The organism is Meiothermus cerbereus (assembly GCF_051297115.1).
Lineage (GTDB): Bacteria > Deinococcota > Deinococci > Deinococcales > Thermaceae > Meiothermus > Meiothermus cerbereus_A.
This window is the reverse complement of record NZ_JBEVAL010000008.1, coordinates 1-56,445: the sequence shown is the minus strand read 5'-3', so window position 1 is coordinate 56,445 and position 56,445 is coordinate 1. Positions and strand designations below refer to the sequence as shown.

Annotated in this window: 51 protein-coding genes and 1 riboswitch; of the genes, 24 read left to right on the top strand and 27 right to left on the bottom strand. The window is 61.2% G+C overall.

Annotated features, from left to right (window positions below; translation table 11 throughout):
- Window positions 1–130 precede the first annotated feature (130 nt).
- Window positions 131–805: a chromosome segregation protein ScpA gene (locus ABWU19_RS03170; protein ID WP_435900322.1), complete on the bottom strand. Its 675-nt coding sequence runs from the start codon at window positions 803–805 to the stop codon at window positions 131–133.
- An 8-nt stretch (window positions 806–813) separates the two neighbouring features.
- Entirely contained in the window at window positions 814–1,854 is a 1,041-nt protein-coding gene (gene trpS, locus ABWU19_RS03165) for a tryptophan--tRNA ligase (RefSeq protein WP_435900321.1), read from the bottom strand.
- A gap of 87 nt (window positions 1,855–1,941) precedes the next feature.
- Here trpS and ABWU19_RS03160 point away from each other — a divergent pair, with 87 nt between their 5' ends.
- The 5 genes from ABWU19_RS03160 to ABWU19_RS03140 all read left to right on the top strand — a co-directional run bounded on the left by ABWU19_RS03160 (window position 1,942) and on the right by ABWU19_RS03140 (window position 5,377).
- Window positions 1,942–2,496: a sigma-70 family RNA polymerase sigma factor gene (locus ABWU19_RS03160; protein ID WP_435900320.1), complete on the top strand. Its 555-nt coding sequence runs from the start codon at window positions 1,942–1,944 to the stop codon at window positions 2,494–2,496.
- Entirely contained in the window at window positions 2,486–3,103 is a 618-nt protein-coding gene (locus tag ABWU19_RS03155; RefSeq protein ID WP_435900319.1) for an anti-sigma factor domain-containing protein, read from the top strand. The genes ABWU19_RS03160 and ABWU19_RS03155 overlap by 11 nt, the downstream gene beginning before the upstream one ends.
- 128 nt (window positions 3,104–3,231) lie before the next feature.
- Entirely contained in the window at window positions 3,232–3,864 is a 633-nt protein-coding gene (locus tag ABWU19_RS03150; protein WP_435900318.1) for a ferritin-like domain-containing protein, read from the top strand.
- 12 nt (window positions 3,865–3,876) lie between these two features.
- Window positions 3,877–4,386 carry a CHRD domain-containing protein gene (locus ABWU19_RS03145; protein ID WP_435900317.1) on the top strand — a complete coding sequence of 170 codons (510 nt, stop codon included), beginning with the start codon at window positions 3,877–3,879 and terminating at the stop codon, window positions 4,384–4,386.
- Window positions 4,387–4,483: 97 nt separating this feature from the next.
- Window positions 4,484–5,377 (top strand): ferritin-like domain-containing protein, encoded by an 894-nt coding sequence (locus tag ABWU19_RS03140; protein ID WP_435900316.1) that lies wholly within the window; start codon window positions 4,484–4,486, stop codon window positions 5,375–5,377.
- Window positions 5,378–5,464: 87 nt separating this feature from the next.
- Here the strand turns inward: ABWU19_RS03140 and ABWU19_RS03135 are convergent, their stop codons facing one another.
- The 3 genes from ABWU19_RS03135 to ribD form a co-directional block, all read right to left on the bottom strand.
- Entirely contained in the window at window positions 5,465–6,664 is a 1,200-nt protein-coding gene (locus ABWU19_RS03135) for a bifunctional 3,4-dihydroxy-2-butanone-4-phosphate synthase/GTP cyclohydrolase II (RefSeq protein ID WP_435900315.1), read from the bottom strand.
- Window positions 6,657–7,259, bottom strand: coding sequence for a riboflavin synthase (locus tag ABWU19_RS03130; protein WP_435900314.1), 603 nt, complete (start codon window positions 7,257–7,259; stop codon window positions 6,657–6,659). The genes ABWU19_RS03135 and ABWU19_RS03130 overlap by 8 nt, the downstream gene beginning before the upstream one ends.
- Window positions 7,260–7,261: 2 nt before the next feature.
- Complete coding sequence (ribD, locus tag ABWU19_RS03125; protein ID WP_435900313.1) at window positions 7,262–8,452, bottom strand: bifunctional diaminohydroxyphosphoribosylaminopyrimidine deaminase/5-amino-6-(5-phosphoribosylamino)uracil reductase RibD; 1,191 nt, start codon at window positions 8,450–8,452, stop codon at window positions 7,262–7,264.
- A riboswitch (FMN riboswitch) is annotated at window positions 8,437–8,558 on the bottom strand. Its footprint overlaps the gene before it by 16 nt.
- An 85-nt stretch (window positions 8,559–8,643) precedes the next feature.
- Between ribD and ribH the strand changes: the two genes are divergently transcribed.
- Entirely contained in the window at window positions 8,644–9,138 is a 495-nt protein-coding gene (ribH, locus tag ABWU19_RS03120) for a 6,7-dimethyl-8-ribityllumazine synthase (RefSeq protein WP_435900312.1), read from the top strand.
- Between the two features lie 416 nt (window positions 9,139–9,554).
- Here ribH and purF read toward each other — a convergent pair whose 3' ends face one another.
- From purF to purB, 7 genes are read right to left on the bottom strand one after another with little or no spacing between them, the layout of a single operon-like run.
- Entirely contained in the window at window positions 9,555–10,952 is a 1,398-nt protein-coding gene (purF, locus tag ABWU19_RS03115) for an amidophosphoribosyltransferase (protein ID WP_027877717.1), read from the bottom strand.
- The gene (gene purL, locus ABWU19_RS03110) at window positions 10,952–13,153 is read right to left on the bottom strand and encodes a phosphoribosylformylglycinamidine synthase subunit PurL (protein ID WP_435900311.1); all 2,202 of its coding nucleotides are present in this window, start codon (window positions 13,151–13,153) and stop codon (window positions 10,952–10,954) included. The genes purF and purL overlap by 1 nt, the downstream gene beginning before the upstream one ends.
- Complete coding sequence (locus tag ABWU19_RS03105; protein ID WP_435900310.1) at window positions 13,153–13,902, bottom strand: HAD family hydrolase; 750 nt, start codon at window positions 13,900–13,902, stop codon at window positions 13,153–13,155. Before ABWU19_RS03105 ends, purL begins: the two co-directional genes overlap by 1 nt.
- Before the next feature lie 29 nt (window positions 13,903–13,931).
- A complete protein-coding gene (gene purQ, locus ABWU19_RS03100) occupies window positions 13,932–14,639 on the bottom strand; it encodes a phosphoribosylformylglycinamidine synthase subunit PurQ (RefSeq protein ID WP_435900309.1) in 708 nt (235 codons plus the stop codon).
- A complete protein-coding gene (gene purS / locus ABWU19_RS03095) occupies window positions 14,636–14,887 on the bottom strand; it encodes a phosphoribosylformylglycinamidine synthase subunit PurS (RefSeq protein WP_435900308.1) in 252 nt (83 codons plus the stop codon). Before purS ends, purQ begins: the two co-directional genes overlap by 4 nt.
- Entirely contained in the window at window positions 14,884–15,594 is a 711-nt protein-coding gene (purC, locus tag ABWU19_RS03090; RefSeq protein WP_435900307.1) for a phosphoribosylaminoimidazolesuccinocarboxamide synthase, read from the bottom strand. The genes purS and purC overlap by 4 nt, the downstream gene beginning before the upstream one ends.
- Window positions 15,595–15,633: 39 nt before the next feature.
- Window positions 15,634–16,944 (bottom strand): adenylosuccinate lyase, encoded by a 1,311-nt coding sequence (purB, locus tag ABWU19_RS03085; RefSeq protein ID WP_435900306.1) that lies wholly within the window; start codon window positions 16,942–16,944, stop codon window positions 15,634–15,636.
- A gap of 192 nt (window positions 16,945–17,136) precedes the next feature.
- Here purB and ABWU19_RS03080 point away from each other — a divergent pair, with 192 nt between their 5' ends.
- The 7 genes from ABWU19_RS03080 to aspS all read left to right on the top strand — a co-directional run bounded on the left by ABWU19_RS03080 (window position 17,137) and on the right by aspS (window position 22,298).
- Window positions 17,137–17,823, top strand: coding sequence for an HAD family hydrolase (locus tag ABWU19_RS03080; RefSeq protein ID WP_435900305.1), 687 nt, complete (start codon window positions 17,137–17,139; stop codon window positions 17,821–17,823).
- A 46-nt stretch (window positions 17,824–17,869) separates the two neighbouring features.
- Complete coding sequence (locus ABWU19_RS03075) at window positions 17,870–18,226, top strand: carboxymuconolactone decarboxylase family protein (protein ID WP_435900304.1); 357 nt, start codon at window positions 17,870–17,872, stop codon at window positions 18,224–18,226.
- Between the two features lie 11 nt (window positions 18,227–18,237).
- Window positions 18,238–18,693 (top strand): 8-oxo-dGTP diphosphatase, encoded by a 456-nt coding sequence (locus ABWU19_RS03070; RefSeq protein ID WP_435900303.1) that lies wholly within the window; start codon window positions 18,238–18,240, stop codon window positions 18,691–18,693.
- 311 nt (window positions 18,694–19,004) lie between these two features.
- The gene (locus ABWU19_RS03065) at window positions 19,005–19,211 is read left to right on the top strand and encodes a cold-shock protein (RefSeq protein WP_027877707.1); all 207 of its coding nucleotides are present in this window, start codon (window positions 19,005–19,007) and stop codon (window positions 19,209–19,211) included.
- 129 nt (window positions 19,212–19,340) lie between these two features.
- Complete coding sequence (locus tag ABWU19_RS03060) at window positions 19,341–20,417, top strand: fatty acid desaturase family protein (RefSeq protein WP_435900302.1); 1,077 nt, start codon at window positions 19,341–19,343, stop codon at window positions 20,415–20,417.
- A gap of 27 nt (window positions 20,418–20,444) precedes the next feature.
- On the top strand, window positions 20,445–20,858 hold the full coding sequence (locus tag ABWU19_RS03055) for an HRDC domain-containing protein (protein ID WP_435900301.1): 414 nt from the start codon (window positions 20,445–20,447) through the stop codon (window positions 20,856–20,858).
- A 168-nt stretch (window positions 20,859–21,026) separates the two neighbouring features.
- Window positions 21,027–22,298 (top strand): aspartate--tRNA(Asn) ligase, encoded by a 1,272-nt coding sequence (gene aspS, locus ABWU19_RS03050; protein ID WP_435900300.1) that lies wholly within the window; start codon window positions 21,027–21,029, stop codon window positions 22,296–22,298.
- An 11-nt stretch (window positions 22,299–22,309) separates the two neighbouring features.
- Here the strand turns inward: aspS and ABWU19_RS03045 are convergent, their stop codons facing one another.
- Window positions 22,310–22,567 (bottom strand): hypothetical protein, encoded by a 258-nt coding sequence (locus tag ABWU19_RS03045; protein WP_435900299.1) that lies wholly within the window; start codon window positions 22,565–22,567, stop codon window positions 22,310–22,312.
- Between the two features lie 125 nt (window positions 22,568–22,692).
- On the opposite strand from ABWU19_RS03045, the gene polA reads away from it, so the two are divergent.
- The 4 genes from polA (at window position 22,693) to ABWU19_RS03025 (ending at window position 28,466) form a co-directional block, all read left to right on the top strand.
- Window positions 22,693–25,218: a DNA polymerase I gene (polA, locus tag ABWU19_RS03040; protein WP_435900298.1), complete on the top strand. Its 2,526-nt coding sequence runs from the start codon at window positions 22,693–22,695 to the stop codon at window positions 25,216–25,218.
- A gap of 228 nt (window positions 25,219–25,446) precedes the next feature.
- A complete protein-coding gene (locus ABWU19_RS03035) occupies window positions 25,447–26,250 on the top strand; it encodes an enoyl-CoA hydratase/isomerase family protein (RefSeq protein WP_435900297.1) in 804 nt (267 codons plus the stop codon).
- A gap of 83 nt (window positions 26,251–26,333) precedes the next feature.
- Window positions 26,334–27,224: a phosphohydrolase gene (locus ABWU19_RS03030; RefSeq protein ID WP_435900296.1), complete on the top strand. Its 891-nt coding sequence runs from the start codon at window positions 26,334–26,336 to the stop codon at window positions 27,222–27,224.
- Window positions 27,225–27,296: 72 nt separating this feature from the next.
- Complete coding sequence (locus ABWU19_RS03025) at window positions 27,297–28,466, top strand: LCP family protein (protein ID WP_435900295.1); 1,170 nt, start codon at window positions 27,297–27,299, stop codon at window positions 28,464–28,466.
- A 207-nt stretch (window positions 28,467–28,673) separates the two neighbouring features.
- Here ABWU19_RS03025 and ABWU19_RS03020 read toward each other — a convergent pair whose 3' ends face one another.
- Window positions 28,674–29,615 carry a ribose-phosphate diphosphokinase gene (locus ABWU19_RS03020; RefSeq protein WP_435900294.1) on the bottom strand — a complete coding sequence of 314 codons (942 nt, stop codon included), beginning with the start codon at window positions 29,613–29,615 and terminating at the stop codon, window positions 28,674–28,676.
- 196 nt (window positions 29,616–29,811) lie between these two features.
- A complete protein-coding gene (locus ABWU19_RS03015) occupies window positions 29,812–30,951 on the bottom strand; it encodes a M24 family metallopeptidase (protein WP_435900293.1) in 1,140 nt (379 codons plus the stop codon).
- Between the two features lie 162 nt (window positions 30,952–31,113).
- Here ABWU19_RS03015 and erpA point away from each other — a divergent pair, with 162 nt between their 5' ends.
- The 6 genes from erpA to ABWU19_RS02985 all read left to right on the top strand — a co-directional run bounded on the left by erpA (window position 31,114) and on the right by ABWU19_RS02985 (window position 39,737).
- Window positions 31,114–31,506, top strand: a complete 393-nt coding sequence (gene erpA / locus ABWU19_RS03010; protein WP_435900292.1) for an iron-sulfur cluster insertion protein ErpA — start codon at window positions 31,114–31,116, stop codon at window positions 31,504–31,506.
- Between the two features lie 363 nt (window positions 31,507–31,869).
- A complete protein-coding gene (locus ABWU19_RS03005; protein WP_435900291.1) occupies window positions 31,870–33,744 on the top strand; it encodes a peptide ABC transporter substrate-binding protein in 1,875 nt (624 codons plus the stop codon).
- A 162-nt stretch (window positions 33,745–33,906) separates the two neighbouring features.
- Complete coding sequence (locus ABWU19_RS03000; RefSeq protein ID WP_435900290.1) at window positions 33,907–35,754, top strand: peptide ABC transporter substrate-binding protein; 1,848 nt, start codon at window positions 33,907–33,909, stop codon at window positions 35,752–35,754.
- Window positions 35,755–35,961: 207 nt separating this feature from the next.
- Entirely contained in the window at window positions 35,962–36,972 is a 1,011-nt protein-coding gene (locus tag ABWU19_RS02995) for an ABC transporter permease (RefSeq protein ID WP_435900289.1), read from the top strand.
- 8 nt (window positions 36,973–36,980) lie between these two features.
- Complete coding sequence (locus ABWU19_RS02990) at window positions 36,981–38,198, top strand: ABC transporter permease (RefSeq protein ID WP_435900288.1); 1,218 nt, start codon at window positions 36,981–36,983, stop codon at window positions 38,196–38,198.
- A gap of 567 nt (window positions 38,199–38,765) precedes the next feature.
- A complete protein-coding gene (locus tag ABWU19_RS02985; protein WP_435900287.1) occupies window positions 38,766–39,737 on the top strand; it encodes a hypothetical protein in 972 nt (323 codons plus the stop codon).
- On the opposite strand, the gene truA is transcribed toward ABWU19_RS02985, so the two are convergent.
- The 12 genes from truA to ABWU19_RS02925 form a co-directional block, all read right to left on the bottom strand.
- On the bottom strand, window positions 39,725–40,483 hold the full coding sequence (gene truA, locus ABWU19_RS02980) for a tRNA pseudouridine(38-40) synthase TruA (protein WP_435900335.1): 759 nt from the start codon (window positions 40,481–40,483) through the stop codon (window positions 39,725–39,727). The two genes, ABWU19_RS02985 and truA, sit on opposite strands and share 13 nt — an antisense overlap.
- A 242-nt stretch (window positions 40,484–40,725) precedes the next feature.
- Window positions 40,726–41,817 (bottom strand): ABC transporter ATP-binding protein, encoded by a 1,092-nt coding sequence (locus tag ABWU19_RS02975; RefSeq protein ID WP_435900286.1) that lies wholly within the window; start codon window positions 41,815–41,817, stop codon window positions 40,726–40,728.
- Window positions 41,814–43,382 (bottom strand): ABC transporter permease, encoded by a 1,569-nt coding sequence (locus tag ABWU19_RS02970; protein ID WP_435900285.1) that lies wholly within the window; start codon window positions 43,380–43,382, stop codon window positions 41,814–41,816. Before ABWU19_RS02970 ends, ABWU19_RS02975 begins: the two co-directional genes overlap by 4 nt.
- 309 nt (window positions 43,383–43,691) lie before the next feature.
- Entirely contained in the window at window positions 43,692–45,035 is a 1,344-nt protein-coding gene (locus ABWU19_RS02965; protein ID WP_435900284.1) for an MFS transporter, read from the bottom strand.
- Window positions 45,032–45,532 carry a carbonic anhydrase gene (locus tag ABWU19_RS02960; RefSeq protein WP_435900283.1) on the bottom strand — a complete coding sequence of 167 codons (501 nt, stop codon included), beginning with the start codon at window positions 45,530–45,532 and terminating at the stop codon, window positions 45,032–45,034. Before ABWU19_RS02960 ends, ABWU19_RS02965 begins: the two co-directional genes overlap by 4 nt.
- Window positions 45,533–45,540: 8 nt before the next feature.
- Window positions 45,541–46,887 carry an MFS transporter gene (locus ABWU19_RS02955; protein WP_435900282.1) on the bottom strand — a complete coding sequence of 449 codons (1,347 nt, stop codon included), beginning with the start codon at window positions 46,885–46,887 and terminating at the stop codon, window positions 45,541–45,543.
- Window positions 46,874–47,632, bottom strand: coding sequence for a respiratory nitrate reductase subunit gamma (gene narI / locus ABWU19_RS02950; RefSeq protein ID WP_435900281.1), 759 nt, complete (start codon window positions 47,630–47,632; stop codon window positions 46,874–46,876). Before narI ends, ABWU19_RS02955 begins: the two co-directional genes overlap by 14 nt.
- Window positions 47,629–48,216, bottom strand: coding sequence for a molecular chaperone TorD family protein (locus tag ABWU19_RS02945; RefSeq protein ID WP_435900280.1), 588 nt, complete (start codon window positions 48,214–48,216; stop codon window positions 47,629–47,631). Before ABWU19_RS02945 ends, narI begins: the two co-directional genes overlap by 4 nt.
- Window position 48,217: 1 nt before the next feature.
- Entirely contained in the window at window positions 48,218–49,726 is a 1,509-nt protein-coding gene (gene narH / locus ABWU19_RS02940; protein ID WP_435900279.1) for a nitrate reductase subunit beta, read from the bottom strand.
- A gap of 97 nt (window positions 49,727–49,823) precedes the next feature.
- The gene (locus ABWU19_RS02935) at window positions 49,824–53,414 is read right to left on the bottom strand and encodes a nitrate reductase subunit alpha (protein WP_435900278.1); all 3,591 of its coding nucleotides are present in this window, start codon (window positions 53,412–53,414) and stop codon (window positions 49,824–49,826) included.
- Window positions 53,411–54,217 carry a c-type cytochrome gene (locus ABWU19_RS02930; protein WP_435900277.1) on the bottom strand — a complete coding sequence of 269 codons (807 nt, stop codon included), beginning with the start codon at window positions 54,215–54,217 and terminating at the stop codon, window positions 53,411–53,413. The genes ABWU19_RS02935 and ABWU19_RS02930 overlap by 4 nt, the downstream gene beginning before the upstream one ends.
- Window positions 54,214–54,408, bottom strand: coding sequence for a hypothetical protein (locus ABWU19_RS02925; protein ID WP_435900276.1), 195 nt, complete (start codon window positions 54,406–54,408; stop codon window positions 54,214–54,216). The genes ABWU19_RS02930 and ABWU19_RS02925 overlap by 4 nt, the downstream gene beginning before the upstream one ends.
- Window positions 54,409–54,632: 224 nt before the next feature.
- Here ABWU19_RS02925 and ABWU19_RS02920 point away from each other — a divergent pair, with 224 nt between their 5' ends.
- Entirely contained in the window at window positions 54,633–56,408 is a 1,776-nt protein-coding gene (locus tag ABWU19_RS02920; protein WP_435900275.1) for a BTAD domain-containing putative transcriptional regulator, read from the top strand.
- Window positions 56,409–56,445: the final 37 nt, after the last annotated feature.

Genomic DNA, 56,445 nt, shown 5'->3' with positions numbered 1-56,445 from the left:
CTGGGATTCACCTCTGCCGGAAAATTGGTGATTGAAGCGCACAGGCGCGGCCTTCCGGATGGGAGGCCGCTGTCCTGTGCAGAACACAGCAGTAAAGTTGATAAGAGTCTCAAGGACAATGAAGAGCACACTAGCGGTTGGTTTTTAGCTCGACCTCGAGCGCCCCAAAATTCTCCTGTTGCCACAACTCCACCTCACCCTGCTTCTTGGCTTCCAGGAGGGAGGCAAAAGCCACCGTTTGTTCGCTCCAGCTACGAAAAGGCATCCGGCTAAACAGAGCCCGGCCCACACCCCACAAAAAGCCCTTGATGCGCTCCCAGGCTTCGCGCAGGCCAAAGGTCTCGGGCTCGAGGTGCAACTCAGCCCGTCTGGCAAAGGGCTCTACCGCCCGCACCAGCATCTGCAAGGGCATGGGGCGCAGACGACGGTCTTTGGGCAGGGGAGAAGGGGGTACCGGCAGCACGCGCGCGCGCTCGCGGGAACGCTGCTCGAGGAAGGCGATGGCCTCTTCCAGGGCTACCAGGGTCTCCAGGAAGGCCGGGCCGCTCTCTTCTTCCAGCGCTTCGTCCTCGGCCAGAATTACCTGGGGCCGCTTGGCAAAAGCCCGCAGCTTGAAGAGCACCAGCTCGGCCAGCAGGGGCAGCAGCTCGCTCCGTTCGGCGAGCCCCAGGGCCTGTACCTGGGCCAGGGCTTGCTCGGTGAGGGCCAGCACCGGCAGGTCTTTGGCCGCGATCCGGCCTTTGCGCACCTGCTCGGAAAGCTCCCTGGGGGTTCCGCTAAAGTTGCCAAAGCTCAGGGTGATCACGGTCTGGCCTATTGGGAAGCCACTTTGGGCTGCGCCTGCACTCCAGATGTGCGCCCGCGGGGTCTGAGCAGTCCAAACTTGTCCCGTACCTCTTCCATGGTGGCCTGGGCGATGCGGCGGGCTTTGGCCGCCCCCTCCTCGAGGGCCCCCAGCACCCGGTCGGGGTTGGCCCGCAGCTCCAGGGCGCGTTCGCGGATGGGCCTTAGGGTCTTCATCATCTCCTGCATCAAGAGCTGTTTGACCACCAGGGTCCCGATGCCCCGTCGGCGGTACTCCTCGCGCAGTACCTGCACCAGCTCGGGTGGGGCAAAATACTGCAAGAACTTGAAGACCACGCTCCGCTCAGGGTCGCCGGGGTCGGAGAGCCGGATGCGGGCCGGGTCGTCGGGCATGGTGCGGATCTTGGCCCAGATGCTTTCCTCGTCCTCTAGCAGGCCAATGGTGTTGCCCACGCTTTTGGACATCTTGGCCTTGCCGTCGATGCCGGGCACGCGGGGGGCATGGGGGTTTAGGTAAACCTGGGGTTCGGGGAAGGTTTCGCCGTACTCCAGGTTCCAGCGGCGGGCAATCTCGCGGGTGAGCTCCAAGTGCTGGATCTGGTCGTCGCCCACCGGCACGGTGTCGGCCTTGTACAGCAGGATGTCGGCGGCCATCAGCACCGGGTACATCAAGAGCCCCGCCGGAACCGACTCCAGCTTGGCCGCTTTGTCCTTGAACTGGGTCATGCGGGTCAGGTCGCCGTAGGGGGTCTGGGTGGTAAAAATCCAGGCCAGTTCGGTGTGTTCGGGTACGTGCGACTGCACAAAAAGAATTACCTTGCTGGGGTCGAGGCCTGCGGCCATGTTGACCAGCGCCGCATCGAAGGTGCGCTGGGCCAGCAGGTCTTTGTCGTAGGCCGCCGGGTTGGTGGGGGCGTGGTAGTCCACAATGCAGTAGATGGCATTCTGCCCCAGCTTCTCACCCAGGGCGATGTAGTTGACCATTGCGCCCAGGTAGTTACCGATGTGCAGGTCGCCGGTGGGTTGAAAGCCAGAAAAAACCCGCTTCACATGGGATAGAATAGCAGGCCATGTGGACTTGTGCACAGGCTGAAAACCAAAACTTTAGCAAAATACGTATGTTAGCATAGGCCGAGCATGAGCCTCGAGGCCTTCTCCGACGAAGCGTTGCTGGCTTTGGTGGCCAAAGGAGAGGAAGCCGCCTTGCAGCAGATTTTCCGGCGCTATGCGGGGGCTTTTCTGGGCCTGGCCCGGCGCATGGGCCTTGACTCGGCCAGTCGAGAGGACGTGGTGCAGGAAGTGTTTAGCAAAATCTGGAGGAATGCCCGGGAGTTTGACCCCAAGAGGGCCTCGGCCCGGGCCTGGTTGCTGGCGATTGCCCACCACACCACGGTCGATCAGCTGCGCCGTCTGGAGGCCCGCCCGCAAGCCATAGAACCCACGGAAGATGCGCCCGAGGCCTTTGACCTTCCCGGCCCTGGACTCGACGAGGAGCATCATCTGGACCGCATCCGGCTTCGCCAGGCGCTCTCTCGCCTGGGACCTGAGGAGCAGGAGGTCATCGAGGTGCTGTTTTTCCAGGGCTATGCCCACCAGGAGGCCGCCCTCAAGCTCGATATTCCCCTCGGTACCCTTAAGACCCGGGCCCGCCGAGCGCTTTCCCGCCTGAAGGAGGAGTTGGGTGAAGCCTGAGGAAGTGCGCGAACTCCTGCCCTTGTATGCCCTGGGGGCTTTAGAGCCCGAGGAGCGGGAGCGGCTCGAGGCCGCCCTCAAGGGTTATCCCGAGCTCTGGGCCGAGGCCAAGGCCCTGCAGGAGACCGCCGCCGACCTGGCCGGTCTGGTTCCCCCAGACCCAGTACCCCCAGGTCTGGAGCAAAAGGTCATGGCCCGCCTGCGGCCTTCCCGGCGCTTTACCCTTCCCATCTGGCTAAGCCGTGCGGCGGTGCTGTTGCTGCTGCTGGGGCTGGGCTACAGCGGGGGGTGGAGTGCTTTCTGGTTGCTTTCGCTGCGCGACCCCGAGACCCGGGTGGTCGCCCTGGCCAGCCCTAAAGGCGAGGTGGTCGGGCGGGTCATCCAGCGCGGGGATAAGCTGGCCCTGGTCCTGCTCGACCGCTGGCCCCCCCCGGGTCAGGTTTTCCAGGCCTGGGGACTGGTTCAGGGAAGCCCCACCCCCCTGCCCACCTTCCGTACCCCGCTTAAGAGCCTGCGCCTTCCCCCGGAAGCAGAAGCCCTGGCGGTCTCGCTCGAGCCCCCGGGTGGAAGCCGTCAGCCCACCACCCTGCTGGGTCTACCCCAGTAGGGGCGATTTGGGAAGAAGATTGCCGGATTGCCAATTCTATAGCTTCCTGTGAAGGTGCAGAAGCAACTGGTTTGGCCTGGTTAATCCAAACACCCCTCCGGCTGCGAACAGCAGGTTGGAGGTGCAAAATGGAAAAGCAACCCCAAAACCTGGCCCGCAGGAAGTTCGTTAAGGTCATGACCGCCGCCGGTCTCTCCACGGCCCTGGCCCACAGCCTGGTGGGACAGGCCCTGGCCCAGTCGCAGGGCGTGAGCGATCTGGACGTGCTCAACCTGGCCCTGACCGCCGAGTACCTGGCTACCGATGCCTACACCCGGGCCCTGACGGTGAACTTCCCGGGTGAGATTCGGGACTACCTGTCCGAGGCCCTGAAGCACGAGGAGGCGCACGTCAAGGCCCTGACCGATACCATCCGGGGGCCCTTTAATGCCATGCCGGTGGCTCGCCCACAATTTGCCTACGGCGACCTGCAGTTCAACACCGCCAATCGGCTTAAGGTGCTGGAGACCCTGGTGGCCCTCGAGACCGCCTTTACCGGGGCCTATCTGGGGGCCATCCCCCTGATTCAAAACAAAGCCGTGCTCTCGGCGGCGGCCAGCATCGCCATGAACGAGGAAGCCCACCTGGCCGTCCTGCGCGACTCGGTGCTGAGCCTGGGTGGGCGGGTAGAAGGCACCCAGACCCCGGTGGGTCGGGCCTTTGCCGTTGCCATCACCCCTCAGCAGGCCACCCAGGCTGTGCAAGGTTTTGTCCGCAAGTAAAGGTGATTTGAGATGCGGCGTCGCTTGTTTCTAGGTGGCATGGGGGCCAGCCTGGCCGTGCTGGGCCTGGGGGGTGTACAGGCCCAGGGGATGGGCGGCTTTGTGCGGGCCGTGCTCCTGAATGGGGCCGAGGTGGTGCCAAACCCGGTCAACACGCCGGCCCTGGCGGTGGTGCGCCTCGAGCTCATGGGTTCCAGCCTGAGCATCCAGGGCGCGGTGGCCAACCTGGCGGGTCCTTTCCGCGACTATACCCGCGATCCGGTGGACGACCCCGCCCTGAACGCCCGCCTGACCAGCGCCGTTCACCTGCACCGAGGGGCCAAGGGACAAAACGGCCCCTTGCTGCAGGCGCTCAAGGTGACGGCTGCGCCCGATGCTCGAAGCGCTACCTTTATGGATCGGCTCGAGCTAAGCCTGGACGACCTGAACCGCCTGTACCGGGGAGAGCTTTACTTCGACCTTCATACCGCAGCTTTCCGGGCGGGCGAGCTGCGCGGGCAGATTCAAGTAAACCCCACCTGAAGCTTTCTGTTTAGTGCAGGTTAAAACCGACTCTTGGCGCGCTTCAGGTGGGCGCCCCAAGGCAAAGCACCAATCAAGGACATTTCTGGAGGTAGATATGAACCGCAGGGAGATGCTGAAGCAGACCGGTGTGATGGGCACGGGTTTGGTGTTGGGGGGTGTGATGGGTGCTTGTGCCACCACCCCTGGTATGAGCCAGGGCCCCAACCAGGATGTGGCCATCCTCAACTTTGCCCTCAATCTGGAGTACCTCGAGGCCGCCTTTTACCTGGCCGCGGTGGGGCGCATCAACGATATTAGGAGCATCGGCGGTAACGCCGAAATCCGCCTGCCTTCAGGCTTCAACGGCACCAGCCCGGTTCCTGGCATGAGCCAGGACGTGCTCGAGTACGCCCAGGAAATTGCCGAAGACGAGCTGGCCCACGTGAAATTCCTCCGCCAGGCCCTGGGCTCGGCTGCGGTAGAGCGTCCGGTGATTGACCTCGACCAGGCCTTCCAGGCTGCCGGGAGTGCTGCCAGCGGCGGGGCCATCACCAATTTCAACCCCTTCGCAAACGAACTCTTCTTCATCCATGGGGCCTTTATTTTTGAGGATGTGGGCGTCACCGCTTACAAGGGCGCAGCCAGGCTCATCACCGACAAGAACAACGTCCTGGATCCAGCCGCGGGAATTCTGGCGGTGGAGGCCTACCACGCTGGGGTAATCCGGCTGCTGCTGTACGATCGCAAGGACATGATGGTTACCCCAAGCCTCACCGTCGAGCAGGTGGTACAGGCCATCAGCAACCTGCGCGCCAGTGTGGGCGGCGGTAAGGATGAGGGCATTACCAAGATGGGCAAGGCCAACCTGGTGGTCGCCGATGCCAACGCGGTGGCTTTCGGACGCACCACCAGCGAGGTGCTCAAAATCGTCTATCTCAACGGTAATGCCAACGTAAGTACGGGCGGCTTCTTCCCCATGGGACTCAACGGCCCGATCAAGACCACCTGAGCTTTATTGCACCCTCGAGCTGGTGAAAAGCCCCAGCAAAAGGGCTCCAGGCCAGCAGACCGGGCGGAGATTCCGCCCGGTCTTTTTCTAGTCTTCAAGCCAGTGCCCCAGCCGCTCCCGCTTGGTGAGCAGGTAGCGCTGGTTGTGTGGGTTGTCGCCACCCTTGAGTGGCAATCGTTCGACGATCTCGAGGCCAAAACCCTCCAAAGCCCGCACCTTGCGGGGGTTGTTGGTGAGCAGGCGCATCCGGCGGATGCCCAGGTCGCGCAGAATCTGGGCCCCCACCCCATAGTCGCGCAGATCGGGGGGAAAGCCCAGGGCCAGGTTGGCCTCCACGGTGTCCAGCCCCTGGTCTTGCAGGGCGTAGGCCTTTAGCTTGTTGATGAGGCCGATGCCGCGCCCTTCCTGGCGCAGGTAGACCAGCACGCCGCGCCCTTCCCGGGCGATCTGCTGCAAAGCCAGGTCGCGCTGAAAACCGCAGTCGCAGCGCAGGCTGTGCAGGCTGTCGCCGGTCAGGCATTCCGAGTGCACGCGCACCAGCACCGGCGTATCCCCGGCCAGGTCGCCCATCACCAGCGTGGCATGTTCCCCTTGGGTGAGGGCATCCCGGTACCCCACCACGCGGAAGGTGCCAAAGCGGGTGGGCAGGCTGGCCTCGGCCTCGCGGCGCACGTAGCCGTCGCCTTGCTCGAGGCGGTAGCGGATCAGCTCGGCGATGGTGCCGACCTTGAGGCCGTGCTGCTGGGCGAAGGCCAGGATGGCCGGCAAGCGCATCATAGAGCCGTCATCGTGCATCAGCTCGCTGATGGCGGCCACCGGATTGAGCCCGGCCAGGCGGCAGAGGTCCACGCTGGCCTCGGTATGGCCGGCCCGGCGCAGCACACCACCTTTCTGAGCCCGCAAGGGGAAGATGTGACCGGGGCGCACGAAGTCGGCAGCAGTGGCCTCTTGGCGGGCCGCCAGGCGCACCGTGGTGGCCCGGTCGGCGGCCGAGATGCCGGTGGTTACCCCTTCGCGGGCTTCGATGGAGACGGTGAAAGCAGTGCTGCGGGGCGCGGTGTTGTCCTTGACCATGGGCGGCAGATCCAGCCGGTCGGCCCATTCTTCGATCATCGCCAGGCAGACCACCCCGCCGGTATGGCGGATGATGAAGGCCATCCACTCGGTGCTCATGTGCTCGGCGGCCATCACCAGGTCACCCTCGTTCTCCCGGTCTTCGTCGTCTACCAGGATAATTGGCCGACCCACGCGCAACTCTTCGATCAGTTCGGGTACTGGGCTAAGCATGACTGCCTCCCCGCAGGATTACCAGGCGTTCGAGATAACGGGCCAGCAGGTCGACCTCGAGGTTCACCCGGTCGCCCTCTGCAAGTGTGTGCAGGGTGGTCTGCTCCAGGGTGTGGGGGATCAGCGTCACCCAGAAGCGGTTTTCCTCGACCCCGGCCACCGTAAGCGAGACACCATCCAGGGCCACCGAGCCCTTGGAAGCGATGTAATGGGCCAGCGTGGGTGGGGCCTCGAACCAGACGTCCCAGGCCCCCATCACCCGCTGCACCCGGAGCACCCGGGCCTGCCCATCCACGTGGCCGGTGACCAGGTGCCCGCCCAGCCGCCCACCCAGGGCCAGGGCCCGCTCGAGGTTGACCTGCTGCCCCACCTCCCAGCGGGGGGCGGTGCGGCGCAGGGTTTCCTGGGCCAGCTCTACCGAAAAGCCCTCTGGCTGTAGCTCCACCACGGTCAGGCAGACCCCCGAGACCGCAATCGAATCACCTGCCTGGGTTCCTTGAAGTACCTTTGTGGCTTCAATCCTGATGTGCTGTAGCTCGCCCCGCTTGCTTGATTCACAGATGTTGCCCACTTCCTCCACGATTCCAGTAAACATGTCTACTCCTTGGGATAGCCCTCCAGCCAGATGTCCCCTTGCAGCACCTCCAGCCGGCTGACCTCGAGGCCCCGCGCCTGCTCCATACGCTCTACCGCGAAGCCGGCCAGTGCGCTGCGCCCTTGGCCCACCAGCTTTGGTGCCAGGAAGAGCGCTACTTTGTCTATCCATCCCCGCTTCAAGAAAGCCCCGGCTAGGGTAGGGCCGCCTTCCAGCAGGACTCCGTCCAGGCCCTGGGCCCATAGCCAGCCCAGGGCGGCCTCGAGGCTGACCCGGCCCTCTTCTGCAGGCAGCTCGACCACTGTAGCGCCCCGCTCTTCCAGGGCTTGCAGACGTGCCTTGGGGGCCTGGGGGCCCACCAGGATGACCACCCGGGCCGCCTCGCCCCGTGGTCCTGGTGCGAAGAGCCGGGCGGTAGGGGGGGTGCGGGCCTGGCTGTCGAGCACCACCTTCAAGGGGTCACGCAGTGCGGGTGGCTCGAGCATCCAGGGAAAAGCCCTGAAATCCGGTTCGCGCACGGTGAGCATCGGATCGTCGGCCAGTACCGTGCCCACGCCCACCATCACCGCCGGCAGCCACTGGCGGTAGCCCTGGGCCACCTGCCGGGCGAGTGCATTTGAGATCCAGTACGCATGGCCGCTCTGGGTGGCCGCCTGCCCATCCAGGCTCAGCGCTGTCTTCCAGAGCACGAAGGGCCGCTGCTGCTTTACACCGTGGAAGAACACTTCGTTCTGGGCCAGCGCTGCTTGCTCTAAAAGCCCTGCCTCTACCCGAACACCAGCCAATTTGAGCCGCTCCAGACCCCCCTGGGCTTTGGGGTTGGGATCGCGTGCCGCTACCACTACCCGGGCTACCCCGGCTTCCAGCAAGGCCAGCGAGCAGGGCGGGGTGCGCCCGTGATGGTTGCAGGGCTCGAGGCTGGTGTAAAGGGTGGCCCCAAAAGCAGCGGCGCCAGCTTGTCGCAAAGCAAAGATTTCGGCGTGGGGCGCACCCGTGCAGGGGTGATGGCCTTCTCCTACGATCTGGCCATCTTTTACCAGTACCGCGCCAACCAGGGGGTTCGGGTGGGTGTGGCCGCGGCCCCTTTCTGCGAGCTGGAGGGTGCGCTGGATAAAGCGCTCGTCTAAACTTCGGCTTACAGATGTATACACATGGACGGTCGAAAGTGTTCGACCATCACCTCCTTCTTCCATCCGGACTTTTACCGTCGGCCCCGGAGTTTCACCGGATCGGGCCCAAAAAAGGGCTTCGCGGGCTTTTACCGCCGGTCGGGATTTGCACCCTGCCCCGAAGGAGGGCAAGTGCAAGTTTAGGCAAGAGGCCGGTGGTTTTTTTGGCAACAGACCACATTGTCTGCCGCACGGCGATGCCCTAGTATGGCGCTATGAAGCGTTTGCAAGCCACCCTTTCGGCACAGGATGTTCGTCTGGCTTTTGCAGTAAGTAGATTCAATGAGCGGGTGACCAAGGCGCTTCTCGAGGGCGCCCTCGAGGCTTACGCCCGCCTGGGTGGTAATACCGATGAGGCCTGGGTGGTCTGGGTTCCGGGTTCTTTCGAACTACCTTTAGCCGCTAAGCGGCTGGCCCGTCATCCCGAGGTGGACGGGGTGGTGGCCCTGGGAGCGGTGATCCGGGGCGAAACCCCCCATTTTGAATACGTCAGTGCTCAGGCGGCCAGCGGCCTGATGCAGGCCATGCTGGAAAGCGAGAAGCCGGTGGCTTTTGGGGTGCTTACCACCGATACTTCTGAACAGGCCGAGGCCAGGGCGGGGGGCAAGGCGGGCAACAAGGGGGCTGAAGCGCTGTATAGCGCGGTGGAGATGGTGCAGCTTCTGCGGGTGCTGGAGCGCTCCTCAGAGAAAATGGCCCCGCGCATCTGAACAAAACCAGGCCTGGGCAGTGTGGTAAAGCCAGGGTTGGGCCGGTTCATCATTTTGATAAGAAATGTCTTTGATTTGTTCTTTTTGCTGGGGCCCCCACCTGAAGCTGTGCCAGGAGCTGCCCATGCATCTGGCGGGCTTTAACCTGCCCTAAACAGAAAGCATCAGGTGGGGTTCATTATGATACCAGATTCGGTTAGTTCGTCACCGAACGGTGTCGAACTAACCCGACCGAAGGGAGTGCTCTAGGATTCAAAAAGATAGCCTCTTAGCGCTTTTTATTTGAAGATTATCTTTTTGAATCCGGTATGATTTGTTCTTTTTTGGGGCCCCCGCCTGCAGCGCGGGCAGCATCAGCCTGAAAAAAGATGGCGCCCTAACCTCTCCCTAACCAAACGATTCAGGCGGGGTTCATATCAGGCCTGCTCGAGCGCCTCTTTGCGCAGGTCTTCTTCGGGCTGCCCTGCCGGGTACTGACCGTTGAAGCAGGCCAGGCAGACCGGCCCCCCAATGGCCCGGCGTACCCCTGGCTCACTCAAAAAAGCCAGCGAGTCGGCCCCGATAAGCTGGCGGATCTGCTCTACCGAGTGGGTAGAGGCCACCAGCTCCTTGCGGGCGGCGGTGTCGATGCCGTAGTAGCAGGGGAACTTGATGGGCGGTGAGGAGATGCGCACGTGCACCTCGGTGGCCCCGGCCTCGCGCAAGAGCTGAACGATGCGGCCCGAGGTGGTGCCGCGCACGATGGAGTCGTCCACCAGCACCACCCGTTTGCCCGCCACCACGGGGGTGGCGGCCAGCTTGAGCCGTACCTTGAGGTCGCGCATGGCCTGGGTGGGCTGGATGAAGGTGCGGCCGGCGTAGGGGTTCTTGTGCAAACCAAAGTCGAAGGGAAGCCCGGAAGCCCGGCTGTAGCCGATGGCGGCTCCGATACCCGAGTCCGGCACCGGCACCACCAGGTCGGCCAGGGCCGGTGCTTCCTGGGCCAGCACCTCACCCATGCGGATGCGGGCGGGATGGGTGGCGATGCCGTCCAGGGTGGCGTCGGCCCGGGCGAAGTAGATCCACTCGAAAGCGCAGGGGGTGGGGTTGGACTCGAGCACCTGCATGGAGTGAAGTTCTCCCGACTCCACCCAGACCAGCTCGCCGGGCCGCACGTCGCGCACAAAGCTGGCCCCCATCAGGGCCAGGGCGGGGGGTTCCGAGGCAAAGACCCAGCCGCCGTTGGACAGCCGCCCGATGACCAAAGGCCTCACTCCGTTGCCATCGCGCAGGGCCAGCACGGTGTGCCGATCCATCAGCACCACGCTAAAGCCCCCGGTGAGCTCCCGCATGGCCCGGGCCGTGGCCTCCACCAGGTTGAGCTTGGCGTAACGGGCAATCAGGTTAATCATCACCTCGGTGTCGTTGGTGGTCTGGAAGACCGCACCGTGCTCTAAAAGCGCCTGGCGAATCTCTATGGCATTAACAAAATTGCCGTTGTGGGCGATGGCCAGAATGCCTTTGGAGCTGCGCACATTGAGGGGCTGGGCGTTGAAGCGCAGGTTGGAGCCGGTGGTGGAGTAGCGGGTATGCCCAATTCCCAGGTTGGCCCCCTCAATCCGCAGTCGCTCCATCCGGGCTTCGTCGAAGACCTGCGTGACCAGCCCCAGGTCTTTCTCAATGACCAGGTCTTTCCCGTTGGAAACACAGATCCCCGCGGCCTCCTGGCCCCGGTGCTGCAGGGCAAAAAGCCCCAGTTGCAGCAGGTCGGCCACCGGCAGGGGCTCAGGCGACCACAGGCCCAAAACACCGCACTCTTCCCGGGGTTTGTCCATCACGGCAGCACCTCCCTGAGCGGGGCTGCCCAGGCCCTTTGCAAGGCGGCCACACTCCACTCCAGGCGCTCTTTGGGCATCAGGATGGTGAGCTTGGTGCCGCCAACCTGGCCCAGAATGTGGTAGGGCAGACCGTGGTTTTCCAGCACCTGCACGGCCATCTGAAGCCGAGCTGGTGCGATGGTGAAAAGGATACGGCTGGGGGCTTCACCAAAGAGCAGGGCATCGGGCCGGGTCTGGCTGCGAATTTCGATGGTGGCCCCCAGGCCATAAGGAAGGCACATCTCGGCCAGGGCTACCGCCAGCCCGCCTTCGGCCAGGTCGTGGGCGGTGTCGACCCATCCCCGCTCGATGAGCTCGCGGATGGCAGCCTGCGCCCGGGCCTCCAGGGTAAGGTCGAGGGGGGGCGGACTCCCGGCCTCCTGGCCGTGCACCACCCACAGGTACTCCGAAGCCCCCAGGTGGCCCTCCTGGTGGCCGATGAGAACCACAAACTCACCCGCTTTTCTAAACCCCAGCTCGGCGCGGCGCTCGAGGTTCTCCAGTAACCCCACCACCCCCACCATCGGGGTGGGTGGAATGCGGTAGTTGGGGCCTTCGTTATAGAGCGAAACGTTGCCCGAGACCACCGGAAGGCCCAGGGCCCTCGAGGCCTCGGCCAGGCCCTGGATGGTTTCGGAAAGCTCGAAGTAGCCCTCGGGGGTCTCGGGGTTGCCGCAGTTGAGGCCGTCGGTGTAGGCCAGCGGCTGCCCTCCCACCACGCTCACGTTGCGGGCAGCTTCGGCCAGGGCGTGCATGGCCCCCAGGCGGGGTGAGAGCTTGGCGTAGCGGGGGTTGGCGTCGACCTTGACCGCCAGGCCCCGCCGGGTGCCCTTGATGCGCAGGATGGCGGCATCGCCCTTGCCGGGAACCAGCACGGTGTTGGTGCCCACCTGGTGGTCGTAGCGCTCGTAGATGGGGGCCCGGCTGCACAGGTTGGGCGAGGCCAGAAGTTGCGGGAGGATTTCCTGCAGCTTAGAGGGCGCCGGCAATGTGCCCAGATCCACTTCCCTGAGCCGGGCGATGGCGGGGTCTTCGCGGCCCTCGCGGGTGTAGGTGGGGCAGTCGGCCAGGGCGGCGGTGGGCACCTCGGCCACCACCTGGCCCTGCTGGAGCACGCGGAATACTGGCTGGGCAATCATACGGGCTACCGGGACGGCGTCCAGGCCGTAATGTGCGGCCAGGGCTTCCAGGTCTTTTTCCTTGCCGGGCCTGGGCACCAGCACCATACGCTCCTGGGACTCTGAGAGCATCAGCTCCAGGGGGTTCATACCCGCCTCGCGCTGGGGTACGCGGTCGAGGTTGAGCTCGAGGCCCAGCCCCGACTTGTGGGCCATCTCGGAAAGGGAGGAGGTGAGCCCTGCCGCGCCCATGTCCTGCACGCCCTCCACCAGGTCCTGCCGGATGGCCTCCAGGGTCAGCTCCATGGTCAGCTTGCCCATGAAGGGGTCGCCTACCTGCACGCTGGGCCGCTTGGACTCGTTTTCCTCGCTGAGTTCCTCCGAGGCGAAAGCCGCGCCCCCGATGCCGTCGCGCCCCGTCTTGGAGCCCACATAGTAGACCGGGCGTGAGAGGGAAGCCCGGCTCTTCTTGAGTTCTTCTACCCGCAATAGCCCCACACACATGGCGTTGACCAGGGGGTTCTCCTGGTAGTCCGGGTGAAAGTAGACCTCGCCCCCCACCGTGGGCACGCCAATGGCGTTGCCGTAGTGGGCGATGCCCTCGACCACCCCCCGTACCAGGTGGCGCGTGCGGGGGTGGTCGGGCCGGCCAAAGCGCAGCGAGTTCAAAAGGGCGATGGGCCGGGCCCCCATGGCCACAATATCGCGGATGATGCCCCCCACCCCGGTGGCCGCGCCCTGGACGGGCTCTACCGCCGAGGGGTGGTTGTGGCTCTCGATTTTGAAGGCCACGGCCCAGCCTTCGCCAATGTCCACCACCCCCGCGTTTTCGCCGGGGCCTTGCAGCACCGAGGGGCCTTCTTTGGGCAACAGGCGCAGCAGCGGGCGGGAGTTCTTGTAGGAGCAGTGCTCGCTCCACATCACCTTGAATAAGTAGAGCTCGAGCCGGTTGGGCTCGCGCCCCAACAGGCGCACAATTTCTTGATACTCAGCCGATGGGATGCCGGTTTCCTGGAGGAGGGAAGGCAGGGTTTCTTGCATTACAGAGCCCTCGGTGGATGCCCGATTACATCCTTGAGCAGCGGGATAAGCTCCTGGTGGTTGCTGATGCGGGCGGTGGGCTCGGGCTGCCCGTTGCGGTGGGTGTGCCCGGTGTAGAGCACCGCGTAGGGGTAGCCGGTCTGGAAGGCCCCAGCGATATCGGTGCGGGGTATATCGCCCACGTGCAGGGCTTCCTGGGGTGTGGCCCCCATCTCGTCCAGGGCGGCCAGGAAGGCCTCGGGCTTGGGTTTGACCACGCCGGTCTCGTCGGAGAAGGAAAAGCCGCTGAACAGGTCGTGCAGCTTGTGGCGCATAAGCTGCTCACGCAGGATGCGCCCGGTGGAGACGCCGGTATCCGACACGATGCCCAGGGTGTAGTGCTGGGCCAGCTTGGGGAGCGTCTCGAGCACCCCCGGCAGCGGGATTAGGTTGCCCTGCAGGGCCGCCTCGACGATGCGCTGGGTGGTGAGGGCGACCTGCCCCTCGTCGTAAGGCAGGCCCAGGTAGGCAAAAATGCGCGTGACCCGTTCGAAGGGGGTCATGACCTGCCCGGCGTTCCAGGCCGCATCAAAGTCCAAGGCGGCCTGCCGCCAGGCCTCCATCACCGTGGCAGGCTCGGCGGGCACGCCGGCCTCGGAGGCGGCGTCCAGCAGTATCTCGTTGCGCAGGTTTTTGACCTGCCCGGCGTACTCCGGGCCTTCGATGAAAAGGGTGCCCCAGAAGTCGAAGGTGATTGCTTTGATGGTCATGCCGTTACCTCCTGATTAAGTTGCTCAGTTCAGGCCACTACCTCGAGGGCTTGTTTCAGGCTGATAAAGAATGGCAGTCCGTCGGCGGAGCCCAGCGTTTCCTCTACGGCTCGTTCGGGGTGGGGCATCATGCCCAGCACGTTGCCCCTTTGGTTCACAATGCCTGCGATGTCGTTCAGGGAGCCATTGGGGTTATAGGCATCATCCTGGACTGCGGGAGAGGCGATTTTTGCAGGTGTGTAGCGGAAAACCACCTGGCGGTTCTGCTCGAGCGCTTCCAGCGTTTTTGCATCGGCGTAGTAGCGGCCCTCGCCGTGGGCGATGGGAATTCGCACCACCTGCCCCGGTGTATAGCTGCTGGTGAAGGGCAGGTCGGTGCGCTCGACCCGCAGGAATACATCTTTGCAGGTGAAGTGCAGGTTGGTGTTGGCCAGAAGCGCCCCCGGCAACAGTCCGGCCTCGGTGAGCACCTGAAAGCCATTGCAGATACCCACCACCGGGTGGCCCCGCTCGGCCAGCCGCCGCACCTCCTGCATCACGGGCGAAAACTTGGCTAAAGCCCCGGCCCGCAGGTAGTCGCCGTAGGAGAAGCCACCGGGCAAGAGCACGGCCTGAAAGCCCTCGAGGTGGGTCTCGGTGTGCCAGACCAGCTCAGCTTTGAGCCCCACCATCTGCAGGGCCCATACCGCGTCCTGGTCGCAGTTAGAACCGGGGAACTGAACCACCGCGACCTTCATGCCAGCTCCTTCACCGCCTCGACCACGAACACTTCCATCACCGGGTTGGCCAGGGCCTTACCGATTTGGTGCGCGGTGGCCCGGGCCTCGGCCTCGCTGGGGGCCTTTAGTTCCATCTCCAGCACCCGCCCTACCCGCACGTTCTCGACCGGGTACTCCAGGCCCTGCAAAACACCTTCCACCGCGCGGCCCTGCGGGTCGAGGATGCCGTCTTTGAGCTCAATTAAGAGGGTTATATGGTATTTCATAGTCTAGCCCCTGCGAGCACCCGCCGCAGCACCTCCTGGTAGGCTTCCTCTACGCCGCCCAGGTCGCGCCGGAAGCGGTCCTTGTCCATTTTTTCGCCGGTTCCCATCTCCCACAGGCGCATGGTGTCGGGCGATATTTCGTCGGCCAGCACCAAGCGGCCATCCTCCAGGCGGCCAAACTCGAGCTTGAAATCAATCAGCTCGAGGTTGCGCTGGGCAAAGTAGTCCTTGAGCAAAGCGTTGATCCGCAGGGCCAGCTCGCGGATGCGCTCCAGCTCGTCCTCGCTAAGAAGCCCCAGGGCCAGGGCTGCGTCGGTATAGATGAGGGGGTCGCCCAGGGCATCGTTTTTGTAGGAGAACTCCAGCAGGGGCTTTGGCAGCACCCGGCCTTCCTCCACCCCGTAGCGCCGGGAGAAGGTTCCGGCGGTGCGGTTACGCACGATGACCTCGATGGGCACAATCTGCACTTTTTTCACCAGCATTTCCCGCTCGGATAGCTGCCGCACGAAGTGCGTGGGAATGCCGTGATCTTCCAGATAACGAAAAAGGGCTGATGAAACCTGGTTGTTAACCACCCCCTTACCGGCAATCTGGGCCCGCTTTTGCCCGTTGAAGGCGGTGGCGTCGTCCTTGAAATAGACCCGCACCAGGCCGGCCTCGGGGCCGGGATAGATGATTTTGGCTTTGCCCTCGTAGAGTTTTTCCATGACGAACCTCTGAAAGCCAGGTAGCTTAATAGTACCCCTCTACAGCCCAAAGCGGGCGTAGATGGTATCCACATGGCGCAAAAAGTAACTGGGGTCGAAAGCCCGGGCCAGTGCTTGGCCCTTCAGGGGGCAGGCTGGGTCGGCCTCGAGCAGTTCCCTGAAGCCCAGCCCCTCCGCCCAGCTTTTGAGGGCATTGCGCTGCACCACCTCGTAGGCTGCGGTACGTTCCAGGCCGGCCTCAATCAGGAGGCCCAGCACCCGCTGGGAGTAGACCAGACCGCGGGTCAGCTCGAGGTTGCGCCGGATATGCTCCTCGAACACCACCAGCCCTTCCAGCACCCGCCCTAAGCGGCGCAGCATGTAGTGGGCCAGGGTGGTGGAGTCGGGCAGGATCACCCGTTCTACCGAGCTGTGTGAGATGTCGCGCTCGTGCCAGAGGGCCACATTTTCCAGCTCTGCTTGCAGGTTGCTGCGCAACAGCCGGGCCAGCCCCGAGAGGTTCTCCAGGGCCACCGGGTTTTTTTTGTGGGGCATGGAGGAGGAGCCCGTTTGTTTGTAGCCGAAAGGCTCCTGGGTTTCCAGCACCTCGGTGCGCTGTAGGTGGCGCAGCTCCACCGTGATGCGCTCGAGGTTGGCCCCCAGAATCGCCAGCGCGCTCATCAGCTCGGCGTGGCGGTCACGCGGTACGACCTGGGTCGAAGCTGGCTCGATCGCAAAACCCAGCCTTTGGCCAACCCAGGCTTCTACCGCGGGTTCGACATGGGCATAATTTCCTACCGAGCCCGAAAGCATAACCACCCGGATGCCTTCGCGGGCCCTCTTCAAGCGCTCCACATCGCGCAGCAGGGCGGCATAAAAAGCCAAAAAGCGCAGGCCAAAACTGGTCGGTTCGGCGTGTACCCCGTGGGTACGCCCCACCGCCGGTAGGTGCTTGTAGCGCACGGCCAGGTTTTTCAGGGCGGCCAGAACCTTATCCAGCTCTTGCTCAATCAGGCCCAGGGCTTCGACCAGCAACAGGTTTTGCGCGGTGTCTACCACGTCGGTGCTGGTCAGGCCCAGGTGCAGCCAGCGGGCCACATCGCCATCGCCCGTCCACTCGGTGAGGGCCCGGGTAAAGGCCACCATGTCGTGGCGGGTCTCGGCTTCGATCTGGTCTACCCGGCGGGCAAAGGCCTGGTCAATGGGTTTTTGCTGCAAGGCTTGGCGCAAACGCTGGGCAGTCCCGCCCGGCACCCTCCCCAGCCTCTCCCAGGCTTCCAGGGCCAGCATCTCCACCTCGGCCCATGCCTGGTACTTGCGCGCCTCGCTCCAGATGACCCGCATCTCGGGGGTCTGGTAGCGCTCGATCATCGCTGTACCCCCTTCACCACAGAAGTGACTTTTTCTTGAGTTTTTCTCACCAGGGATCACTTGTTGTTCTTCATTGCCTCGCAGGACAATCTGGTGAACAACGCCAAGAGCCTATCATGCCTGGGGGGTGGGGGCAACCGAACACCAGGCCGCTTGCCGATGTTTTCACCCTGCCGGGGTAGTATTGGGGGCATGATTCGTGCGGTGTTGTTTGATGTCGGCGATACCCTCATTCTGGGACACCCCAAATACTGGCTGTGGCCCCTTTTGGAAGCCAAGGGCCTGGCCCAGCAGGCCGACCTGAAGCGCCTTCCCCAGGCCATGAAAGACGCTTATGCACACTATTCAGACCATCACATGCGCGCTACCGACGAGGCCACAGCGCTTGCTTTTTGGCGGGCTTTTCACCAGGAGGTAATGGACGGCATTGGACTGGGGGCCTACGCCGACGAGGTCGCAGACTACCTCAAAGAACACTGGCAGAGCCCGCAGGTCTGGCCGATTACGCCGGGGGCTAAGGAGGTGCTGGGCGAACTGAAAGGCCTGGGTTTCAGGCTGGGGGTGGTATCCAACTGGGACTGGACCCTGCCAGGGGTCTTGCAGGCCACTGGCCTGGCGGGGTTCTTTGACTACATCGGGGTTTCGGCCTTGGAGGGCGTGGCCAAGCCCGACCCCCGCCTCTTCCAGGTGGTGCTGCGGGCCTTGCAGGTTGAGCCCCCGCAAGCCCTGCACGTGGGCGACTCCGAGGACGACATCAAGGGGGCTTTGGCTGCCGGGGTTCGGCCCATCTTGTTTGACCCTTATAAAGAGAATCCCAATGCGCTGCACGACCTGACCAGGGTGGTCGCGTATGCAACGGGCCGGGTAGAGGAGTTGTAACCCTCAGCCCTTGACGTGCATGTAGCCAGCGAACAGACTGACCCACATGAGCATTCGCAAAGCCATCTGGGGTGATAACTTTGAGGCCATCGAACAAAACCTCCGCGAGGTAGACCCCGACCTGTACGCCTACATCCGTGATTTTGCCTACGAAGAGGTGCTGGCCCGCCCCGGCCTGGACCTGAAGACCCGGGAGCTGCTGGCCATTACCAGCCTGATTGCCCTGGGGGCGCCCAAGGAGATTGCCACCCACCTCGAGGGGGCCCTGCGCAACGGTGCCACCGAGCAGGAAGTGCGCGAGACCATTATCCAGTCGGCGCTGTTTGTGGGCTTTCCCAATGCGCTGGGGGCCATGAAAACCTTTCATGCTCTGCTGCGCAAGCGTCAGGCTACAGGGGAATAATGCTCTGCAATGTGCTGGTTTTGCCGCTGGATCGGCCCCAGCACCGCATCTTGCTGGGGCTCAAAAAGACGGGTTTTGGGGCGGGTAGGTATGTGGGTTTTGGGGGCAAGCTCGAGGCCGGCGAGACCTTAGCCACGGCGGCTGTACGCGAACTCTGGGAGGAGTGCCGCCTGTCGGCCAAGGCCCACCACCTCTGGTATGCGGCCCGACTGGAGTTTTTGTTTCCGGCAAACCCAGACTGGAACCGTACCGTGCACGTGTTTCGCCTGGAGTTCTGGGAGGGCGAGCCGCAAGAGTCCGGCGAAATCCGGCCGCAGTGGTTTGACCTCGACGCACTGCCGCTAAATCAGATGTGGGCCGACGTGCCCTACTGGCTGCCCCAGGTCTTGCTGGGCCTTCGCCCCATGCTGCGCTTTACCTACCACGAGGACAACCAGACGGTGGGGCGGGTGGAGGAGCTCGAGTAGACCAAGCCGAAAGCCGCATAGGGTTGTGCCCAGCAAAGTAAGTCCTGCATGTCCAGGTTTTATCGCACTCTTCACAGACCTTGCCTCCCATCCGGGAGGCCACTGTGCTGTGCAGGACAAAGCAATCAAGGGCAGCTCAATATTTGTGAACAGCGCTCTAACGGGGTGGTTATGCTGCTGTCAACGAGTTTTTTTTGGCTTGGCCGAGGCGGGCGGCCAAATGGGTATGTTGACTTTTATGTGTGGCCCGTGCTAACCTTCGGTGTCCCCCTAAAACCAGCAGGTTTCAGTAGGACATCTAGGAGTAGTAAATGAACAAAGGTACTGTTAAGTGGTTCAACGCGGAAAAAGGTTATGGTTTCATCGCTCAAGAAGGTGGCCCCGATGTGTTCGTTCACTTCACCGCCATCCAGGGTCAGGGCTTCAAAAGCCTTAACGAGGGCGATCGCGTAGAGTTCGAGATCGAACCCGGTAAAAATGGTAAGGGCCCCCAGGCCAAAAACGTGAAGCTCGCCTAACCGTTTCACCTGTCCAAGCTCCCCTTTGCGGGGAGCTTTTTTTGTTGCTTCGCACAAAAAGCGAAGCAACTTCACATAAAGTTTGTCGTATACTGACCTCGAGCAATCCCTGTCCAGTAGGAGTACCTTATGACTGAAGAGCAGCACTTGCGTGAGTACACCAAAGCCCTGAAGGCCCGGCTGCCTCGCCACTTCTTTGAGCCGGTTCCGGCCCGTATGGTCTATTTGCCGGTATTTCTGGCCCTATTTGGCCTGTGTGCCTGGGGTATCCTGGCCACGCCTTTTGTGCTCCTCAAGCTGCTGTTGTCGCTGGGGGTTGGGTACGCATTTATAGGGATGGGCTTTCTGGCTCATGAAATCTTGCACGGCGCGGTTACCAAGAACCCAATTTTGCGCTCGCTGGCTGGAACGGTGGCCTTTATGCCGCTTATGGTAGGGGCCCGTCTTTGGCGCAAGTGGCACAACGTAGAACACCACAGCAACACCCAGCATCCGCACGACGACCCCGATGCCATGGGGGCCCTGGAGACAGCTATTCAAAAGCCCTTGGTCAAGTGGATGTTTAGACAGGTGCCTGCCTTGCGGAGTTTCTTCCTGTTTTTTTCCTTTACTTTCTGGTTTACCTTGCATGCCCACATGATGCTCCGGCGTTTTTTGCCTGCTTTCAAGCCCAAAGAGCGTCCCGTTGTGATATTCCAGGCGGTGCTGCCGCCGTTGGTTTGGTTGCTGGTGCTCTTGTGGGTGGGGCCCTTCAACTTCCTGTTCGTGTTTGCGCTGCCCTGGCTTTTTGCCAACTTTATCGCCATGAGCTTTATTGCCACCAACCACCTCCTGAATCCCATCACCGAGACCAACGATCCCCTGCTGAACAGCCTGACCGTACGCAGCCCCAGGTGGCTCGAGTGGCTTACCCTGGGCTTTGGTTACCACATCGAGCACCATGTGTTTCCCGCGCTGTCTCCCAAATATGCCAATCTAGTAGCACAAAAAATAAAGGAGCTGTGGCCGCAGCGCTACAACGAGCTGCCCCACTGGAAAGCCTTGTTTTACCTGTGGAAAACCCCGCGCCTTTACCGCGACCACCGCAACCTGATTGAGCCTACCACCGGCCAGGTGTTTGGAACGCTGGGTTTTGGGCTGAACGATAGTAAGTTTAGATCCAGGCCAACCCGGCGAAAGCTGGGTAAAAAGGGGCTTCGTGGGTAGCGTACAGATGAATGGCAGGTCGCAGCTATGCAGTGCCAGACCTTTGTTCTAAGACTTGATAACCCCAAGGACCTCGAGCGACTCAATGCCTTTTTGGCTCAGGTGATGCCCATCCAGGTATCCAGCAGCCTGGTTGCGGGAAACACGCCTTTCTGGAGCGTGCTGGTGTTTTACGAAGGCGAGCCGCCCACCAGGTCTGCGCCCGCAAAGCCAGCCGCCAGCCAAAGCGACCCGGCCTTTGAAGCCCTCCGCACCTGGCGCAGCCAGAAAGCCAAAGAAGAGGGCGTGCCCCCGTATGTGGTAGCCACCAACGCCGAGCTACAGGCGATGCTCGAGCTCAAACCCAAAACCCTCGAGCAGCTCGCCCAGGTCAGGGGTTTTGGTAAAACCAAAGCCGCCAAGTATGGCCGCGAGATTCTCCAACTCTTTAGCAAGAAGTAGTTTTGCACAAATACCTTGACCAAGCGCGCCCCGGCCCGTAAGATGCAGCTCAGGATGTTACGGGCGGACAACAATTTGTAGTGGGGGTGAGACTTCGACCCCCGATACCTCGTTGTATCGGGGGTTTTTTGTTGAGCCTGTTTCCGCCAGAGCCAGACAGGAGAGCGCATGTCCAGAACCCTAGCCAGTCAGATTGCAAAGCACCTCGGCCAGACCGTTACCCTGCAAGGTTTCCTGCACTGGAAGCGCGATCTGGGGGGGATTCAGTTTGTCCTTTTGCGTGACCGGAGCGGTATCGTTCAGGTGGTGGTGGACAGGCGGTTCGAGCTGCCGCTGGCCGAGTCCTCCATGCGGGTGGTGGGCGAGGTGGTGGCGAACGCCAAGGCACCCGGTGGTTACGAAGTAGTTGCGCAGGAGATCGATTTTTACGCTAAAGCCAGCGAGCCAAGCCCCATTGAAATCCCCAAGGAGGAGTGGCGGGTTAACCCTGAAACGCTGTTGGAATACCGCTACGTGAGCCTGCGCGGAGAGAAAGCCCGGGCACCCCTCAAAATTCAAGCGGCCCTGGTGCGCGGTTTTCGCAGCTACCTGGATAGCCAGGGTTTTACCGAAATCTTTACCCCCAAGATAGTCTCGGCGGGGGCCGAGGGGGGTAGCAACCTTTTCGGCATCGACTACTTTGAACACCGGGCTTACCTGGCCCAGTCGCCCCAGCTCTACAAGCAGATTATGGTGGGGGTTTACGAGCGGGTCTACGAGGTGGCGCCGGTGTTTCGGGCTGAGCAGCACGCCACCAGCCGCCACCTCAACGAATACCTGTCGCTGGACGTGGAGATGGGCTTTATCGAGTCTGAGCACGATGTGATGAACCTCGAGGAGGAACTCATTCGGGCCATGCTGGAGGAGGCCCGGTACAGTGCGGCCAGCGAGTGTGCGCTTTTGCAGGTGGAATGGCCCAACCTGGCCGAGATGCCCCGCCTCGAGCACCACGAAGCCCGTCGTATTTTGCGTGAAGAGCTGGGAATGCCGGTAGGGGCCGACTTCAACGAGGAAGCCGAGCGGGCGCTGGGGGCCTGGGCCAGGGAAAAATGGGGGGTAGACTTTCTCTTTATTTCCAAGTACCCCGAAGCTGCCCGGCCCTTTTATGCCTACCCCGAGGGCGATGGTTCTACCCGGGGCTTTGACCTGCTGTTCAGGGGTCTGGAGATTACCTCGGGCGGGCAGCGCATCCACCAGTACGAAGTGCTGGTCGAACAGCTCAAAAAGAAGGGCAACGACCCCGCCAGTTTTGCGGGCTACCTCGAGGTTTTCAAATACGGCATGCCCCCCCACGGCGGATTTGCCATAGGGGCCGAACGCCTCACACAAAAGCTCGTTGGGCTCCCCAACGTCCGCTACGCCCGGGCCTTCCCCAGAGACCGCCACCGCCTGACGCCGTAGGAGTTTTCAGTTCACTTTTTTAGCTTCAGCACGCCCTTGGTAATCTCTTGTTCGATGCCGAGCTCGAGGCGCATCTTTTCCAGACGATCCAGAAGGGCCTCGGGCCTCACGTCCAGGCGCTTGGCCATGGCAGCAATCTTTTGCTCGTTGTAGAGGGTGCCCAGCGTAAGGGCCATGGCTTCGCGGTACTTAGGGCCCAGCATCACCTCAAGGGTTTTGATGCGGAGCTGGATTTCAAACCACTCGAGCTTCTCGGTTTCGTTCTGCATATGCTTCCTTTCCATTGCTGGCCCTGGAGGCCTTAAGTCACAACCTCATCATCCTACCAGCACCCCGGCTCTGGCGTGAGCCGAACGGCTTTCTGCTGACAACCGAATGGGGGTAGAATATTTGGGTGGAGCAACCCGCATTGTTTTCCAATGAACCGGCCTTGGCTGAGTTGCCCAGGCCAGATCGCATCTGGCTGGTAGATGGCCACCATCTGGCCTACCGCAGCTACTTTGCTTTCGAAAAACTCACCACCTCGAGGGGGGAGCCTACCCAGGCCATTTTTGGCTTTTTGCGCACCTTGCTGAAACTGCTCAAGGAAGACGGCGACTGTGTAATTGTGGTCTTCGACCCGCCTACCAGAACCTTTCGCCACGATGCTTTTGAGGAATACAAGGCCAATCGGGCCGTTACCCCCGACGACTTTTACCCCCAGCTGGAAAAAATCAAGGAGCTGGTAGACCTGATGGGGCTCAGGCGGTTGGAAGTGCCGGGCTACGAAGCCGACGATGTTATTGGAACCCTGGCCAAAAAAGCCGAGCTCGAGGGCTACCCGGTGCGCATCCTGACTGGTGACCGCGACAGCTTTCAGCTGCTCTCCGAGGCCGTGCAGGTAATGCTGCCGGATGGGCGGCTGATGACCCCTCAGGCAGTGCAGGAAAAGTACGGCGTAACGGTGGCCCAGTGGGTGGATTACCGCTCGCTGGTGGGTGATTCTTCCGACAACCTGCCGGGTGCTAAGGGTATTGGGGAGAAAACCGCGGCCAGGCTGTTGCAGGAATGGGGCTCGCTGGATGCCCTGTATGCCAACCTCGAGGCCCTCTCGCCCAAGGTGCGGGCCAGCCTCGAGCAAAGCCAGGACAACATCAGGCTTTCCCGCGCCCTCTCCGAGATTCACACCGACTTACCCATCGAGCTCGATTTTCGTGACTGCCACCGGCGTGAGCCAGACCGCATGGCCCTGCGCCAAGCGCTGGAGCGGCTCGAGTTTGGCTCTATTTTGCGCGAGCTAAACCTGCTGGCGGCACTGCCGGCTGCCCTGGAGGCGGCCTGGCCGCCCCCACCCGATGCTTTTTTAGGCTATACCCTCGACCGGCCCCAGCCCATGTGGGCCAACTGGCTGGGCCTGGCCGCTTTTGCCGAGGGCAAGGTGTACCGGGGTCAGCCCAGCCTGCACGAACTGCAAAAATTCCCCGAGATTCGCAGCATTGCCGCCAAGGATTTGAGCGTGCTGGCCCTCAAGGAAGGGGTGTGGGTGCCCCCAGGCGACGACCCCCTGCTGCTGGCCTACCTGTACGACCCCTCCAACGCCGAGGCCGGCAGCACGGTGCGGCGCTATGGGGCCGGGGACTGGAGCGACGACCCGGTTGAGCGTGCCCAGGCCGCCTATACCCTCTGGCAGACCCTGCAAGGCCGCATCGGCGAAAACCCCAAAATCGAGTGGCTCTACCAGCACCTCGAGAAGCCCCTCTCGGCGGTGCTGGCCCGGGTAGAGGCCAGGGGCATCTCCCTCGATACCGAGTACCTCCTGCAGCTTTCGGAGGAGCTGGGGAAGGAAATTTCCTACCTGGAGGCAGAGATCCACCGCCTGGCCGGGCATCCTTTTAATGTGAACTCGAGGGACCAGCTCGAGGTTGTCCTGTACGACGAGCTTAAACTCAGCCCAGGCCGCAAGACCCAGACCGGCAAACGCTCCACCGCCGCCAGTGCGCTGGAGGAACTTCAGGGCCAGCACGAGATTATCGAGCGCATCCTGTCCTACCGCGAGCTCACCAAGCTTAAAAACACCTACCTGGACCCCCTGCCCAAGCTGCTTCACCCCAAAACCGGACGCCTGCACACCCGCTTCAACCAGACCGGCACCGCCACCGGGCGGCTTTCGTCGGTGGACCCCAACCTGCAAAACATCCCCATTCGTACCGAGATTGGCCGCCGCATCCGCAAGGCTTTCCGGGCCGCGCCAGGCATGAAACTGGTGGTGGCCGACTACTCCCAGATTGAGCTGCGCGTGCTGGCCCACCTCTCGGGTGACGAAAACCTGATCAAGGTGTTCCGAGAAGGCAAGGACATCCACACCCAGACCGCGGCCTGGATGTTTGGCCTGGATTTAGACCAGGTGGCGAGCGAGCAGCGCCGGGCTGCCAAAACCATCAACTTTGGGGTGCTGTACGGGATGTCGGCGCACCGCCTGTCGAACGAGCTATCTATTCCTTATGCCGATGCCGAGCGCTTTATTGAGCGCTACTTTGCCTCCTACCCCAGGGTGCGGGCCTGGATTGAGCAGGTACTGACCGATGCGCGGCAAAAGGGCTACGTCGAGACCATGTTTGGTCGCCGACGTTTTGTGGCCGACCTGGACGCACGCATCCGCAGCGTGCGGGAAGCTGCCGAGCGCATGGCCTTCAACATGCCGGTGCAGGGCACCGCAGCCGACCTGATGAAGCTGGCCATGGTCAAGCTTCAGCCCGAGCTTGAAGGCCTGGAGGCCCATCTGGTCTTGCAGGTGCACGATGAGCTTTTGGTCGAGGCCCCGGCCCATAAAGCCGAGCAAGTGGCCAGGGTGGTGCGCGAGGTTATGCAGAAGGCCTGGGCTTTTGAGGTGCCCCTCGAGGTCGGTACCGGCATAGGGGAGAACTGGCTCGAGGCAAAATGAGAGCGCCCTTCATAGTCCTTGGGCCTCTTACCAGCTTTACTGCTGCGTCCTGTGAAGAGCGCGATAAGCGGGAAAATAACTGCATGCGCCCCAGGCTCCTGCGCTTCTGTTATGCTTGGCGCATGCAGTCGTGGCCCTCGGCGCAGTTCCCACCCGTCGCTGCGATAGCGACCGCAGCCCGGCCCACCATGTGGGTGGGAAACCCGCAGGGCCTGCAGGAGGTGTAGCATGGCAGAAACTTTTGAACAAGATATGCCCGAATTTGAATACCTGACCTACCGGGTCGAAGACAGCATGGGGATTGTTACCATCAGCCGCCCCCAGGCCCTCAACGCCCTCAACCAGGACCTGCTCATCGAACTTGCCAGCGTGACCGAGGTCATCACCCAGGACCCCGAGGTAAAGGTGGCCATCTTCACCGGCGAAGGCAAGGCCTTTGTGGCAGGGGCCGACATCGGGCAGATAGCCAATCTGCAAGATGTGTTTGCTGCGCGGGAGTTTGCCATTATGGGCCAGTCGGTCTTCAACGAGATTGCGGCCCTGCCGGTGCCCAGCATCGCCGCCATCAACGGTTATGCCCTGGGGGGCGGGCTCGAGCTGGCCCTGGCCTGCGACCTGCGGGTAGCCAGCCACAAAGCCAGACTGGGTCTCCCCGAGGTGGGGTTGGGCATCATCCCTGGCTTTGGGGGAACCCAGCGCCTGCCGCGCCTGGTGGGCCGGGGCAGGGCTTTCGACCTGATTTTTACTGGCCGCCACGTTGGCGCCGAAGAAGCCCTGAGTCTGGGCCTGGTCAACCGGGTGGGTGAGGATGCCCTCGAGACAGCCAAAGAGCTGGCCGCAACCATCCTGAAAAACGGCCCGGTGGCCCTGGCCCTGGCTAAGGAAGCCGTAGGGCGGGGTGAGGGCCTGGACTTGCAGGAGGCCCTCGAGATCGAAGCCGATCTGTTTGGTCTGGCCTGTGCCACCCAGGACATGCGCGAGGGAACCAAAGCCTTCCTGGAAAAGCGACCGGCGCAGTTTAGGGGTGAATGAAGGGCGCGCACTGGAAATACTACGAGCAGTTTCCTGTGGCTTTTGTCACGCCCCATTAAGCCTTTAGGCCCTACCATCAGGGCATGAGCGATGGCAGTTCGGTTATGAACGAGCGCACGGTTCAAGTCACCCAGCCCAAGGCCAAGCTATACGTCGAGGCCGACCTGGCTATTCGCGAGGGCTTGCAGCGCTACCCCAAGGCCCTGGCCGCCTACGAGATGCTCACCACCGACTCCGAGGCCAGGGGCCACTGGGACATGGCCAACTACATCACCGTGCGTAAGCTGGGCTACAACGATCACGGGCGGGTACATGCGCTCTTGACCGGCGCGGCCAGTGTGACCATCCTCCAGCTGCTTACCGACCACGGGGTTAAGCCCGATGTGATGGAAAGCGGGGTGGGCGACCTGGACGACACCTTTCTTACCGTGTTGCTTTCTACCATGCTGCACGACATTGGTAACCAGGTGCACCGCGTGCGCCACGAGTCGTTTAGTGTAGTGCTGGCTATTCCCATCCTGGACAGGATTTTAGAAAAGCTCTACCGCGACCCCGAACAGCGCATCGAGCTCAGGGCCTTTATGCTGCACTCGATTAACTGCCACGACCTCGAGCCCGAGCCCCTGACCATCGAGGCAGGCGTTACCGCCGTAGCCGACGGAACCGACATCACCAAAGGCCGGGGTCGCAAAGCCTTTGCCCTGGGCTCGGTGGACATCCACTCCATCAGCGCGCTGGCGGTGGACGAGGTGCAGATTCTCAAAGGTGAACAGGTTCCGGTGGAGATTCGGGTGGTCATGAACAACTCCGCGGGTATTTTCCAGGTCGAAGAGGTGCTGACCAAAAAGGTGCTGCGGAGCCCAATCCGCGACTACGTGACGGTGATCGCCAGTACCCACGAGACCGAATACGACCAGCGCATTATCCGCCGGGTGCGCCTGCACGAGACGGAGCCCCGCTTTACCCTGGACTGATCGCGCCGCTCAGAATTTCTGGGGTCGCAAGCCGGGCTTTTCTCACCCTTGGTAGGCTAGACTGGCAAGGATATGCGGCGCATTATACCCTTGCTCATCCTGCTTCTTTTGCTGGGCGCAGCCTGGTGGGCCTACCCTTTGCTCCAACCCCTGCTGCGCTACGGTACCCTGCCGCGCAACCTGGAACGTCCCCTCACCGTTTTGTTGCTGGGGGTAGCGCCTGAGTACAAGTACTACCATCAGCGGGCACCCGAGAACTTTCGCGGCCTGTCGGACGTAAATCTGCTGGTGCGCTTTGACCCCACCACCAAGCGCATTGCGCTGCTCTCGATTCCCAGGGATGTGTATGTGCGGATTCCCGGCTACGGCTGGTACATCATCAACCACGCCAACAAGTTTGGCGGCCCCGAGCTGGCCAAGCAGGTGGTCAGTAACCTGACTGGGGTCGAAATTGACGCCTACCTGGCCGTGAGCGTAGAGGCTATCCGCAACGGGGTAGATGCGTTGGGCGGCGTTACGGTTTGTGTGGAAAAGCCCATGAAATACAAAGATACTGCCGCCAAGCTGGACATCGACCTCGAGCCCGGCTGCCAGCACCTGAGTGGCGCGCAGGCCGAAGGATATCTGCGCTTTCGCCACGATGCTTTAGGCGATATTGGCCGTATTCAGCGCCAGCAGAACTTCTTCCATGCCCTCAAGCAGCAAATCCTTTCACCTGGCGGACTCTTGCGCATACCACAGGCCATTGCCAGCGTGGAGCAAAACATCCGTACCGACCTGACCCGCGAGCAAATCGCCAGCTTATTGGGCTTTGCCCTGCAACAACCCCAGCTGGTTTCCCTGCTTATGCCTGGTCAGTTTGGCCAGGGCTGGGAAGTAGACCGGGCCCAATTAAAAATGCTGGTTGAGCGCTATTTTTCCGACACTTCGACCACAGCCAAAGCAACCTTAGAAGACTTGCGGGGCCGAGAGGCGGTGGTGCTTTATGCTGCGCCCCAGGAAGCTGCTGCCATCGAGATGCGGGGCAGGTTGCGCAAGCTGGGGTTGCGGGTGCTCCTGCGCGAGGTGGAGAGCGTGCCTCTGCGCAGCGAAGTGCTTGCCAACGGGGCCTCGGAACTGGCCGAAGTGCTGGGTGCGGCCATCGGACTGCCGCCCCGCATATCCGGTGAAGCGGCCCTGTATGCCGACCTTACGGTGCGCATCGGCGCCGACTTTGCCAACCCCAACGGGCAGAACCAGTAAGTTTCTCCAGAGTTGAAATGCAAGATGCTGTTCCGAAAGATCGCTTTAGGAATTGCGCCGGGTACGCATAGACCCATTCCGCGGGTTTTGTCAATCTACCCTGGCGCAACTTAGAAGGTTTTCCCAGGACGCCGGACACACCCTTTCAGAAGGAATGTCCTTGATGCGTTCTTTTGCTGGGGTTCATATTCCAGGCCAGGCAGGCCATCAGGTAAAGAGGCTCGAGACCGATTCCCCTCGGTGAATCCGCCAGATGGCTTCGGCGAAGAGGGGCCCCACGCTGAGCTGCTTGATTTTGCTGCTGGGTCTGGCTTTGTAGGTACAGGTATTGGTGGCCGCCACCTCGGCGATGGGGGCTTTTTCGATGCGGTCAATGGCGGGGCCCACGTACACGCCATGAGTAAAAGCGGCATATACCGCCTCTGCCCCATTCTGCACGAGGGAGCTGGCAGCCTGCGCCAGGGTTCCAGCGGTGGAGACCTCGTCGTCTATAACCAGGGCTGTTTTGCCGCGCACGTCGCCGACCAACCCCCTCGAGGTGACCTCGGTATCGGAGAGCCGCTGCTTATCAATGAAGGCGATGGGCAGGGCCAGGCGCCGGGCCAGCGAGCTGGCCCGCTTGATATCGCCTGCGTCGGGCGCTACCACCACGGCGTTCTCGAGTTTTTCTACCCGGGTGGCAAAGTAGTTGGCGATTACCGGCTCGGCCGAAAGGTGGTCTACCGGAACCTTAAAAAAGCCGTGCACCTGGGCCGAGTGAAGCGTCATGGTCAGCACCCGGTCGGCCCCGGCGGTCTGAATCAGGTCAGCCACCAGACGGGCCGCGATGGAGATGCGGGGGGCGTCTTTTTTGTCGCTGCGGGCGTAGGCGTAGTAGGGAATTACCGCGGTGACTCGAGCCGCACTGCTGCTTTTGGCAGCGTCGATCATCATCAAGAGCTCTACCAGGTGATCCTGTACTGGAGGCGTGAGCGACTGAATAATAAAGATATCGCCCTCGCGCAGGCTTTGTTCGTACCGGACGAAAAGACAGTCGTTGGCAAAGCGCTCGGTAACGCTCTTGCCAAGCGGAACCCCCAGGTTGTCGGCTATTTCCTGGGCCAGGGGTAGGTTGGACTGTCCGCTAAACACCATCAGGGGTCGTTCCATAACCGCCTGAAAGCATACAACGATTGGAGGTACAGGGTAGATGTCCGGAGGGCTGGGCCCTGTCTCACATGCACCCCACCTGAAGCTTTCTGTTTAGGGCAGGTCAAAACCAACCAGATGTAAGGGCAGCTCCTGGCGCAGCTCCCAGCAAATAGAGCAAATCAAAGACGTTTCTTATACCCTGTGCGGGTATTCACTATAGCTGCTCTATTTCCTGCTGCATGCTGGTGGTAACTTCGGGCCCCGACGGGTGCAGGTAAACGTTAATCTCGCTGCGGATGCCAAAAGGCCCGGGGTAGACCCCTGGCTCGATGGTAAAGGCCAGGCCAGGAATTAGTGGACGGGTATCGTGGGTCTCGAGGTCGTCCAGGTGGGTTCCGTTGCCGTGGGTGGCGCTAAAGCCCAGGTGGTGGCCGGTGCGGTGCAGGATATAGGCCCCCATGCCAGCCTGCTCGATGACCTGCCGGGCTGCACGGTCGAGCTCAAAACCTTTGGGGTGTCGTCCAGCGACACAGGCCTCTTGACAGAACTCCAGCGCCGCATTGCGGGCATTCCGCACCACTGTCCAGGCTTTATGGATTTCCTGCGAAACCGCCCAGCCCGCCATCCAGGTTACATCGGCGTAGGGGCCGTGGGGTTCTTTGCACCACAGGTCAATCAGCATCACCTGGCCTCGCTCCAAGCGGCTTTCCCCGACGGTGTGGTGGGGGTTGGCGGCGTTTGAGCCGTAGGCCACCATGGGCGGGTGGTCGAAGACCAGGCCCCTGGCTTCAAAGACCTTGCTGATTTCTCTTTGCACCTCGAGCTCGCTGGGCGGGTTATCGAGCCGGGCTCGTACAAAGCCCAGGGCGTGCTCCAGGGCCTCGGCGATGCCCGCGGCTGCGCGCTTATGGGCGGCCAGGTCGGCGGGTGTCCAGGTCTGAAACTGCAACAGAATCTCTGCCGATGAGACCACCTCGAGCCCCATGCCCCGAAGCAGCTCCAGGGTTCCGGCATCGATGCGCGAAAGATAGGGGATGCCTCCACCCGGGTAATACTCCATGGCGATGCGGCCCAGTGGGGCCACATGCGTTTGCAGGGCCTGGACAAACTCTGACCAGCTCGAGAACACCACCCACTGGCCCGGCAGGTCGGGGAAGCTGGTTTTTTCGATGGCATGGACAATAAAAACCGGCTCACCGTGCGCCGGGATCAGATAGGCAAAGCGGCGGCTAAGCATCCGCTCCCCTAGCCCCAGGGCTTCCAGGGCCAGCATGTTGCTACCCTGGAAACTGTAGAGCAACCAGCCGGGAATGCGGGCTTCTTGCAGGGCTTGCTGGGCTTTGGCAATGTTCATGTGTACATACTACGGGGAACCGGGCGTGTGCCATGTGAAGACACCAGGGCGGGACCCAATGTGGCTGTGCGTGCCGGGAACCCTTGAAGCGGAGCACGCTTGGGGTGTACCTGCTTACGTTCTGGCTTTGCTGCCGTGCTAATCTTGAGTCAGGAGGCTTGTGTGGTTCAGGAGCAGACAGCGCTTTCCATTACCCCCCTGGCGGCCGAGCGCGCCAAGGAGATTCTTACTCGGTACAACAAACCCGAGGCGGCCATTCGGGTTTTTATCAAGTCGGGTGGCTGTAGCGGCTACCAATATGGCATGGCCGTGGATGAACGGCAGCTCGAGGGCGACACCATTGTGGAAATGCATGGGGTACGCCTGGTAGTAGATCGCATGTCCTTACCGCTGCTTGCAGGCGCCGAGGTGGATTGGGTCGAAAACCTCATGGGTGGGGGCTTCAGTGTGAATAACCCCAACGCCACCTCCTCGTGTGGCTGTGGACACTCATTCCGCACCGATGGAGCCAAAGCCCCCGAAGGCGAAGGTAGCGGCAGTTGCTGCAGCACCTGAAGCCCCGACCGCTTTTGCGGCCTCCCTTGGTTGGGGCCCAATTGGCAACCGGGTGGGTATTGGGTTTGCCAAAATGGTGCAGGCTCACCCGGCCACCTGCATGGGGTGGTATCGTGTTCCCACGCACCGTGGGGCAAACCTGGGTTTTATCAATGGCACGATGGAGTTTATCCATCAATCGGTGGATAAAGCCGGCTCTAAATGGCCAAAACCATGTACCAGACTAAACAAGTGCTCAAGCCCGGTGAGCTTCCAGCTCATTCGGGCATTATTTGACGGACTTGCTTAGATGGCTATAATAGGGACGGCAAAATGCCATAGTTAAACGATTCTATGGAAGCATAGAATCTCAAAGGAGGCTAGATGAATCGTTATAGCAAGATTGTTGCACTTGGTCTAACTTTAGTGGCCGGTGCGGCGCTGGCGGGCCCTGCTGACAACAGCCTGATTATCGGGACTTCTCAGGAACCGCGGGTGCTTGGGGGCGACTTCCTCAACGTGATCTCCAACCAGTCCATCAAGGTTGAGATCGAGAACTACCTCTTTTCACCCCTGATTGTGCAGAACCTGAGGGCCGAAAACGAAGCGGTGCTGGCTACCGAGGTGCCCACCCTGGCCAACCGTCGTTTGCGGGTGACCGATATTGGTGGTGGCAAGCGTCGCCTGGAGATTGACATCACCCTGAAGCCCAACCTGCGCTGGTCGGATGGCGACCCCCTGGACACCGACGACTTTGCTTTCTACTTCGAAGTCGGTAAGGCCAAGGGGATGGCCCTCAACAACCCCGACTACTGGGAGCGGGTCAACCTGCGCGTCCGTGACAAGCAGAACATGACCGTCATCTTCGAGCCGGCCTACTACTACGACACCTACGGCTCGCCCATTGGCTACGCACCGGTGCACAGGATGGGCCCCGAATGGGAAAAGGTTAAAGCGGCTGCCGCCCCCCTCAACCCCGACCGCGATGCCCAGCGGCTGAACGAGCTGTACCGCAACTTCTTCCAGCAATTTGCCTCTAACCAGGCCATCAACGCCGGGCGTATGGTCTACAGCGGCCCCTTCAAGGTGCAGCGTTGGGTTTCCAACAGCTCCATCGAGCTGGTGCGCAACCCCAACTTCAACGCCATCGTGCCCCAGGGTGGCGCCGATAAGTACGTGCAGCGGGTGGTCTACCGCATCATTCAGAACACCAACTCGCTCTTGGTGGCCATTCTGGGTGGTGGTATCGACGCTACCTCGACCGTGGGTATCTCGGCCGACCAGGCCCGCAGCAAGCAGCTCACCAGCCGTGCCGCTGGCCGCTTCGAGATCTGGGCCATTCCGGGCGCCATCTGGGAGCACATTGACATCAACAAGTTTACCAACGTGCAGCGCGTGCGCGACCTGACCCTCGACGACAAGCGCACCCGCCAGGCCCTGTTGCACGCCATCAACCGCGAGGCCTGGGTGCAGGCCTTCTTCGACGGTGCGGAGCCGGTTTCCCACACCTGGGTGGCGCCATCCAACCCCCTCTTCAACCCCAACGTGAAGAAGTACGAGTACAACCCGGCCCGTGCCCGCGAGCTGCTGGCCCAGGTGGGCTGGCGTCCCGGCCCCGACGGTATCCTGCAGCGGACGGTGGATGGCCGTACGGTACGCTTTGAGCTGGAGTGGGTGACCACCGCTGGCAACGCCATCCGCGAACGCACCCAGCAGCTCTTCATCGAGCAGTGGCGTCAGGTTGGGATTGCTGTCAAAACCGCCAACGCCCCCAGCGCGGTGGTTTTCGCCGACGACTTCATCCAGCGGGGTGAGGACGGCAAGTGGCTGTTCTTCATGTTTGCCTGGGTGAGCAGCCTGGCCGAAGACGGCAACCTGTTCCAGTACAAGAACCTCAATACGGGTGCAATCCTGGTGCCTAGCAAGGAAAACAACTACGCTGGGCAGAACATCGGCAACTGGCGCAACGACGAGTTTGACCGCCTGACCAGCCAGGGTGTGCTCGAGTTCGACGAAGCCCGCCGCAAGCAGCTCTTTGCCCGCGCTCAGGAGATCTGGGCCGAAGAACTGCCCGCCCTGCCCTTGCGCTTCCGCTCCAACTTCCTGGTAACCCGCACGGGTCTGGTCAACTATGTGGCCTCGACCTACTCGGGTGGCAACGGTTACCCCGGATGGAACTCCTGGGAAATCGGTTGGGCCAGCCGTGGGGCAGTTAAGCGCCACGATCAGGCTCAGGCTGGTGGCATCGCCATTAAGTAAGACATCTGTCAATGGCAAAGCCAGGGGGAAACCCCTGGCTTTCCTGTTGTGCGTACCAGGTCTTTTGCTTGAGCTGTTTCAAGCCTTCAAGGTGGGTACACAAACCACGCTGCAGGCAATAGAATCAAGCACAGCCAATCACTGGCTAATCGAGGAGGACTTATGAAACGGATGCTCATGGCCTGGATGCTAATGGGTGGACTGGCCCTGGCTGGCCCCCAGGACAACAGCCTGATTATTGGGGCAGCCCAGGAGCCGCGGGTTCTAGCAGGGGATGTGGTCAATGCCATCTCCAACCAGTCCATCAAGTTTGAGATAGAAAACTTTTTGTTTGCCCCCATCGTGCAGACCACCCGCGACCTGAATGTAATTCCGGTGGTGGTGACAGAGGTGCCCACAACCCAGAACAACCGCTTGCGCTTTACCACGGTGCGCCCGGGGGTGCGTCGCCTCGAGCTCGATTACACCATCCGGCCCGATGCGGTCTGGTCGGATGGGCGGCCCATCAGCACCGAGGATGTGGCCCTGTTCTTCGAAATAGGCAAGACCAAAGGGGTGCCCTCGACCGCCATAGACTTTTTCGACCGGGCTACCCTGCGGGTGCGGGATGCCCGCAACTTCACGGTAAGCCTGGAGCCGGCCTACTTCTACGACCTCGACATCAACCAGGTTTACTACGCCCCCAACCACATCATGCGCGCGGAGTGGGACAAGGCCAAAGCTGCGGCTGCCCAGACCAACGATACCGCGCGACAGGCTGAAATTTTCCGCAACTTCTTTACCCAGTTTTCTACCCCCCAGTACCTGAACAGTGGACGGATGGTATATTCAGGCCCCTTTACCCTGACCCGCTGGGTACCGGGCAGCACCATCGAGATGCAGCGCAACCCCCGCTTCTGGATCAAACCCCCGGGGGGCGAAGAAAAATACGTGCAGCGGGTGGTCTATCGCATCATCCAGAACACCAACTCGCTGTTGGTAGCCATTCTGGGCGGTGGGATTGACGCAGCCTCGAGCGTCTCCATCACCTTTGACCAGGGGCGCAGCAAGCAACTCACCAGCCGCGCGCCAGGCCGCTTCGAGATATGGGCGGTGGAAACCCCATTCTTCGAGCACCTGGAGATTAACCAGTTTTCCAACGTGCAACGGGTGCGCGACCTGATGCTCGACAACGTCAAGACCCGCCAGGCCCTGATTTATGCCATGAACCGTGAGGGCATCACCAAGGCCTTCTTTGATGGGCTCTATACGGTGGCTCCCACCTGGGTTTCTCCCAAGAACCCCATGTTTAACCCAAATGTCACCAAGTACCCCTACAACCCTGAGCGGGCCCGCCAGCTACTGGCCGAACTGGGTTGGCGTCCTGGCCCGGACGGCATTTTGCAGCGTACCGTAGATGGGCGTACCGTGCGCTTTGAGATTGAGTGGGCCACCACTGCGGGCAACCAGGTGCGCGAGCGCATCCAGCAGTTTGTGGCCGAGAACTACCGGCAGGTGGGGATTGCGGTTCGCATCAACAACGCCCCCAGCGCGGTGGTGCTCGGGGCGCAGTACCGGGCCAGGGCCCAGGAGGGTACCTGGACGGGCTTCCTGCACTTTGCTTTTAGCATGGGCCAGGCCGACGATGGGGTGCGCTCGGCTTGCCGGGACGACGAGGGCAAGGTGGCGTACGTGCCCACCCGTGAAAACGGATTCCGTGGGCTCAACTTTGGGGGCTGGTGCAACGAGGAGTATGACCGTCTGCGTAACCAGGCGGTGGTCGAGTTTGATGTAAACCGCCGCAAGCAGCTTTTTGCCCGCATGCAGGAGATCTGGGCTGAAGAAGTCGCCATGATCCCCCTGTACTTCCAGTCTGATGCGCGGGTTTTCCGGGTGGGTTTGTTGAACTACGTTTCTTCTACCTTTGCCAACTCGGCTTACCCCACCATTGAACCGTGGCTAATTGGCTGGCAATCCAGGGGCGCACAGAAGGTTTACGACCAGGCCAGGTACGGCCAGCCCATCAAGTAAAGCCGCTTGCTATACAGCCCGAAGGCCTCCCGTCAGGGAGGCTTTTTTTGCATCCACCAAATGGTGGATGAGTAAACCAAAGAGCGTAATAAATGCTTTCTGGACGCAGAAAAATGCCTATCGCGCTTGCCTTCCTAGGGGTTGAATGGGTTTTTGGATACCGGGGTACGCATACAAAAGGCTTGTTGACAAGGTATTATGTAGGGCGTGTTTGCTTACACGGTTCGCCGACTGCTGCAAATGATTCCCTTGCTGTTTGCAGCCTCTGTAGTGATTTTTACCTTGTTGGCCCTGCAACCTGGAGACCCGCTGGACGAACTGCGCCAGCAAAACCCCCGGATTACTGCCGAGCAGCTGGAGCAACTGCGCCGGGCCTACGGTCTGGATCAGCCCGTTTATGTGCGCTATTTCAAATGGCTGGGGCGGGCTATCCAGGGTGACTTTGGCCAGTCCCGTACCTATGCTTCGCCAGCCGGACAAATTATCTTTGGCCAGCGCCTGCCCCGCACGCTCATCCTGTCGGGTGCAGCCCTAACCCTGGCCTTGCTGGTTGCTATTCCGGTGGGCATATTTTCGGCGGTGCGCCAGTATAGCCGGGCCGACTACCTGATCACCTTCTTCTCGTTTGTGGGCTTTTCCATGCCTATTTTCTTCCTGGGAATCTTGCTCTTGTACGTGTTTGCAGTGTGGTTGCCCGAGCAACTGCCCTGGTTCCCCAAGTTTCCTGTGCAGAGCATCTCCGACTTCCAGTGGTCGCAGGTGCTCAGCGGCGAGATTACCTTCTTCCAGTTCATTGGGGACTGGGCTTTTAAGCTGGTTTTGCCGGTGCTGGCCCTCTCGACCATCCAGATGGCTTCCTGGACACGTTACATGCGGGCCAGTTTGCTCGAGGTCCTGAACCAGGACTACGTGCGTACCGCAAGGGCCAAAGGTCTGAATGAGCGCATCGTGCTCTACAAGCATGCCTTGCGCAACGCCCTGATCCCCATCGTCACGCTGGTGGGCCTGGCGATTCCTGGGGTGTTTGGCGGGGCGGTGATTACCGAGACCATCTTCTCCTACCCCGGCATGGGGCGGGCCATTTTCGACTCCCTGGTCGAAAAAGACTACAACGTAGCGATGGCGGCACTGGCTTTTCTGGCCTTGCTCACGGCTACCTTCAACCTATTGGCCGACTTGATGTATGCGGTGGTAGACCCCCGCATCCGCTATAGTTAGGGGGCTTTATGGCTGCTGTTGCAACTGCTTCTAAACAAAAACCCCAGTCCACCTGGGCGCTGGCCTGGCGCCGGTTCCGCAAGCACAAGGCGGCGATGGTTTCGCTGGGGGTAGTGATTACTTTGATCTTGATGGCCATTTTCGCCCCCTGGATTGCCCCCCATAGCCCCACTGCCCAGCCTACGGGCGAGAACCTGGCCGACTACTACTTCCAGGGCCCATCCCGGGAGCACTGGCTGGGCACCGACGAGCTAGGCCGCGATGTGCTATCGCGCATCATCTACGGCGCACGTATATCGCTGCTGGTGGGCTTTGTGGCCGCCTTTGCTGCGGCTTTGCTGGGAACCACGCTGGGGGTTATTGCGGGCTACTTCTCGGGCCGGCCCCTTCGCTTTTATGTGGGTCCTTTCGCAAAAGTGGCGGGCGGCTGGAAACCCTGGCCTTTTGCGCTGTGGCGAGTGGTGTCGTGGGTGCTGCTGTACGGGCTGCTTTTCCTGGCCGCCGACCTGGCCTGGGAGCTGTCCGGTGCCAATATACAGGCGCTCTTCTCGGGTACCCTCACCCTTAACAACGTGCTTTCGTTGCTGGGCTTGGCGCTGGTGTGGGGCCTGATTTTATTCATTGCGGGATGGGGTCTTTTTGGTCAAGGCAAGATTGACCTGGACGTGATTATCTCGCGCTTTATGGACTTTATGCTGACCATCCCTGAGCTGCCCCTGCTGCTGGTGCTCTCGGCGCTACTGCGAGATACCCAGGGAGCGGTGGGGCAGTGGGCCCAGAACGTGTTTGGGGAGTCGGCTTCGGTTTTCATTATTATCACCATCATCGTGCTGTTTGGCTGGATTGGCACGGGCCGGTTGATCCGCGGAGCGGTGCTGAGCTTGCGTGAACAGGATTTCACCACCGCAGCCCAGGCCCTGGGAGCTGGGGATGCCCGCATCATGTTCCGACACCTGGTGCCCAATACCCTGGCACCCCTGATTGTGAACGCCACCCTGGCCATTGGTGGGGCCATTCTGACCGAGGCCGCCCTCTCGTTTTTGGGCTTCGGCATCCAGCCACCGGTGGCCACCTGGGGCAACATGCTCACCAAGGCCCAGGAGTACATCTTTACTGCGCCCTGGCTGGCCCTGGCACCGGGCTTCATGATTTTCCTGACGGTGCTGGCCTTCAACTATCTGGGCGACGGCCTGCGGGATGCGCTCGACCCGCGCAGCCGGCTCTGAGGCAAATAGCACACATACCGGTAGGGTTAGAGCGCTCTTCACAAATATTGAGCTGCTCAGAGCGGTTCCCACGAATACCCAGTACAGCGGTTTTTTGCTGTACTGGGTAAATTACTCCGCACCGCGTGCGGGGTAATTGTGGGAAACGCGACCACAACTTGATTGCTTTGTCCTGCACGTCTGTGAAGAGTGCGGTATAAGTTGCGCCAGGGCAGATTGGCAAAACCAGCGGAATGAGTCAATGCATACCTGGCGCAATTCCTAAAGCGAACTTTCGGTACGGCATCTTGCATTTCGCTTATGGAGACACTTATAGCCCTGCCGGTTTTTTGATGGGCAAACTTCAGGCGAAAAGGGGGACACTTTGGCGGCTTTGTCCGATATCGGATTCGATTGGGCTGCAAGCAACAAGATTGGTATAAACGCCATCTGAAGCTTCCGCTTTGGCGCAGGTCAGGGCTTGCTCGCTTCGGGTGGGTTCCAACAAACAAAAACTTCTTATGGGCCGGGGCAGGGTTGTGTGGATTTCGGACTTTATTTGCTGGTGAAGGGCGGTATTGTAGGAGAATGCGTGTTTTTGTTGCTGGTTTGTGGGTTTTGGCGCAGCTCACTTTTGCACAAGACAACCCGGATTTTCGGGTTTCGTGGGCCTGCCGGGTTCCCGAGGAAAAGGTGGTTTGCTTGCAGCCTTCCGGGCTGGTGCAATGGAGCTTGGGATACTCGAGCCAGTCTGTTCAACCGGGCTTGGCCCTGGGGGGACATCTGCAAGCCCAGACCCAATGGGAGGGCGTTGGGATTAGGGCCGACTTGGGGTTGTGGTACGACGCAGCGCTGCAGGTGGGGCTCCTGGAAGCCTATGCCCAGCTAAGCTGGGAGACTTTTGGGCTTAGCGTGGGCAAGCGCCGCCAGTTGAGCGGCCCCTGGGACGATACCCTGGTGGGGCGAGACGGGCTGTGGGGGCTGTTTGGCCGCTATCGGCCCGCCGAACTGCCGTGGCTGGGTGTGGACATTGCCTACTTGCCCAACGCGAAACTTGCAGGGGGACGGATTTTTTTGGGTGCACAGGCTGACATTTTTCAAGCGGGAACCTTTGTTGAAATCGTTCGGACACGGAACGAACTTGGAGAACTGGCTCCTGCTTTACACCTTAATCCAAGGCTGGGGTTGGCCGGGCAGGAGGTCGAGTTCTTCTGGCAGCTGGATAAGGGCTTTTGGGGTCGTGCATCCCTGCCGCTTGCCTTAGGACAGGCTCTGGGCTCACTTTGGCCGTGCCCCTGTGACGCCGAAACGCAAGCCTGGTTGGAAGCGCTGGATCGCAGCCGATTCGAACTACTGGTGTGGTGGAACCCGGAGTGGGAGTACCTGGGTGAAAATAGCCCCTTCCTACCTGAGGAGCGCTTTGGAGCCTGGTTGCTCGAGCCCCGCAAGCTGCTGGCTGGAGCGGCTTATAGCTGGAATGACCGGCTTCGGCTGGCCGTGGATCTGTCCAGGGCTCCGGTGGAGGCGCTGCGGGTCTATTTACAGCTTCACTGGCGGTAAGGCTGGTAGCCTGCGCGTACAAAATACAGGCCGTGGGCCGGTGCAGTAGCGCCGGCGTCTTTGCGGGTGCCGTTTTTTAGTAAGGTGGTTATGGAACTCGAGTCCCGCTTGCCCAGCCCCACCTCTACCAGGGTGCCCACCATGCTGCGTACCTGGCCGCGCAAAAAGCCCGACCCCACGAACTCGAGCCAGATTTCCCGCCCATCTTCGGTGGGCCAGACCTCGAGATGGGCACGGTAGATCTCCCGCACGCTAGAGCGCTCTTCCTTTACGGCAAAAGCCCGAAAATCGTGTGTCCCTACCAGGAATTCCAGCGCATGGCGCATAGGAATCAGGTTGAGCGACTGTGGAATCCACCAGACGCGATGGCGGTCGAGGGCTGGGGGCATCCGGCGTTGCAGGATGCGATAGCGGTACTCGCGCCAGTGGCAGCTTTTACGGGCGTGGAAGTCCTGGGGTACTTCCTGGGCTCGCAGGGCCCGGATATCCGGGGGCAGCAGGCTATTGAGGGCATAGGGGATTTTTTCGACGGGAATGCGGTCTTCGCTGTTGTAGTGCACTGGCATTGCCAGCGCGTGTACCCCGGCATCGGTGCGGCCACAGGGCCAGATTTTGGGTTTTGCGCCGGGAATTTTGCTGAGGGCGGCCTCGAGCTCTTGTTGAACCGTGCGCTCGCCCTGTGTTTGGGTTTGCAGGCCTGCAAAACCGGTGCCGTCGTACTCGATGGTGAGCAGAATGCGCCTCAGATTTTTGTTTTGGGCTGGCTGGTGCTCTTCCAAGGCGAGTGACATTTTACCTGTGGTCTGCCTGGGGGAAAAACAATTGCCTGTGGTGCTTGCTTACCATAGCGCCCACAACCCGACTTTGACCTGGCCCTGGTGCACGAGCGCCAGCGAGTCCTGAAAGGGATCGTCCCACGGGTGCACGAGCGCCAGCGAGTCCTGAAAGGGATCGTCCCCCATAACAGACAGCATGCTTCGGCTGGGGGTTACCTGCCCCGCCCCACCACCACCGCTTTGGCCCGCACCAGCACCCGCACCTTGTCACCCGGATAAAAGGGGCTTTCCGGGCTTTCCTGCACGATTAGCTCGCGGTTGCCAAGCTGGATGCGGTAGGTCATGTCGTGGCCTTTAAACTCGCGGGTAAGCACAGTACCTTCGATCTGCTTTCCGGCTATGCCCAGGTGTCCTAAGGGGACGGCCAGGCTGAGACCTTCGGGGCGCAAGGAGAGCAGCACTGCGCCGTGGGCCTCCTCAAAGAGCATAATGCGCCCCAGGGGTGTTTCGGCCTCGAGGCCCCGGGCTTCGCCGGGAATCAGGTTGGTGCGGCCCAGAAACTGGGCCACAAAGGGGGTGCGGGGGCGATGATAAACCTCCTCTGGGGTGCCAACTTGCTCGAGCTGCCCGCTCCGCATCACGGCCAGCCGGTCGGCAAAGGAGAGGGCTTCTTCCTGGTCGTGGGTGACCAGAATGGCCCCTATGCCTGACTGCTTTAGCAGCGTCCGCACCTCGTCGCGGGTGGACTGGCGCAGGGCGGCGTCCAGGCTACTAAAGGGCTCATCAAGCAGCACCAGCTTGGGGCCGGGGGCAATGGCACGGGCCAGGGCCACCCGCTGCTGCTGCCCCCCCGAAAGCTCGCCAGGCTTGCGGTCTTTGAAGACGGTAAGACCAACCAGGCCCAGCACCTCCATCACACGCGCCTGCCGCTCTTTTCCCCGCAGGCGGCGCAGACCGAAGGCCACGTTCTCAAACACGCTCAGATGGGGAAACAGCGCATAGTCCTGGAAAACAAAGCCGATACCGCGCTGCTCTGGGGGTTGGTGGGTGATTTCCTGCCCGTCCAACCAGATCTGACCGCTGTCGGGTTGCTCAAAGCCGGCAATCAGACGCAGGGTGGTGGTTTTTCCGCAGCCCGAGGGCCCCAGGAGGGCAAATACCTCGCCTTGATCCACCGTAAAACTCACCGCCTGTACTACAGGAGGGAAGTCGGGGTGGAAGCGTTTGGTCAGGCCCTGTACCTGCAGGATAGGGGCACGGGCCGGGGCCTCGATGGGGGGGCGTTCGGCGCTTTGGGTCTTCATCGTCGTTCCTGGGAGAGCAAAAGGCCCACCAATCCAGCCGAGAATAGCACGATCAGGAGAGCATAGGGGGCTGCTTCGGCAAACATGGCTTCCGAGGTGTAGCCCCAGATGCGTGTCGAAAGCGTAGAATACCCCACCGGAGCCAGCAAGAAGGTGAGGGGAAGTTCCTTTACCGCCGATAAAAACACCAGGGCTGTGCTGGCCAGCATGCCTCGCCTGAGCAGGGGGAAGGTGGCTTTCAGGAAGGCCTGTAGCGGTTTATAGCCCAGGCTGCGGGCGGCTTCCTCGAGCCGGGGTGGGGCCTGGTAGAGCGCGCTGCGGATGGGGCCGACGGCTTCGGCCAGGAAGTGCAGCGCATAGGCCAGAATTAGCAGGGCCAGGGTCTGGTAAAGGAAGGGCACCCCGCGCAGACTGAAGAATATTAGGGCCAGGGCAAAGGCCAGCGGGGGTGTGGCGTAGCCGATGTAGGCGGTGCGCTCCAGAAGCCTCGAGAGCCTGCTGGGGTAGCGCACCCCCAGGTAGGCCAGGGGCAGGGCCAAACAGGTGGCCAGCATGGCTGCGGGAGCAGCGGCCTGAACCGAGTTTTGCAAGGCTTCCAGGATGCTGCCCAAGCTATTTACATAGCTGCCGGGGTACTGTGCCAGCCAGTACACAATGGAGGTAAGCGGCACCACCAGAGCCCCCATAATAGGAACCCCCATCAGGGCTATTGCGGGCAATAGCCAGGCCCCCAGCCTGACCGGCTGGGGTCGCCTTGCGCTACCAAGCCCTACCCGGCTCAGGGAGAGGTTCTTGAGCAGGCGGGCCTCGAGCCAGAGCAGACTACCGGTAAGCCCAATGAGCATCAGCGAGAGCCAGGCGGCATATATTCGGTCGAAGGAGGCCGAGTATTGCAGATAGATGGCGTAGCTGAAGGTTTCGAAGCGCACCAGACTTACCACCCCAAAGTCGCCCAGCACATGCAGCCCGATGAGAAGCCAGCCAGCATATAGGGCGGGCCGAAGCTGGGGCAGCACCACCCGCCAGAAGACCTCGAGGCCCCTATAGCCCAGGCTACGGGCGGACTCCTCGAGGCCCGCATCCAGCCCCAAGAGTGCGGCCCGCAGGTTCAAAAACAGGTACGGGTAGGTAAAAAGGGTCAGCACCCCTAAGGCCCCCAGGTAGCCCGTGGGCCGGGGCCAGGGAAAGCCCAGCAAGCTTTCCAGCCAGCCGCTGGCCCCGGTGGCCCCAAAGAAGCCAAACACCCCCACATACCCCGGCACTGCCAGCGGCAACACCAGCAAAACCGTCCAAAAGCGCTTGCCCCGCAGGTTGGTACGGCTGGTAATCCAGGCCAGCGGGAGGGCCAGCGCCGTCGTAAGGGCGATCACCCCCACCAATAGCGCCAGGGTGTTGCCCAGCAGTTGCAGGTTGCGCTCCCGTAGCACAATCTCGGCGAGCTGGTGGGGCTCGGCTTCGGCGGCCCGCAGCACCAGGTACAGCATCGGCAACACCACCGCTGAACCCACCAGCCAGGCCACAGCCAGCAGGGGTTTGGGGATGGGTCGGGTCAGACTAGAAAACATCGGAGCCAGGTTCAGAAAAGGCGTGTCAAAAGCAGAACAGTTGAAAATTGCCCGGGGGCATCAGCGGGGCAACCGCGCCCTCAACGCTAGCAAGCAGCAACCAATAAATCAAGTATCTTTGTCGGGATTTGAGGGTATTGATGCCGAGCAATCAAAATGCAAAAACCAAACACCGGATACCGCGTTTGGCATCCGGTGTTGGCGGCTGTGGTAACTCCGAATCAGCTACAACCTATCGCGTTCTTCGCTAAATAAGCCAGAGACAGCCTTTTTATGATTGGGATTATACCATTCTCTCCGAAGACCGCTCTAGCAGGGCTTTTCCGCGTTTTTGCGAGCGTAGTAATACCAGTTAAGCCCAACATTGAGGGCATAGAACACAGCTACCCCATAGAAAAATCCGTTGGCCGAGCCAGTAGAGGCGATCACTGCTCCAATTAGTGAAGAAAACACAAAAGGGCCATAAGCGCCGATGGCGGCAGTCCAGCCAATCACACCGCCTGCTCTGCGCGGCTCGAAAATCATAGGCATCTGTTTGAAGGTACTGGCGTTGCCGATTCCTGCAAAGAAGAATGTCAGCAGCATAAAGAGTACAAACCAAGGGAACTGCTCCAAAGAGGATGGGCGCAAAAAGAAACTTACGCCCAGGACAGAGAAAAACAAGCCAATACCGCTGACTTGTGTCCAGATGGCACCGCCATAGCGGTCGGTTAGGGGACCCATGACGATCCGGATAAGTGAGCCGACCAGCGGCCCCAGGAAGGCATAGGCCAGAGGATCTGGGGCCCCTTCAAACTTGCCGTACACGGTGCGGATGAGCAGGGGAAAGGTGGCCGAAAACCCCGAGAAGGAGCCGAAGGTCATGATGTATAGGCTGGTCATGATCCAGGTATGCTTGTTGCTGAAGATGTCGAACTGCTCGCGGAAGTTGGCCCGTACCGGCACGCTTTTCAGCCAGAACCAGGCCAGTGTGGCTCCCAGCAGTACCAGCGGTACATACATCAGGGTGGCGTTTTGTAGCCAGATGGGCTTGCTCACCTCACCTTTGGTGAAGGTCTGGGGGTCGCCCAGCAGTGAGCCCAGCAGGGCAAAGCCGATAATCCAAGGGGTTATAAACTGCACCACCGAAACCCCAAAGTTGCCCACCCCGGCCTGGATGGCCAGGGCCGTGCCTTGCAGCTTTTTGGGGAAGAAATAGCTGGTACTGGGCATAAAGCCCGAGAAATTACCCCCGCCAATCCCGGCCAGAAAAGCCAGCAGCATCAGAACCCAGAACGGGGTGGCGGTGTTTTGTACCGCCCAGGCCCAACCCAGCAAGGGTATCAGCAGCAGTAGCGTGGAAAAGGTGACCAGGTGGCGGGTTCCCAGCATGGGTGGTAGAAAGGTCCAGATGATGCGCAGGGTGCCCCCGGCCAGTCCGGGCATAGCTGCCAGCCAGAAAAGCTGGGAGGTGCTGAGCTGAAAGCCCACATTGGGCAGGCGAACGACCAGGGCGCTTACCACAAACCAGGTGATAAAGGCCAGGATCAGATTGAAGGTGGTAATCCAGAGGGTTCGCCAGGCCAGGGCTTTACCCTGGGACTCCCAAAACTGGGGGTCTTCGGGCTCCCATCGGGTAAGCCAGGTGGTGGGAAGGGGTTTGGAAGGGTTCATGGGTTCCTCTCGAGGCCCACCTGGGCAGATGTGTGCTCTACAGGATGGGCATTCAAAGCGATTAAGCGCTGGTCTTTTTCTCGGTATAGATGGGGCATAACCCGAAGCCCCAGGCGTGTGGTTGGTTTGAAGGCTTGTCGCCGAGTGAAGCGCTCTGCCTCACCTATGGTCGGGGTGGCAATTCGGGTGTGGTGCCGCTGGATATGGCGTTCGTTGGTGGGCAGTTGGTTTAGCGCATAGGGGTAGGGATACTGCATGGGGCAGTCGGCGTGCCCAATCAGGGCGATGGTTTCGATGCCCCTACGGGCTACCGAAAAGGCCAGGTAGGGCTCTGTGGGTTCGGGGTTGGCATTCTTACACAGCACGAGGGTTGGTTTTTCCAGTAAGCGAGGAAAGTCCGTGCAGGTCACCACAGCCAGCGCAGGGCGTTCGAAGGGCGGGAAGATGGCGCCCTCGTTATGGCTTTGCAGCAGGATGTGGATGGGTTTGGGCAGCATAGATGACCTCAATGCCCCTCGGGGTGGTGTTCAATCTTGCCCTTAAGGTGCGGTGCAGCCCGGTTGAGCATGGCGATGACCGTGAGGTGCATCCAGATGGTGCTGATGGCCGTGAGGATGAACAGCACCACGAAGGTCATCTGGGGTAGCCCGGTCCAGGCCTGCGCGTAAGCGAAGAGCGGGGGTAAGAAGAAGCCACCCAATGCGCCAAGCATACCGACCAGTCCCCCTACCGCCCCTACATCTTTGGGGAAGTACTCGGGGATGTGTTTGTATACGGCGGCCTTGCCGATGCCCATGGCGATACCCACAATGAAGACCAGCAGGGTGAAGGGCCAGACTGTCATGGTGTAGTGCATGACCTCGCGCATACCGTTGGGCTCAATGCGGCTTGGCAGGTACAGCACGATGTGGCCGTCTGGCATGGACAAAAGCCAGGTCGCAAAGAGCATGGATCCAAAGGTCCAGTACATCACGCGCCGGGCTCCGTAGCGGTCGGAGAAGTAGCCTCCCACCGGGCGCAGCAGGCTGGCCGGGAAGATGAACAGGGCCGTGAGTAGGGCGGCCTGGTAGAGGGGCAGGCCGAACACGTCCACGTAATATTTGGGGAGCCAGGCCGAAAGGGCCACATAGGCCCCAAAGACCACGACATAGTACAGGCTAAAGCGCCAAACCCGGATGTTGTTGAGGGGACGCAGCATCTCCAGGAAGGGTCGGCCCTGTGCGGGCTTGCGGTCTATGCGGGGCGTGAAGACCCACATGGCGATGGCCATCAAGACCAACAGAACTGCGTATAGGAAGGGTACAAAGCGCCAACCGCCCGGAATCAGCCCGCCCAGGTAGCCCGCTGCCGGCACCGAGGCGATGATGGCCGGGCCGATGAACTTGGTTACGCTGGCCCCTACGTTGCCGGCCCCGAACATGCCCAGGGCAAATCCCTGCTGCTCCCTGGGAAACCAGGCTGCGTTCCAGGCGATGCCCACGCTAAAAGCATTGCCAGCAAACCCTACCAGGAAGGCGTAGAAGAGCAGCACCTCAAAGCTGCTGGCCTGGGATACCAGATATGCCGGGATGGCCGTGAAGAGCAGCATGGCGGTAAAGACCACCTTGCCCCCGTAGCGGTCGGCCAGGATGCCGGTCATGAGCCGCCAGATGGAGCCGTTCAGAATGGCCACTGCCGATAGCCAGCTCAGTTGTACGTCGGTCAGGCCAAACTCCTTGCGGATGGGGATGCCGAGCACCCCAAACATCAGCCAGACCGCAAACATCAGGGTAAAACCCAGCGTCGAGAGGGTGAGCACTTGCAAGCGTTGTTTGCGCTCGGAAGTGTTCGGAGGGGAGCTAGTCTGAACCATAGGCACCTCCTTTTTCGCTTGTTGTGGCTTGAGGCTGGGCAGCCGAGCGGGTAGCGAAGGGTTCTGGAGCGCGGCGGTGTTTGCGTACCCAGATCACCAGCTGCCAGGGCCGCCACAAGTAGCCCAGCGGTACGGTGATGATGTGAATCAGACGGGTGAAGGGAAATAGCGCCAATAAGACCCAGAAGCTGAAAACGTGCAGTTGAATCCAGAAGGGGAGATCGGCTACCAGCTCGGGGCGCGGGCGCAGGGTAAAGATGGACCAGAGGTAGGGTGTAAAGACCGAAGGAAACCAGAAAGAGCCGTAGCGGTACAGCAAGGCGGTAAGGATACCCGTGACCACCGAGACCAGCAACAACAACAGCACCATCACATCGGTGGGGTGGGTGACGACCAGGATGCGCCGATTTGACAGGCGGCGGTAGAGCAGAACCAGCAGGCCCCCCAGTGTCCACAAAGCCAGCGCGAGACCGGTAATCTCGAGCAAGAAAAGCCGTATGGGCACCGCATTCCACCACAGGAGGCCCTGGGGCACCAGTATGGCTAGCAGATGTCCCAGTAGAATAACCAGGATGCCCCAGTGAAAAGGAATAGAGCCGAAAAAGAGTAGCTTGCGCTCGAGTATCTGGCTCGAGAGGCTGCTCACGCTAAAGGGTTTGCTGCGCATGCGCTGGATGCTGACGATAACCAGGAGCGCTAGGGCCACATAGGGAAAGACTTGAAACAGGAGTACGTTCCAGTTCATTCGCGCCCTCCTTTGAAGAAAGGCAGGTTGCTGAAGAGCGAACCCATCGCCACTGGCAAAGCCTGCGTCGGGCTTGCCGGAACTCCTTTAGAGATAGGTTGGATGGCTTCCCGAGTGGCTTCCAGCAGCAGCAGGTAAGGGTTTTTAGGCTCCAGGGTCTTGAGGGTGTGCATCATCTGATGTAAGGCCGGCTCGAGCAGTTGCAGCAGTTCGGGCAGGGGCTCCGTTGCTACAGCCAGGTAACGCAGTATGGGTATGAGGTGGTCGGGAATCTCGCCTGCGGTTTCGATGCCCAACGCCGCGTACTCCGCATTGAGTTCGGCCATGAAGCGCCCGCGCCGGTAATCTTCGCCATATACGGCATAGCCGACGTAGGGCGCGGTGAGCGGGGTGAGCTCGAGGGTGCGGGTGTACAGCTCCTCCCGTTCGGCCAGCTTGAGCTCGGAGATAGCCTTTAGGAAGCGCTCGAGCAGGTTTTTGGCCCTGGATCTGGGTAGATCCTGTAGCTCATCCCACAGGGCCTTGGTGGAACCCGGTTTGGGATACTGGTAGGCAAGGGCCAGGGTTTGCAGTAGGGCTTTCATGCTAGTCTCCTCGCACAGGCAGCTCGATGAAGCCTACGCCGGTTTCGCCCTTGTGGGCCAGGGGGTCGTTCCAAACTTCTACAGCCATCTCGCGGTGATAAGGTGGTACCACAAAGCGCTCCTGCAGGGTGGGCTTGGTGGTGAGCTGGTAGATGGCCTCAATCTCCTCAGGGGTCGTACCGGCAGCCTCTACCAGCCGCAGGGTGACTTCGTCGATGTGGCCCTCCACGCTCTGGCGGCGCTTGTAGATACGCACGGCCAGCAGCTTGCGTAGGATGGGCTTAACCACCTCCACGTTTCCTGCGGCGAAGAGGTTGGCCAGGTATTCCAGGGGCAGGCGGGCTTTTTCCAGGTGGTTGAACAGCTCGAAGTCTACCTTTTCGGGGGGGAGCTCGAGCTTGATCAGGCCCTCCTCGATGGTGCTCACGATGGGTGAGAGCGGAGGGATGTAGAAGAGCATGGCCATGGTGCGGTACTCGGGGTGTAGTGGCAGGGCCAGCTTCCAGACCTTCACAAACTTGTATACCGGCGAAGCCTGCGCGGCTTTAATCCAGTCGTCACCCAGCCCGTTTGCCTTCGCTGCGGCTATGACCTCGGGGTTGAAGGGATCCAGGATGGCATCCAGTTGTGCCTTCACCAGATCCTTGGTTTCGGAATTGGCGGCGGTGGCAATCTTGTCGGCGTCGTAGAGAATCACCCCCAGGTAGCGGATGCGCCCCACGCAGGAGTGGAAGCAGGCCGGGGCCTGGCCGGTCTCGAGGCGAGGGAAGCACAGGATGCACTTCTCGCTCTTGCCGGTGGCCCAGTTGTAATAAACCTTTTTGTAGGGGCAGGCTGCCACGCACATGCGCCAGCCCTTGCACTTGTTCTCGTTGACCAGCACCACCCCGTCCTCGGCCCGTTTGTAGATGGCCCCGGAGGGACAGGCGGCCACGCAGGCTGGGTTCAAGCAGTGGTTGCAGATGCGGGGCAGGTAGTTGAAGGCCACCCGCTCGATCTCGGCCATCTGAGCCTGCACTTCGGGGGCTACGCCCGCCCAGTTGGGGTCGTTCTTGGCGTAGAGGTTGGAACCGCCCAGATCATCGTCCCAGTTGGGGCCTGCGGCGAGGTTCATGGGCTCGCCGGTGATCATCGAGATAGGGCGGGCCACGGGCTGGTCGTCGCCTGCGGGGGCGTTGAACAGGTGTTGATAATCGAAGGTAAAGGGCTCGTAGTAGTCGTCAATTTCAGGCAGGGCCGGGTTGTAGAACAGGTTGGCCAGGCCACGGGCGCGGGAGTGCAGTTTGAGCTCGAGCTGCCCATTTTTCTTGTCCCAGCCGCCCTTGAAGCGTTCCTGATCTTCCCAGCCGGTAGGATAGCCCGTACCGGGCCGGGTCTCGACGTTGTTCCACCACATGTACTCGGTGCCCTTGCGGTCGGTCCAGAGGTTTTTGCAGGCCACTGAGCAGGTATGGCACCCGATGCACTTATCGAGGTGGAAGGTCATGGAAACGTGTGCGCGTACGTTCATGGTTATCTCCTTGGAAGTTTGCTGATAGCCTATAGCTGATAGCTGTTTTTGTTTCTAGCAATGGGCTATCGGCCATCCGCTATTAGCAAGCCGTTGGTTACCACTGCGGTTCCTCGATACGCCGGACGTAAACGAAGGTGTCGCGGTTGACCCCTACGGGCCCCCAGTAGTTGAAGGCGTAGGTGAACTGGGCGTAGCCGCCCGACATCAGCACCGGCTTGAGGCGGGCCCGGGTGATGGAGTTGTTCATGCCGGCGCGCTTGCCCCGCAGCGGCGACTTGGGTACCGAAAGGGTGCGCTCGGTGGCGTGATACACAAAGACCGTGCCTCTGGGGATGCGGGCCGAAACGATGCAGCGTTGCACAAAGACCCCGTTGTCGTTGAACAGCTCTACCCAGTCGTTGTCACGGATGCCCATCTCCTTAGCGTCCTTGTCATTGAGCCAGATGGGGTAGCCGCCACGGGAGAGGGTCATCATGCGGTGGTTGTCCGAGTATGTCGAGTGGATGCTCCACTTGCCGTGGGGGGTGATGTAGTTGAGCAGCTTGCCCTGGGCTTCGGCCCTGGTCACCTCGGTTTCCAGCAGCATCGAGTGATCGGGGCGTGGCTTGTAGGTGGGCAGGTGCTCGCCCCAGTCCAGGTAGTTCGGGTGGTCGAGGTAAAAGTGTTGCCGCCCGGAGAGGGTGCGCCAGGGAATCAAACGCTCTACGTTCAGGGTATAGGGACTGTAGGGACGGCCCTGGTTGATGATGGCGCTCCAGGTAGGGGTGGTGAGCTGGCGGCGGGGCTGGGCCACAATATCCGCGAAGCTGATGCGCACATCGCGGTTGGGCTCGGCTAGGTCGGTGAGCTGTATCCCGGATTTTTTCTCCTCGTCCTTGAAGGCCCGGTAGGCCAGCTCCCCGTTGGAAACCGGGTCAAGGTAGAGTATGGCCTCTGCGACCTGTTTGGCGTCCTCGAGGCTCGGATACACGCTCCCATTCAGCTTGCGACCCTGCCGCTTGCGTAGGTCGTTGTAGAAGTCACCTGCCGGAATGGTCAGACCGTGCATGCCCACGCCGTTTTTCTCGATACCGTCGCCCAGGCTGACCATCTTTTCGTAGACCAGCGGGTACTGCCGCTCGACTACCCGGAACTTGGGCATGGTCTTGCCGGGGATGGGCTCCACTTCGCCCTTCTTCCAGTCGCGGTCGTCGGGCTGGGCCAGCTCATCCACAGTGTCGTGTTGGAGCGGAATCATCACGATATCTTTGACCGGTTGGGCCAGGTGTTCCTGGGCGAGCTCACTGAAACGCTGGGCGATGGCCTTATAGATGTCCCAGTCGCTTTTGCTTTCCCACAAAGGGGGTACGGCGGCCTGCATGGGGTTGATGTAGGTGTGCAGGTCGGTGGTGTTGAGGTCTTCCTTTTCGTACCAGGAGGCCGTGGGTAGCACGATGTCGGAATACAGCGCGCTGGTGTCCATGCGGAAGTTTAAGTCCACCACCAGATCGAGCTTGCCCTGGGGGGCTTCGCGGCGATACTTGACCTCGTTCACGTGCCCGCTGGCCTGTTCCTGGGCCACCGCGTTGGTGTGCGTGCCCAGGTAGTGCTTGAGGAAGAACTCGTGCCCCTTGGCGGAGGTGCCGATGGCGTTGCCGCGCCAGATAAACCAGACCCGAGGCCAGTTGGAGGGGGCATCGGGGTCGTCTATGGCGAACTCTAAGCGTCCCTCCTTGAGCTGCTGAACCACGTAAGCGACGATTTCCTGCTCGGTTTTGGCTCCGGCCTTTTGAGCTTCTGCGACGACCTCGAGGCTCGACTTGTTGAACTGGGGGAAGAAGGGCAGCCAGCCCTTACGCACCGCCCGGGCCTGGTGGTCAATGGTATGGTCGCCATTTTTCCCGACGGTCTTGTCGTAGTCTTTGTAGCCGCGCTCGTAGCGCCACTGATCGGAGTGGACGTAGTGGAAGCTGGGGGTGTTCTGCTGCCGGGCCGGGTAGCCCCAGTCCCCCGCGAAGGCGATGGGCCCCCAACTGGCCTGGTTGGCCAGCTTTTCCTGACCCACGTAGTGCGCCAGACCGCCCCCGTTGACTCCCACCGCCCCGGTGAGCATCAAGGCCACGATGCCTGAGCGGTAGAGCAGGTTGTTGTGGTACCAGTGGTTGGCCCCCGCCCCGATGATGATCAGGTTTTTGCCCCTGGTCTTCTCGCCGTTCTCGGCCCACTCGCGGGCATAGCGCACCAGGGTATCGCGGTGGATACCGGTGTACTGCTCCTGCCAGGCCGGGGTGTAGGCCCCCACCTCGTCGTAGCTCTTGGGATAATCCCCACCCAATCCACGATCCACCCCAAACTGGGCCATTAGCAGATCGAAGACGGTGGTAACGGTAACCTGCTGGCCGCTCTTGGTGGTCAGCTTCTTAACCGGAACCCCGCGCCGAATCTTTTGGTCTGTGCCGAAGTCGTCGAACTCGAGCAACTCCACCCCGTCCGAGCTGTCGCGGAAGCTCAACAACGGGTCAATTTCTTCGCCGGTCTTGGCATCTTTGAGTTCTAGGTTCCACTTGCCCTTCTGGCTCTGCCAGCGGAAGCCGATGGTGCCGCCAGGCATTCTGGGTGCGCCCGACTTCTCGTCCCAGACCAGCAACTTCCAGTCGCCGTTTTCCTCATCGGCATAGGCAGCGAGCTGGTTTGCCCGCACATAGCGCCCCGGCCTGCCATCTTTGATCTCGACCAGCATGGGGCTGTCGGTGTAGCGCTTGAGGTAGTCCACGAAGTACGGAACCTGCTTAAGGAGGTAGAACTCCTTGAGGATGACGTGGTTTACTGCCATCCAGAAGGCTCCGTCCTGGCCGGGGTTAATTGGTAGCCACCAGTCGGCATATTTGGCGACCTGGTTAAAGTCCGGCGCAAAAACCGTAAATTTGGCCCCGGCGTAGCGCCCCTCGGCAATGTAGTGGGTGTCGGGGGTACGGGTCATATTGAGGTTGGAGCCCACTACCGCAATAAAGCGGGCGTTGTACCAGTCAGCGGCCTCGTGCACGTCGGTCTGCTCGCCCCAGATTTCGGGAGAAGCGTTGGGCAGGTCGCAGTACCAGTCGTAGAAACTCATCGGTACGCCCCCAATCAAGCTGAGGAAGCGTGAGCCCGCGGCATAGCTGATCTGCGACATGGCAGGAATGGGGCTAAAGCCGATAATCCGGTCGGGGCCGTGTTGCTGGATGGTATGTACCAGCGAGGCGGCGATGATCTCCAGGGCCTCGTCCCAGCTAAAACGCCGGAAGCCGCCCTTGCCCCGCGCCCGCTGCCAGCGCTTGCGCTTTTCGGGGTCGTTTACCAGGCTCCTCCAGGCTGCTACCGGGTCGCTGTGTTTTTCGCGCGCCTCGCGCCACAGGTCGATCAGGGCTCCGCGCGCATAGGGATACTTGACCCGAATGGGGCTATACAGATACCACGAGTAGCTCACCCCGCGCTGGCAGCCTCTGGGCGTAATGTCGGGTAGATTGGGGTCTATGGCGGGGTAGTCGGTGGCCTGCAGCTCCCAGGTCACGATGCCGTCTTTTACAAACACTTCCCAGCTACAACTGCCGGTGCAGTTGACCCCGTGGGTGGTGCGTACCCGTTTGTCGTGTTGAAAGCGATTGCGGTAAAACTCCTCCCACTTGCGTTCGGTGGGGGCTTCGATTTCTTTGATCCAGTCGCTCATGTGTTCCTCCTACGAATGCGTTCGGCCAGGCCCAGGCGGCGGTTGTTCCAGTAGAGGTACATTGCCCCAAACAGAACCAGCAGCCCTACCAGCCCGGCAAAAAGCATCCGGGCCGCGTCCATAGAGGCCGTATTGCCCGGCTTTCCTGCGGTCTCTGCAAAGAAAGCAGTGAGGGCCGTAATTTCCTCTGGTGTTAGCGGATGCCCTTTGTAACTTTCGCGCATCACCGGGAAGGCAATATTGGTCAGCACCCCCTGAATTCCTGCGTCACCCAGGCGCACGTGCAGGTCGGTAAGATCACTGCCCAGGCTACCTCCACCCATGGGGCCAAAGTTGCCCGCGGTGTGACAGGCCATACAGGGAGCGCCACCATTCTTAAACTGCTCTTGGCCTAAGAACAGCGCTTTGCCTTTAGCGGCAAGTGCAGGATCGGAGGGTGCTTTTGGAGTAGGCGCTGGGTTGGTGGAGGGTGCTGAGGTAGCGGTTTTGCTTTCGCCCAGTGCCCTTACGTACACAGCGATTGCCTTTGCGTCCGCTTCGGAAATTTGCGGCATAGGGGGCATCACGGTGTTGTAGCTTTGTCCGCCTACTTCCAGGGGCCCGCTGAGGCCCTCGCGAATTACCTTGACCACATAGGCCTCGTCCTGCATGCGCGGGTTATCCACCAAGGGGGGGAAAGCCCCAGGTATGCCCTGTCCGTTTGCGCCGTGGCAGCCTGCGCAGTTCTGGCTATACAACTGCGCTCCATCGGCAGCGACAGCCAGGCCAAGCAGGGCGGCCACGACCACCAGTAGTTGTTTCATGCCAGCCTCCTTTGGGTGTGATTTTCCAGCCAAGACAAGAGCTCCTCGATGGCGGAGAAGGGATGTTCGGTTCCAGTCTTGGCGTCCTTGATTCGGCCCTCCCAGTGGCCCGCCTCGCCCCGCCACAAAAGCACCAGATACACCGGCGACTTGGGTGGGGGCAGGTTGCGCTGGATGGGTTCTTGGGCCATACACCCTTAGCCTGGGCCAAGGGGCTTACAAACCGCTTACAGGTTTGGGACATTTGCACCACTCGAACCTTCTAGTCTAGTGCTTAAGCGTTGGGGGAAGAGCTTTGAACCCGGTTCGTTGGCAGTTGGACTCAGATGGGCGAATAGTCGTCTGGGGTACGGATGCGGCTGATTTCTTTCAGCTTTCGAGTGAACACGTATTGGGGAAAACCTGCGCGGAGGTGGTGCAGGGTACCGACAGCTTTGGGCGCCCGTTATGTGCGCGCTGTCCGGTGCAGCGGGAGATTCGCTATGGGGCCTATCAGGCCAACACGCCCCTAACCTGGCACGGTCGGCGGCTTTTGTGCCAGGGTTACGCCCACAACGGTTTTCGGATTGAACTCAAAGCCAATGCAGAATGCCAGGCGGGTGATCTGCTGACCTCGCTGGCCTGGGCTACCCGCAGGCTAACTGCTGAACCGGGACGATTTTTTCAGACCTTGCAGGTTTTTTTAGCTGTCCTGCGTAAGGGACTGGGTATGGAGGCCGCCGAGCTTTTTTTGGCCGATCCACAGGCCCACTACCTAATACTCACCGCCTACGACGGCGTTCACCGCGAAGCCTTTATGGAGAAGCCCTGGTTTGCCTGGGGCGAGGGCTACCCCGGTCTAGTGGCCTTGGGTCACCATCCCCTGGTGACCCACGACCTGGCTTCGGACGCCCGCTACTTGCGTCAAAAGGTCAAAAAACTAGGGTACAAAACCTATGTTTGCTACCCCCTCGAGCTCCCCCAGGGTTTGATTGGGGTGCTGAATCTGGCCAGCCGTGACCCCGACGTGGACGACCAGGCCCTCTTGCAGGCGCTCAACCTGGTGGGGCCGGTGCTGGCGGCCTCGCTGTACATGGTGCTTACCCGGTTGGGCGAGAATGGCCTGCGCGCCATTGCCCAGGCCCTGCACCGGGGGGCCAAAACTGAGGGGCTCGAGGTGCTCCTCAGCCAGGCTGCGATGCTCAGCGGGGCTTCGGGGGTGCGGCTGGTGCTGAAGGATGGGTACAGCCTGACCCAGGGGCGGCCCGCATCGGCCTGCCCATACCTGGCTCAGTGTGGGGTCTGGCAGGGTCGGGCGCAGGGGGTGCGGATGGGCCTCGAGCCTTGCCCCCACACCCAGGAGGGGCGACCCCGCTACTGCCTGCCGCTTTGGTCGGGGGCGCAGGTGGTGGGGGTGCAGCAGTTTTACTTTGCCCGTCTGCCCCAGCCCCCCGGCCAGGCGGTGGCGGCCTTGCAGTGGCTCGAGCGCCTGGGTGCTGAACTGCTTTGGCCTGAAGCGGAGGCCAAAGAAACCTCCTGGCTGGAGCTGTATACCCTGGGCGGGTTGCAGGTGCGCCAGGCTGGCGAGACCCTGCCTCCCAAGGCCTTTGGTCGTCGCCAGGCCCAGACCCTTCTGAAGCTGCTGCTGGCCTACCGCGGCCAGACCCTTTCCAAAGACGAACTTTGTGAGCACCTTTGGCCCAGCGAAGACCCCGAGCAAACCCAGGGGCGGCTGCACGTGCTGGTGCACGACCTGCGCCAAGCCCTGGAGCCTGACCCCAGCCAGCCCCAGGTGGTGCTGCGGGAAGGGGAGGGCTACCGCTTCGCTCCCCAGGTTCCCTATTTTTTGGACGTGGAGCATTTCGAAGCGCTGTTGCGGCAGGCTGAGTGCCAGGAGGGAGCGGCGGCCCTCGAGCTGTATCGCCAGGCCCTGGCTCTCTACAAGGGCGATTTTTTGGCCGATGAGCCCTATGCCGACTGGGCCGAGCTCGAGCGCAGCTACCTGCGCGAGCGGGTGGTGGGGGCCTGGTTCCGGGTGGCCGAAATTGCCCTGGCCTTGGGGCAGCCCCGCGAAGCCATCGAGGCCTACCATCGCATCCTTACCCTCGACCCCTGGCGCGAGGAAGCCTATGTGGGCCTCATTGAAACTTTGTTGCAAACGGGGCAGGAGACCAAAGCCCGCAATCTTTTCATACCAACCTTAGATAGATAGTCATTCTTCAGGAATCCACCCGAACCCCGCCACCCCC

What these genes read in the sequence shown, in the direction of transcription:
- ABWU19_RS03160 (WP_435900320.1), top strand. Translation starts at nt 1,942, where the DNA reads ATGAGCCTCGAGGCCTTCTCCGACGAAGCGTTGCTGGCTTTGGTGGCC.
- ABWU19_RS03150 (WP_435900318.1), top strand. Translation starts at nt 3,232, where the DNA reads ATGGAAAAGCAACCCCAAAACCTGGCCCGCAGGAAGTTCGTTAAGGTC.
- ABWU19_RS03145 (WP_435900317.1), top strand. Translation starts at nt 3,877, where the DNA reads ATGCGGCGTCGCTTGTTTCTAGGTGGCATGGGGGCCAGCCTGGCCGTG.
- ABWU19_RS03140 (WP_435900316.1), top strand. Translation starts at nt 4,484, where the DNA reads ATGAACCGCAGGGAGATGCTGAAGCAGACCGGTGTGATGGGCACGGGT.
- ABWU19_RS03135 (WP_435900315.1), bottom strand. Translation starts at nt 6,664, where the DNA reads ATGCTTAGCCCAGTACCCGAACTGATCGAAGAGTTGCGCGTGGGTCGG.
- ABWU19_RS03130 (WP_435900314.1), bottom strand. Translation starts at nt 7,259, where the DNA reads ATGTTTACTGGAATCGTGGAGGAAGTGGGCAACATCTGTGAATCAAGC.
- ribD (WP_435900313.1), bottom strand. Translation starts at nt 8,452, where the DNA reads ATGGAAGAAGGAGGTGATGGTCGAACACTTTCGACCGTCCATGTGTAT.
- ribH (WP_435900312.1), top strand. Translation starts at nt 8,644, where the DNA reads ATGAAGCGTTTGCAAGCCACCCTTTCGGCACAGGATGTTCGTCTGGCT.
- purF (WP_027877717.1), bottom strand. Translation starts at nt 10,952, where the DNA reads ATGGACAAACCCCGGGAAGAGTGCGGTGTTTTGGGCCTGTGGTCGCCT.
- purL (WP_435900311.1), bottom strand. Translation starts at nt 13,153, where the DNA reads ATGCAAGAAACCCTGCCTTCCCTCCTCCAGGAAACCGGCATCCCATCG.
- ABWU19_RS03105 (WP_435900310.1), bottom strand. Translation starts at nt 13,902, where the DNA reads ATGACCATCAAAGCAATCACCTTCGACTTCTGGGGCACCCTTTTCATC.
- purQ (WP_435900309.1), bottom strand. Translation starts at nt 14,639, where the DNA reads ATGAAGGTCGCGGTGGTTCAGTTCCCCGGTTCTAACTGCGACCAGGAC.
- purS (WP_435900308.1), bottom strand. Translation starts at nt 14,887, where the DNA reads ATGAAATACCATATAACCCTCTTAATTGAGCTCAAAGACGGCATCCTC.
- purC (WP_435900307.1), bottom strand. Translation starts at nt 15,594, where the DNA reads ATGGAAAAACTCTACGAGGGCAAAGCCAAAATCATCTATCCCGGCCCC.
- purB (WP_435900306.1), bottom strand. Translation starts at nt 16,944, where the DNA reads ATGATCGAGCGCTACCAGACCCCCGAGATGCGGGTCATCTGGAGCGAG.
- ABWU19_RS03080 (WP_435900305.1), top strand. Translation starts at nt 17,137, where the DNA reads ATGATTCGTGCGGTGTTGTTTGATGTCGGCGATACCCTCATTCTGGGA.
- ABWU19_RS03075 (WP_435900304.1), top strand. Translation starts at nt 17,870, where the DNA reads ATGAGCATTCGCAAAGCCATCTGGGGTGATAACTTTGAGGCCATCGAA.
- ABWU19_RS03065 (WP_027877707.1), top strand. Translation starts at nt 19,005, where the DNA reads ATGAACAAAGGTACTGTTAAGTGGTTCAACGCGGAAAAAGGTTATGGT.
- ABWU19_RS03060 (WP_435900302.1), top strand. Translation starts at nt 19,341, where the DNA reads ATGACTGAAGAGCAGCACTTGCGTGAGTACACCAAAGCCCTGAAGGCC.
- ABWU19_RS03055 (WP_435900301.1), top strand. Translation starts at nt 20,445, where the DNA reads ATGCAGTGCCAGACCTTTGTTCTAAGACTTGATAACCCCAAGGACCTC.
- aspS (WP_435900300.1), top strand. Translation starts at nt 21,027, where the DNA reads ATGTCCAGAACCCTAGCCAGTCAGATTGCAAAGCACCTCGGCCAGACC.
- ABWU19_RS03045 (WP_435900299.1), bottom strand. Translation starts at nt 22,567, where the DNA reads ATGCAGAACGAAACCGAGAAGCTCGAGTGGTTTGAAATCCAGCTCCGC.
- ABWU19_RS03035 (WP_435900297.1), top strand. Translation starts at nt 25,447, where the DNA reads ATGGCAGAAACTTTTGAACAAGATATGCCCGAATTTGAATACCTGACC.
- ABWU19_RS03030 (WP_435900296.1), top strand. Translation starts at nt 26,334, where the DNA reads ATGAGCGATGGCAGTTCGGTTATGAACGAGCGCACGGTTCAAGTCACC.
- ABWU19_RS03025 (WP_435900295.1), top strand. Translation starts at nt 27,297, where the DNA reads ATGCGGCGCATTATACCCTTGCTCATCCTGCTTCTTTTGCTGGGCGCA.
- ABWU19_RS03020 (WP_435900294.1), bottom strand. Translation starts at nt 29,615, where the DNA reads ATGGAACGACCCCTGATGGTGTTTAGCGGACAGTCCAACCTACCCCTG.
- ABWU19_RS03015 (WP_435900293.1), bottom strand. Translation starts at nt 30,951, where the DNA reads ATGAACATTGCCAAAGCCCAGCAAGCCCTGCAAGAAGCCCGCATTCCC.
- ABWU19_RS03005 (WP_435900291.1), top strand. Translation starts at nt 31,870, where the DNA reads ATGAATCGTTATAGCAAGATTGTTGCACTTGGTCTAACTTTAGTGGCC.
- ABWU19_RS03000 (WP_435900290.1), top strand. Translation starts at nt 33,907, where the DNA reads ATGAAACGGATGCTCATGGCCTGGATGCTAATGGGTGGACTGGCCCTG.
- ABWU19_RS02990 (WP_435900288.1), top strand. Translation starts at nt 36,981, where the DNA reads ATGGCTGCTGTTGCAACTGCTTCTAAACAAAAACCCCAGTCCACCTGG.
- ABWU19_RS02985 (WP_435900287.1), top strand. Translation starts at nt 38,766, where the DNA reads ATGCGTGTTTTTGTTGCTGGTTTGTGGGTTTTGGCGCAGCTCACTTTT.
- ABWU19_RS02975 (WP_435900286.1), bottom strand. Translation starts at nt 41,817, where the DNA reads ATGAAGACCCAAAGCGCCGAACGCCCCCCCATCGAGGCCCCGGCCCGT.
- ABWU19_RS02970 (WP_435900285.1), bottom strand. Translation starts at nt 43,382, where the DNA reads ATGTTTTCTAGTCTGACCCGACCCATCCCCAAACCCCTGCTGGCTGTG.
- ABWU19_RS02965 (WP_435900284.1), bottom strand. Translation starts at nt 45,035, where the DNA reads ATGAACCCTTCCAAACCCCTTCCCACCACCTGGCTTACCCGATGGGAG.
- ABWU19_RS02960 (WP_435900283.1), bottom strand. Translation starts at nt 45,532, where the DNA reads ATGCTGCCCAAACCCATCCACATCCTGCTGCAAAGCCATAACGAGGGC.
- ABWU19_RS02955 (WP_435900282.1), bottom strand. Translation starts at nt 46,887, where the DNA reads ATGGTTCAGACTAGCTCCCCTCCGAACACTTCCGAGCGCAAACAACGC.
- narI (WP_435900281.1), bottom strand. Translation starts at nt 47,632, where the DNA reads ATGAACTGGAACGTACTCCTGTTTCAAGTCTTTCCCTATGTGGCCCTA.
- ABWU19_RS02945 (WP_435900280.1), bottom strand. Translation starts at nt 48,216, where the DNA reads ATGAAAGCCCTACTGCAAACCCTGGCCCTTGCCTACCAGTATCCCAAA.
- narH (WP_435900279.1), bottom strand. Translation starts at nt 49,726, where the DNA reads ATGAACGTACGCGCACACGTTTCCATGACCTTCCACCTCGATAAGTGC.
- ABWU19_RS02935 (WP_435900278.1), bottom strand. Translation starts at nt 53,414, where the DNA reads ATGAGCGACTGGATCAAAGAAATCGAAGCCCCCACCGAACGCAAGTGG.
- ABWU19_RS02930 (WP_435900277.1), bottom strand. Translation starts at nt 54,217, where the DNA reads ATGAAACAACTACTGGTGGTCGTGGCCGCCCTGCTTGGCCTGGCTGTC.
- ABWU19_RS02925 (WP_435900276.1), bottom strand. Translation starts at nt 54,408, where the DNA reads ATGGCCCAAGAACCCATCCAGCGCAACCTGCCCCCACCCAAGTCGCCG.